Below are 56,647 nucleotides of genomic sequence, written 5' to 3'. Positions count from 1 at the left end.
GAGCAAGATCGGCGCCGGCACCGCCGTGAAATGGGCGACTGGTGTCGGCGGCAAGGGCAACGAAGGCGTCGCCGCCAACGTCCAGCGCATCAAGGGTTCGATCGGCTATGTCGAGTGGGCCTACGCCAAGAAGAACAAGCTCTCGCACACCCAGCTGAAGAACAAGGATGGCCAGTTCCTGCAGCCGGACGACGAGAACTTCAAAGCCGCCGCCGCCAGCGCCGAGTGGACCAAGACCCCGGGCTTCGCCGTGGTCCTGACCGACGCCGCCGGCAAGAACAGCTGGCCGATCACCGGCGTGTCGTACATCCTGATGCACAAGGCGCAGGCCGATGCCGCCAAAGGCAAGGAAGTCGTGAAGTTCTTCGACTACGCCTACAAGAACGGCACCGCCGCTGCCGCCGAGCTGGACTACGTGCCGATGCCGGCATCGGTCGTCAAGCTGGTGCAGGGCGCGTGGAAGGCGCAGCTGAAGGACGGTTCGGGCGCGGCGATTTATTGATTGACGAAGGAATGTAGTCAGCAAGCGGCGGCCCTGGTGGCCGCCGTTTTTTTTGCCGGCCCGGCGCAGGCGCGTGTCGTCTCGCGGACTTGGGCGGCAGTTGCTTTCACGTATAATCGTGGCCTCTCCTCCGACCTGGCCCCACATGAACCATCCCCGCGTCATGCCTTCGCCGGCGCTACTGTCGTTTCTCGATGGCACGGGCGAACTCGGCGCGCTCGTTGCCGGCTTCGACTGGTCGGCCACTTCCCTTGGTGCGATTGAAACCTGGCCGCAAAGCGTAAAAAGCACGGTCTCGCTGATCCTGCATTCGCCATTTCCGATCGTTACCATGTGGGGCGAGGAGGGAGTGATGATCTATAACAGCGGCTATGCCGAAATTGCCCGCGACAAGCACCCGGCCTTGCTCGGCACTGTGGTACGCGATGCATGGCCCGAGGCACGCGATTTCAACGACCACGTCATGCGTGTGTGCATGACGGGTAAAACCCTGCATTACGAGGAGCAGGAACTGACGCTGCATCGCAACGGCCGCGACGAGCAGATCTGGTTCAACCTGCACTACTCGCCCATTGTTGGCGAAAGCAATGTACCGGCGGGCGTAATGGCGATGGTGGAAGATACGACCGACGATGTGCGCGTCGAGCGTTTCCTCAAGAGCGAACATACGCGACTGGAAGCGATGTTCAACCAGGCGCCCGGTTTCATGGCGCTGCTCGACGGTCCCGAGCACCGCTTCGTGCAGGTGAACCAGGCCTACCTGGCGCTGGTCAACGGGCGTGACGTGCTGGGCAAGACCCTGGCCGAGGCCTTGCCGGAAGCGCTTGCACAGGGATTCGGCGCGCTGCTCGACAGCCTGTACGCGAGCGGCGAGGTGTATTCCGGTGTAGCGGCGCCGTTTGCCGTCGGCACGGTCGGAGCACTGCCGGCCAGGGAAGTCTTCGTCGACTTCGTCTACCAGCCGTTGCGCGACGAAAGCGGCAAGGTGTACGCCATCTTTGTCCAGGGCGCCGACGTAACGGCCCGGGTACTGGCCGAGCAGGCGATGCGCGCCAGCGAAGCGATGTTCCGTACCCTGGCGCAGTCCCTGCCAAACCAGGTCTGGTCGTCGCCGCCGGACGGCGTACTGGACTGGTACAACGATCGTGTGTACAGCTATTCCGGCCATCGGTTGGGAGAACTGGATAGCGGCCGCTGGGCCGACATGGTACACCCCGACGATCTCGGCGCAGCGGCGGCGGCATGGCGCCATGCGCTGGCCAGCGGCACCAACTACGAAATCGAATTCCGCCTGCGCGACCGCGATGGCAACTATCGCTGGCACCTGAGCCGCGCATTGCCGATCCGCGACGACGCCGGCACTATTCAGCGCTGGGTCGGCAACAATACCGACATCGACGACCAGAAGACCGCCGCGCATGCACTGGCGCACCTGAACGGTACGCTGGCCGAACAGGTCAGCCAGCGTACCGCCGAGCGCGACCGGATCTGGCGCCTGTCGACAGAACTGATGCTGGTAGCAGATTTCAGTTCAAACATCGTCGCCGTCAACCCGTCATTCACGACCTTACTCGGCTGGAGCGAAACCGAACTGGTTGGCAGCCCCTTCATGGCGCTCGTGCATCCAGAGGACGTGGCGGCGACCCTGCGCGAGGTCGGTGGCCTGAGCGAAGGCCAGACCACCTTCCGTTTCGAAAACCGTTATCGCCACCGCGACGGCAGTTACCGCACGCTGGCCTGGTCGGCCGCGCCGGACGCGAACCACATCCACGCGGTCGCGCGCGATGTGACGGCCGAGCGTGAAGCGGCAGCCGCCATGCGCCGTACCGAACAGGCGTTGCAGCAGTCGCAGAAGATGGAAACCATCGGCAAGCTGACCGGCGGCGTCGCGCACGATTTCAATAACTTGTTGCAAGTTATTGCGGGTAACTTGCAACTGCTCGGTACCGATGTTGCCACCAATCCGCGCGCTTTGCGCCGTGTCGATAACGCAATGGGCGGCGTGCTGCGCGGCGCCAAGCTGGCCAGCCAGTTGCTGGCATTCGGCCGGCGCCAGGCGCTCGAACCGAAGGTGGTGCGCATTGGCCGCAATGTCGCCGCGATGGACGACATGCTGCGCCGCACGCTGGGCGAAGAGATCGAAACGGAAACGGTCGTGCAGGCCGGGTTGTGGAACGCTTTCGTCGATGTTTCCCAAGTCGAAAACGCCATCCTGAACCTGTGCATCAATGCGCGCGACGCGATGGACGGCGTCGGCAAGCTCACTGTCGAGGTGGGCAACGCCGTGCTCGACGACATTTACGCCAGCGTGCATCCGGATGTGACGCCTGGCCAGTACGTGATGATCGCCGTCAGCGATACCGGTTCGGGCATGCCGCCTGACGTCATTGCACAGGCTTTCGAACCATTTTTCTCGACCAAGCCCGAAGGCAAGGGCACCGGCCTCGGCTTGTCGATGGTGTATGGCTTTGCCAGGCAGTCGGGCGGCCACGTGAAGATCTACAGCGAAGTCGGCTTCGGCACCACCGTCAAGATGTATCTGCCGCGTTCGCTCGAAGCCGAAGATGTACTCGAGCCGGTCGAGTTGCGCGAGCCGACCGGCGGCACCGAAACGATCCTCGTGGCCGAGGACGATGACGCGGTGCGCGAAACCGTGGTCGACTTGCTCGGCGAGCTGGGCTACCGCGTGCTGAAGGCGTCCGACGCCGCCAGTGCGCTGGCGATCATCTCGAGCGGCATTCCAATCGACCTGCTGTTTACCGACGTGGTCATGCCGGGCACCCTGCGCAGCCCCGACCTGGCACGCAAGGCACGCGAAGCCATGCCGAACCTGGCGGTGCTGTTTACCTCGGGCTATACCGAAAATGCGATCGTGCATGGCGGCCGCCTCGATCCCGGGGTCGAATTGCTGGGCAAGCCCTATACCCGCGCGGCGCTGGCATCGAAGATCCGTCACGTGCTGGCCAACCGCAGCCAGCGTAGCGGCGCGGCGCGCGACCTGGCGCAGGCGCGCGCACAGGTCCGGCCCGTGCGCACGGAGCCAGGCGCCCTGAACATCGTGCTGGTCGAAGACGACGAGTCGCTGCGCGCGACTACCATGGAGCTGCTCGAACTGCTGGGGCACGCCGTCAGCGGCGCAGGCAGTGCCGAAGCGGCATTGGCCTTGCCCGCCCTGGCCACGGCGGATGTCCTGATGACCGACCTCGAATTGCCTGGCATGTCGGGCGAGCAGCTCGCCATCGCCGCACGTGCCCTGGCGCCGGAGCTGATGGTCGTCTTCGCGTCCGGCCGCAGCGCCACGACCAGCCTGGCGCGATCGGTCATGCTGTCCAAGCCCTACGAGGTCGAAGCGCTGCAGAGGGCCCTGGCCGGCCAATAAAAAAGCGGCCCTCGCGGGGCCGCCGTGTCTTGCTGAACTGCCTGGCTGCTTACACGTAAGCCGCCAGCGCACCTTTCATTTTCTTCAAGGCCGCCGATTCGATCTGGCGAATCCGCTCGGCCGACACGCCGAACTCTTCGGCCAGCGTGTGCAGCGTGGCGCCGGAGCCGTCGTCGTTCGCCAGCCAGCGCGCTTCGACGATGCGGCGCGAACGCGGGTCGAGTTTACCCAGCGCCGTTTCCAGGCCTTCGGACTGCAGGCGCGTGACCTGCTCGGCTTCGAGCACGCGGGTCGGCTCCTGCTGGTCCGAGGACAGGTAGGCGATCGGCGAGAACTTGTCGTCTTCGTCGTCGGTCGGCGCTTCCAGGGCGATGTCGCGGCCCGAGAGGCGGGTTTCCATCTCGATCACTTCTTCGCGCTTGACGTCGAGCAGCTTGGCCAGGTCGTCGACCTGGGTCGGGGTCATCGCGTCCAGGCCGACCTTGTTGCTGCGCAGGTTGAAGAACAGCTTGCGCTGGGCCTTGGTCGTGGCGACCTTCACCAGGCGCCAGTTCTTCAGGATGTACTCATGCATCTCGGCCTTGATCCAGTGCATCGCGTACGACACCAGGCGCACGCCCTGGTTCGGGTCGAAACGCTTCACGGCTTTCATCAGGCCGATATTGCCTTCCTGGATCAGGTCGGCGTGCGGCAGGCCGTAGCCGAGGTAGCCGCGCGCAATCGACACCACCAGGCGCAGGTGCGACAGCACCAGCTTTTGTGCGGCGTCGAGATCGTTCGCATCCCGCAACCGCTTAGCCAGCGAGACCTCTTCCTCGTGGGTCAGCATCGGCAGGCGGTTGACGGCGGAAATATACGCGTCGATGTTACCGAGATTGCCAGTGAAACCGAGGTTCAGGGCACGATTGCTGGTCGGAACCAATGCGGATTGTGCGGACATCATATTTTTCCCCGTAAATAATCTTTGCTGCATCGTCTACGCCACCGGGACATCCCGGATGCGGACTGTACGTTCACAACTTATCGCGTACAGAATGCGTTTTCAGACCTTGTTTACCTTCGCTTGAGAACATATATTAGCACTCCCCCTGTGAGAGTGCCAGCGACCTGCCAAAAACGGCCGGGTGTTTAAGTCTCGTCAAAGTATTTCTCGAAAGTATCGAAAAAGTGCTGATTTAATGTAGAGCAGAAGCTTGTAAAACTGTTGAGATTGATCAGATGTGCTGGGCTTGCGTGATCGGTCAGGGCTCAGGTTACGGGCACGCGATAGGGCGTTTCTGTTAGTTGGCGCACGAAAGAAGGCGATCGGCAGGTAAATGCGCCGCTGTCTGGCGTGATGGCGGCATGCATGCCTACAAGGTGGGGGGTGCAATATTGCATGTAGCCACCACATGGGGCGGATTCGCCACAGTCGCGGTACTACCAATGAAAAACGGGTGATACGGCCCGCGCCTTATCACCCGTTCAATTTATGCAACAACCGTTCAGCGCATGCGCGCCAGGTGCCGTTGCACCGACAGCAAGGCGCCGATTAAGCCCAGGCCGGCGCTGATTGCCAGCAAGCCGGCCACTTCCAGCACGCCCAACGGCGCCAATTGAAACTCCGACGCGTACAGCCGCGCGAACTCGGCAATCGCCGCGTTCAACGGGTTCAGCGCCAGCGTCACCGCACCCAGGGCCACCGCGCCGGCGCACAGGCCGAGCAGGGCGCCCGTGTAATAGAAGGGGCGGTGGATGAAATTATCGGTTGCGCCCAGCAGCTTGGAGACGGCGATTTCCTCGCGCTGGGTCAGCACCTGCAGGCGGATCGTGTTGAACACCACCGCGATCACGACCACGCCCAGCGTGATCGCCAACAGCAGCAGGGCCAGGCGCAGGATGCCGAGCAGGGCGGCCAGGCGCTTGACCCAGGCCGAATCGACCTGCACCGTGTCGACCTGGGGCAGGGCGCCCATCTGCTCGACGATGTTGTCGATGCGGGCGGCGTCGCGCGCGCTGGAAAAGCCGTCCAGCTTCATCACATAGCTGTCCGGCAGCGGATTGTCGCCCAGCGTGTCGAGCGCGGCGGACAGGCCGCTGCGCTCTTTCAGATCGTCGAGCGCCTGTTCGCGCGGCACGAAGCTGATCTGCGCGTGGCTGCCCTGCAGTATCTGGCGCAGCTGCGGCTCCAGCGCCAGCGCTTCCTCGCGCGGCGCATCCGGCCGCATGAACAGGCTCACTTCCGGATCGACCGAGAGCTGTTCGGACATCGGGCGCACGTTGTCGAGCAGGGTGATGCCGGCGAACGGCAGCGCCAGCGCCACCGCCACCACCAGCACGTTGAACAGGAAACTGCCCGGCGCCTTGCGCAGGGTCGTCAGCGCCGAGCCGAGCGCGAAGCGGTGCTCGCGGAACCACGGGCTCATGCCGCACCTCCACGACCGGCAGCGACATGCGGCACCAGTTGGCCATGTTCGAGCCGGATCACGCGCGCCGCGCCGTCGAGCACCTGCTCGTCGTGGGTCGAGATCAGGCAGGTCACGCCGACCGAGTGGAAAGCGCGCAGGGCGTCGAGCACCTTGTCGGCCGCCACCCGGTCCAGGTTCGCCGTCGGCTCGTCGGCCAGGATGATCTGCGGCCGGTTGACGATGGCGCGCGCGATCGCCACGCGCTGCTGCTCGCCGCCGGACAGCTCGAGCGGATGCGCCTTGGCCCGCTCCAGCAGGCCGACCTTGTCCAGTGCGGCGCGCGCGCGCTGTTCGGCGCCGGCTTTCGGCGCTCCCGACACCAAGAGCGGCAGCATCGTATTGGCCAGGATGTTGCGGTCGTTGAGCAAACGCTGGTGCTGGAAGATCAGGCCCAGTTTGCGGCGCAGGAAGGGGATGCCGGCCTTGGTGAGCTGGCCAATGTCCTGGCCGAACACGATCACGCGCCCGCTGCTGGGGCGCTCGATGGCGGCGATCATCTTCATCAGCGTCGACTTGCCGGCGCCGGACGGACCGGCCAGGTAGACCAGTTCGCCCTTGTTGATGTTGAGGGAAACTTCACGCAGGGCAGTAGCCTCTACAGAATATTTTTTCGAGACGGAGTGGAATTCGATCATCGGCGCTTATCTCTCAACCCAGCAGCGCTTCGACGAATTCTTCGGCATCGAACGGCTGCAGGTCGTCCAGCTTTTCCCCAACGCCGATGAAGTACACCGGCACCGGACGCGTGCGCGCGATCGCGGCCAGCACGCCGCCTTTCGCCGTGCCGTCGAGCTTGGTGATCACCAGGCCGGTCAGCTGCAGCGCGTCGTCGAAGGCTTTGACTTGTGCGAGCGCGTTCTGGCCGGTATTGCCGTCGATGACGAGCACGATTTCATGCGGGGCGGCGTCCATCCCCTTGCCGATCACGCGCTTGATCTTCTTCAGCTCTTCCATCAGGTGCAACTGGGTCGGCAGGCGGCCGGCGGTATCGACCATGACGACGTCGACGCCGCGCGCCTTGCCCGACTGAACCGCGTCAAAAGCGACCGCGGCCGGGTCGCCCGAGGCTTGCGAGATGACGGTCACGTTGTTGCGCTGGCCCCAGACCATCAACTGTTCGCGCGCGGCGGCGCGGAAGGTGTCGCCGGCGGCCAGCAGCACGGACTGATCCGAGCGCTGCATGTGCTTGGCGAGCTTGCCGATGGTGGTGGTCTTGCCGGCGCCGTTGACGCCGGCGATCATCATCACCAGCGGCTCGTGGCGGCCCAGTTCGAGCGGCTTTTGCAGCGGCGCCAGCATCTCGATCATCAGGATTTTCAGCGCGGCTTTCACGGCGGCAGCGTCGAGCAGCTTGTCTTCCTTGACCTTGCGGCGCAGGCTGTCGAGCAGGAACTGGGTCGCGTCCATGCCGGCGTCGGACATCAGCAGGGCCGCTTCGAGTTCCTCGTACAGGTCTTCGTCGATGCGCGCGCCGACGAACAGCAGCGACAGGTTGCTCGAGGTTTTCGAGAGTCCGGCCTTCAGGCGCGACATCCAGGATTTTTTCTTTTCCGCTTCGCTGACCGGGCGCTCGGCGGTCTCTTCGATGAAGAGTTCAACCTCGGCTTGCGGAACGGGCGCTGGCGTGGGCGTCGGCGCAGGGGCGGGAGCAGGAGTAATGACGGGCGCGGCTGGCGGCGGCACAAGCTCGCTCGGCGCCGGCGTTTCAGGGGCGGCTTTTTTTCTTTTGAAGAAACTGAACATGGGTTGATTGGTGGCGGGTGGTGCATGCACATGCCGGGAATCGAGCACCGGCACGATGAAAAGGGTCGCGCGTATTCTACCAGAGGGACGTACTGACGATTCTGCAACAATGAGCGGCAACGAATGAGTAGGAGCGGCGATCATGCACGGATGCTGGCAGCGTGCGCAAACGCGACAGTTCCGCTGCCGGGCACGCGTGCCGTTCAACGGCCTGGAGCACGGCAAGCGTGCGCACTGGCGCGCCTGCGGGCGCCGCTCTACAGTAGAACATCCGTCGGCCCACACAGAAAGGAGTTGCCATGAAACTGCTGCGCCAGGCCATCGCCTGGGCCTTTATTGCGCTGGTCGCGCTGTTTCTGACGCATCCCACGGCGGAGCAGCACAGCGCGTTCGATGGGCCCTTGCCGCTGCCAGCCGGACTCGAACCGCTGCTGCCCCCGGGGTGAGCAGGAAGGTCATTGCCGGTTGCGCGTCCACCAGTTGCCCTTCTTTTCCGCCGCCACCGGCGTCAGGCGCCAGGCGCCGTAGGGGTTGTTGAACAGCGAGCCCGGCCCGTAGTCGATCGCCTCGGTCCGTTCGACCCGGTACACCGGCTTGCCCGCGCTGACCGAAAACGTGTGGCCGTCCTCGAACTGGGGCGCATGTTCGAGCAGGTAGCGCGTGAAGAAACGCAGCATGTCGGCCGCTTCGGTCTTGTTGTCGGCGCTGGTGATCGCTTCGGGCAGGCCGAAGTTATGCATGCCGCAGGAATACACGTCGGCGCCGGCCACGTAGACCACCAGCGCCCGGTGCGCGCTCAAGGCCCCGAGCTGCTCGCTCATGTCGATCCAGTAGGCCGGCGCATGGGCAATACCCGTGCTGTCCACCTTCACGCCCATGCCACCGGCGTCGATGATGGCCGCGCCGGCGCGCATCATGGCATCGGCCGCTTCACGCGAGCCGCCAGGCGCGACCAGGTAGGCCACCGATGCATGGTCGTCGATGTCGGCCATCGCCACGGTCTTGGCCCAATGCGGGCCGGCCTTGGCGAAATCGTTGGCCAGTTCCGGATCGGCGCGCTGCAGCACGAGTTCGCAGGTAAAACCGGTTTCAAGGTCGCGCAGTACTTTTCCTTCAAGGAGGTAACCGGTGCCGCTGGCGCTGATTTCGTCGGCCAGGGCGCTGCTGCTGTCCCATGGGCCGGGGATGCACAAGACCACTTCTGGGGTGTTGCTCACGTGCGCTCTCTCCTTTTATTCTGCTTCCGCGCCCCCGAAGAAGCGCATGCTTGCCTGCGGCCCAATGCGGCCCGCTGTCGAGCAGCATAGCCCGTTTGGCGCAAAGTTGCGTTTGGCAATCGAAGCAGGGGTGCGCGGGTATGCAGGTGGAGTAGCCGCGCGCTAACCGGTCAGGGTGTAACCCGGGATGACAACGTCTCGCCCGTCAGCGTGAAGCCCTGTTCAGGAACTGAACAACTCCGAGTGCGTGCCGGCGCGCGTGAAGACGATCATCTCAGGTTTGACAGAGGTGTTGATCTTATAGATGAGCAAGAAATCGCCCCCAACATGACACTCCCGGTATCCTTCCCAATCATGCTTGAGTGCATGGTCCAGCCATTCTGCCGGGAGCGGCTCGTCGTTTGCGATGAGTAACAACATGACCTCTTTGAGACGGTTCATGTCATAGCGGCCGGAATGCGATAGTCGTTCCCAGTCCTTCAGGAATGACTTCGTGTAGTCAGACTGGCGGGGGAGATTGGTGCGCTTGCTGGCGCGTTTATTCGCTGGTGTTTTTTTCGAGGTCATCGAATAGATCATCCGCAGTTGCAAAACGAGCGCGGCGACCATTGATGATTTCTTCAGTCTCAGCGATGGCAGCACGACTCTCTGCATTGGGGACTTTGATACTGAAGGGCATCTCTTTGTCTGCCACGACGCGCATTAGGAAAACGCGAATCGCATCCGACAACGTAAGACCCATCGAGCCCAGCGTTTCCGTTGCCTGCATCTTGATCTGCTCATCCACTCGAACGTGAACCATTGCTGTTGCTGCCATGATGGCCTCCTGTGGGTGGATGTAGATGAAACGTCAGTCACGACTGACTGAGATACATTGTATCTCAATCTTTACCGGGAATGCTTACCCGGTCGCATACGCCCCATCCCCAATCGCAGTGACTGATCAACCGGCCTTGGCCGCCTGCGCCGCCTCGCGCATCGCCTCCAGCGTCATATTCGGCGTGATCAGGTTGCCGTCGTAACGCAACTCGATCAGCGCCGGCAAGTTCTTGCCGTTGGCATGTTCCAGCGCCCGCGCCAGCGCCGGCGCGAAGTCGGCCGTCCGTTCGACGATTTCGCCATGCCCGCCATAGGCGTGCGCCAGCGCCGCGAAATCCGGGTTGTGCAGGGTGGTGCCCGATACGCGCCCTGGATAGGTTTTTTCCTGGTGCATGCGGATGGTGCCGAACATGCTGTTGTTGAAGACGATGATGATGACGCCGGCGCCGTACTGCACCGCGGTGGCCAGTTCCTGGCCGGTCATCATGAATTCGCCGTCGCCGGCAAAGGTGACGACCGTGCGCCGCGGATCGATGATCTTGGCCGCCACGCCGGCCGGCACGGCGTAGCCCATGGCGCCGTTGGTCGGCGCCAGCTGCGTGCGCATGCCGCCGTAGCGGTAGTAACGGTGCGCCCAGGTGGCGTAGTTGCCGGCGCCATTCGTGATGATCGTATCGTGCGGAAGCGCGGCCATCATGTCCTGCACCACTTGCCAGAGATCGAGCGGCGCATCGCCTTTGGCAAAGATCGGCGGCCGCACCTGGAAGGCGGCCAGTTCGGCCTTTGCCTCGGCCACCGTGTGGCGCCAGGCGCTCGCATCGACCGGTTCCATCGCCGCCAGCATCGACGTGATCTGCGGCGCGCCGCTGGCGATCATCAACTCGGCCTGGTAGACGCTGCCCAGTTCCTCGGGATCGTTGTGGATGTGGACCAGGCGCTGGGTAGGAACGGGCGAAGCGAGCAGGGTGTAGCCGCCGGTCGTCATCTCGCCCAGGCGCGGGCCGATGGCGATGACCAGGTCGGCTTCTTTCACGCGCGCGGCCAGCTTCGGGTTGATGCCGATGCCGACGTCGCCGACGTAGTGCGGATGCGCGTTGTCGAGCAGGTCCTGGAAGCGGAAGGTGCAGGCCACCGGCAGCGCGTTCGCTTCGGCAAAGGCTTGCAGGTCGGCGCAGGCTTGCGCATTCCAGGTGCCGCCGCCCAGCAGCACGATCGGACGCTGCGCTTGCGCCAGCATGGCGCGCAGGGCGTCTATTTGCGCGGAGGAGGGCGCGGCCTGCACCGGCTGGTAGCGGCGCGTGTCCGCCACCTGCGCGGTCTCGACCAGCATGTCTTCCGGCAGCGCCAGCACCACCGGACCGGGACGGCCGCTGGTCGCGACCTGGAACGCGCGCGCCATGTATTCGGGGATGCGGTCGGCGCGGTCGATCTGCGCCACCCATTTCGCCATTTGCCCGTACATGCGGCGGTAGTCGATTTCCTGGAAGGCTTCGCGGTCGATGAAGTCGTTGCCGACCTGGCCGATAAACAGGATCAGCGGCGTCGAGTCCTGGTAGGCCGTGTGCACGCCGATCGAGGCATTGGTGGCGCCGGGACCGCGGGTGACGAAACAGATGCCGGGCTTGCCGGTCATCTTGCCATAGGCCTCGGCCATGAAGGCGGCGCCCCCTTCCTGGCGGTTGATGACGAAGCGGATCTCGGAATCGTGCAGCGCGTCGAGCACGTCGAGATAGCTTTCGCCGGGCACGCCGAAGGCGGTGTCGACGCCGTGGACGTGCAGTGCATCGACCAGGATCTGGCCGCCGGTGCGGGAGGGGTGCGTCATGTGCGTCATCCTTTTGGTTCCCCGGCCGCGCCGGGCATCGTGGCATTCTATGCAATCGTTGCGCGCCGGGCTTTTCAAATGGCGACACCGATTTTCAGAAATGGCGGCGCGTATGCGCATCGGTTACAATGCACCCCGTGAAGCAGGCCAGACAGCCGCTGGCTGGTGCCGCAAGGTGCCGGCGGGAGGAAGGTCCGGACTCCACAGAGCGGGGTGACGGTTAACGGCCGTCCGCCGAAAGCCGCTGGCGCAAGCCAGTGGTATAAGGCGAGGAATAGGGCCACAGAGACGAGCGTATTCAGTTACGGTGAAACGCGGTAACCTCCACTCGGAGCAATTCCAAATAGGCACGCGTTGATGTTGCTCGCGGAGCGTGCGGGTAGGAAGCTTGAGCGCCGGAGTAATTCGGCGCCTAGAGGAATGGCTGTCATAGGGGCGTCCCGCAAGGGAGACCACTACACAGAATCCGGCCTATCGGCCTGCTTTACACTGACTACAGCGGAGGACGCGTGCCGCACTATATCCCGCAATACGTCCTGGCTCTCGACCAGGGAACGACCAGTTCCCGCGCCATCCTGTTCGACCGCCAGGGCCAGGTTGTCGCCTGCGCCCAGCAGGAATATCCCCAGCATTTCCCGCAGCCCGGATGGGTCGAGCACGACGCGCTCGACATCTGGAACAGCCAGCTCGCCTGCGCGCGCAAGGTGCTGGCGGACAGCGGGGTCTCCGCCGCGCAGATTGCCGCCGTCGGCATCGCCAACCAGCGCGAGACCACGATCGTCTGGGACCGCGCCACGGGCGAACCGATCGCACGCGCCATCGTCTGGCAAGACCGCCGTACCGCCGGCGCCTGCGACCGCCTGCGCGAAGCGGGCCACGCGCGCGCGATCGCGCGCAGCACCGGTCTCGAACTGGACGCCTATTTTTCCGCCACCAAGCTGCAATGGCTGCTCGCGAACGTGCCGGGTGCGCGCGCGCGCGCCGAACGCGGCGAGCTGTGTTTCGGCACGGTCGACAGCTGGCTCGCCTATAAGCTGTGCGGGCGCCACGTCACCGACGTCGGTAACGCATCGCGCACGATGCTCTACAACATCCACACGATGCGCTGGGACCCGGCGCTGCTCGACCTGTTCGGCGTGCCGGAAGCGATGCTGCCGGAAGTGGTGCGCAGTTCGGGGCAAGTCGGCAAGGTGCATGAAGAATGGTTCGGTGCACCGATTCCGCTGTCCGGCATCGCCGGCGACCAGCAGGCCGCCACCTTCGGCCAAGCCTGCTACGACAAGGGGATGGTGAAAAACACCTACGGCACCGGCTGCTTCATGCTGATGCACGCGGGTTACGTGCCGCCGGTGTCGCGCAACCGCCTGCTGGCCACCATCGGCTGGAAGGTCGACGGCCGCACCGACTACATGCTCGAGGGTAGCGTCTTCATGGGGGGCGCCACGGTCCAGTGGCTGCGCGACGGCCTCGGCATCATCAAGGAATCAAGCGAGGTCGAAGCGCTGGCGACCTCGGTGCCTGATTCCGGCGGGGTGATGCTGGTGCCGGCCTTTGTCGGCCTCGGCGCGCCGCACTGGGACGCGTATGCGCGCGGCACCATCGTCGGCATGACGCGCGGCACCACCGGGGCGCACATCGCGCGCGCGGCGGTCGAGGCGATCGCCTACCAGAGCGCGGAACTGCTGGCGGCGATGCAGAAGGATGCCGCCTGCCCGGTGATGGAAGTGCGCGCCGACGGCGGCGCCGCACGCAACGATTTATTAATGCAGTTCCAGGCCGATTTACTGGGGGTGCCGGTGGTGCGTCCGCTGGTGACCGAGACCACGGCGCTGGGCGCGGCCTACCTGGCCGGCCTGGCCGAATGCTTCTGGCGCTCGCGCGAAGAAATCCAGGCCCTGTGGTGCGCCGAACGCCGCTTCGAGCCCGCCATGCCGGCCGAGCGCCGCGCCGAACTGCGCGGCCGCTGGGCGCGCGCGGTCGAGCATGCCAAGGGCTGGGTCGAGCATTGATGGCGTTCGAGATTGCCGCGGTCGATCGCCGCGTGTACTGGGCGCTGTTCATCATCGCGTTAGTCGTGATCGCCACGCCGCTGCTGGTGCTGCGCCGCGACGGCCCGGCACGTACCCTGCGCAACGTGGTCCGGGCCGCGCTGCTGATCGTGCCGCTCACGACGGCGCTGGGCTATACGATGTCGGACAGTGCGCTGCGCATCGAGGACGGCAAGGTCATCGTGCACGCCGCGCATTTCTTCCAGGAGGCGCGCCCCATCGGCGAGTTCGACCTGGCGCGGGCGCGCGCCGGCACGTATGGATCGATGGCCGAGGCCCGATTGGGGGTGCGCAGCACCGGCATCCGGCTGCCGGGCTATGTGGCTGGACGGTTTGCGCGCCAGGGCGGCGGCGCGATGTTTGCGTTGCTGACCGACCGCAGCCGGGTGGTGTACCTGCCGGCGCGGAGCGGGCCGTCGCTGCTGATCAGCGTGGAGGAGCCTGAACAATTCCTCTCAACGCTGCGCGGGATGTAGGGTGGGCGCCCCGAGCCCACGCGTGAAGCATGCATCGTGTTAGCGCATATATCCGCGTGGGCACAGGGCGCCCACCGGATTACGCCTTCTCGACGATCTCCAGATCGAATTCATCAACCCCCGCCACCTCGCCATGCACCCGGTCGCCCGGCTGCAAGGCGCCGACGCCGCCCGGCGTGCCGGTGAAGATCAGGTCTCCCGGCGCCAGCGTCACCAGGCGCGACAAGTGGCTGATGATGTCGGCGATCGGCCAGATCATCTCGTTGAGGCAGCCGTCCTGGCGCACGTCGCCATTCACCAGGATGCGGATGCAGGCGTCCTCGGTCGGATGGCCAAAGGCGCTGACCGGACGCAGCGGGGTGCAGGGCGCGGACGCATCGAAGCCCTTGGCCATGTCCCACGGCCGGCCGGCATCCTTGGCCACGGCTTGCATGTCGCGCCGGGTCAGGTCGATGCCGACGCCGTAGCCCCACACTTTACTCAATGCCTCGTCGGCCGGAATGTCGGCGCCGCCGCTGCGCAGGGCGACGACCAGCTCGATCTCGTGGTGCAGGTCTTGCGTCGCCGGCGGATAGGGCAGGGCGCCTTCGGCGGGCACGACCGCGTCGGCCGGCTTGGTGAAGAAGAACGGCGGCTCGCGGTCCGGGTCGCTGCCCATTTCGCGCGCGTGGGTCGCGTAATTGCGGCCGACGCAGAAGACGCGGCGGATCGGGAAGCGAGCGCTGCTGCCGAAGACGGCAAGGGATGGCGTGGCGGGTGGCGTAAAGGCGAATTCGCTCATGGGGCTCTCTGGTTGACGGTATGACCTCATTCTAGCGCCGCCTGCCGTCTCGTGGAGAGCCGGTTTAGAACCCGATGCGTCCCCGTCCCGGCGCGATCCGCAGGCGCACGTCGTCCGCAGTGACGTGGGCGCGTCCATCAGCTACCGCATAGCCCAGGCTGTCGAGCAGGGTCTTGCGCAAGTCGCGCGGGGCGATCGGCGCCAGCCGGTCGAGCACGGCATCGGGCAGGCGGGCGTCGAAGCCGGGCAGGTTCAGTTCGACCAGCAGGTCCGTGTACATGCGCTGGGCGATGCCGGCTGATTGCTCAGGCGTCGGCGCCGGTACTTCGTAGACCGCCATCCGGTTCAGCAGCGGCGCCGGGATGCCGTCGGTGGAATTGGCTGTCAGCACCCAGAAGATCTGGCTGGCGTCGATTTCGACGTCGATGAATTCGTCGCGGAAGGCTTGCGCGGTTTCCGGTTCCAGCAACTGGTACAGCGCCGCCAGCGGATCGGACTGCGAGGAGCCGCTCGCCTTTTCCACTTCGTCGAGCACGACCACCGGGTTGGCGTACTGGCCGCGCACCAGGCGCTCGGCGACCTTGCCGCACTTGGCGCCGCGCCAGCTGGCCGAGCTGCCGGTGATGACGAAGCCGGCCGACAGCGCGTTCATGCTGATCAATTCGCAGTCGGTGCCCATCGCGCGCGCCAGGCGCCTGGCGAAATGGGTTTTACCCACACCCGGCCCGCCCAGCAGCAGGATCGGCATGACGTTGAACCCCTTGTTGCCGGCGTGGGCCAGGCGCAGGTAACGCGCCAGATCGTCGAGCACGGCATCGAAATTCGGGCATTCCTCGAGCAGCGGGGACAGGGCGTCGAGCGAAGAGGGGGTGGTGATGAAACGCTCCGGGCCGGCGCCCAGCATGCGTTCGTAGAAGGCGTCGAGTTCGGGCGAGCGTCCGCGGCTGCGGTCGAGGGCATCCTGCACGTCGAGCAGGTCGTAGACGGTACGGGTTCGCGCGATGGTCAGACTCACAAGAGCACTCCTTGTAATTCGGCAACATTCCGCAAAATTCAGCACTGCAGCGCCCGTCTTACCAAACTGCCGGGCGATGAGAAATCCTAACCCGTCCGGCATGAATCCGCAATTTTTCTCCAATACGGAACAGGTCGATTCCCGTTGCCAAAATACAAGGCGTATTTACGGATTAATTTTCCTAATTGCAACAATGTGACCTACCTGTCTAGATGAGGTAAGACATTCACTCTTTACGCTAAGTGCTTAATTTACTGAGAGATTTTCTCTTGAGACTACTTCAGCGTTACGCGCTAAGTCCTTCATTTCATTGGCAAAATTAGGGTTTTTCCTACTGGAATTCGCTTGACCAGTAACAACGCTTCCTCTAAAGTGGGAAACGGTGTGAAAAAGTGCAGTTTTGTGGGAGAAAATAGATTCTCCCGGCGCCTAATACAACTAAACTGATAACTCTCCAAAGCTAGGTAAAAGCGTGTTTCAAGGCGCGTCAGCGATCAATCTCGATGCGAAAGGCCGGATGTCGATTCCGGCAAAGCACCGTGACGCCCTCGCGCTGCAATGCGAAGGCCGCCTCACGCTCACGCGCCACCCGCACGGCTGCCTGTTGTTTTTCCCGCGTCCCGTGTGGGAAACCCACCGCGACCAGATCGCCGCCTGGCCCATGTCGGCGCGCGCCTGGCAGCGCATTTTCCTCGGTAACGCCAGCGATGTCGAGATGGACAGCGCCGGCCGTGTCCTGATTTCTCCCGAACTGCGTGCCGCTGTCGGCCTGGAAAAAGAAGTGATGATGCTCGGCATGGGCAGCCACTTCGAGATCTGGGATGCCGCCAAGCTGGCCGAAGATGAAGCATCCGCCGTTGCCGGCGGCATGCCCGATGTACTCTCCAATTTCTCTTTCTGAGGCACGGATGACGATTGACACTCCGGTGCCCGAACTGCTGCATCGCACGGTACTGCTTGACGAAGCGGTCGACGCGCTCGACCTGGCCGGCGCCCGCGCCGACGGCGTCTATATCGACGGCACCTTCGGCCGCGGCGGCCACAGCCGCCTGCTGCTGTCGCGCCTGGGTCCGAATGGCCGCCTGGTCGCCTTCGACAAGGACCCGATGGCGATCGCCACCGCGCAGCAGATCGCCGATCCACGCTTTTCGATCGTCCACGACAGCTTCGCCACCATGGGCACGGCACTCGCCGCCCAGGGCGTGCTGCACGTGGACGGCATCCTGCTCGATCTCGGTATTTCATCGCCCCAGGTCGACGACGCCACGCGCGGCTTCAGCTTCCGCAACGATGGCCCGCTCGACATGCGGATGGACACGACACGCGGACTCTCGGCCGCCGAATGGGTAGCCACGGCGACCGAACAACAACTGGAAAAGGTTATACGTGATTATGGGGAAGAACGGTTTGCTTTTCAGATTGCAAAGGCGATTGTTGCTCGCCGGGCAGTCGAGCCAATTTCAAGCACACGCCAGCTTGCCGCAATCGTGGCAGACGCGGTCAAGACTCGGGAAAAAGGCAAGGATCCGGCCACCCGCACCTTTCAAGCTATCCGGATTTTCGTCAATAAAGAGCTTGAGGACCTCGAAGCAGGGCTGACGGCTGCCTACGCCATGCTCGCGCCCGGCTCGCGCATGTCGGTAATCAGCTTCCACTCGCTCGAAGACCGCATGGTCAAGCAGTTTTTCGCCAGCAAAGCCAAGGTGGCGCAGCCGGACCGGCGCCTGCCGATCCGCGCCGTCGACCTGCCGCAGCCGCAGATGAAGCTGATCGCCAAGATCAAGCCGTCGGATGAGGAAGTGTCCGCCAACCCGCGCGCCCGCTCGGCGGTGCTGCGCGTGGCGGAGCGCATCGAGGATGCTTCGAAGGGCGCGGCTAAATGAGCAACAAGCTCAACATCGTGCTGGCTGCCGGCCTGATCGCCTGCGGCCTGACCCTGGTTAACGCGCGCTACCAGGCGCGCCATTTATTCGTCGAGCTCGAGCGCCTGCAGCAGACCGGCCGCCAGCTCGACATCGACTGGGCCCAGCTGCAACTGGACCAGTCCACGCTCGGCAAGAACGAACGCATCGAGCAGATCGCCCGCACCAACCTGAACATGACACCGCTGACCCCGGCCCGCACCCAGTACCTGACGACGGAGGGCGTGCGATGAAGCGCGACAAGCCGTTCACCACCGGGCGCGTCGCCGCCGCCAAGGGCATGGCTTTTTCCAAGAGCCCGGTGCTGGCCGTGCGCCTGCCTGACTGGCGCTCGCGCGTGATGCTGTTCGTGCTGTTCGCGGCCTTTGCCGCGCTCGGCCTGCGCGCGCTCTGGCTGCAGGGCATGTCGACCCAGTTCCTGCAAAAGCAGGGCAAGAGCCGCTACGAGCGCACGCTCGAACTGCCGGCCACGCGCGGCAAGATCATGGACCGCAACGGCCAGGTACTGGCCTCCTCGCTGCCGGTGAAAGCCGTGTGGGCGATTCCCGAAGACGTGCTGGCTTCGCCGCCGGAAAAGCTGACCGCACTGGCCGGCCTGCTCGAGATGCCGGAAGCGGAACTGCGCAAGAAGCTCGACTCGGACCGCACCTTCGTCTACCTGAAGCGCCAGGTCGAGATGGACGTCATCGCCAGGATCGAAAAACTGAAGATCACGGGCCTCGACACGCGCAAGGAATACAAGCGTTTCTATCCGCAGGGCGAAGTCATGACCCACATGGTCGGCTTCACCAACGTCGAAGACGTCGGCCAGGAAGGCATGGAGCTGGCGCAGCAAAAGTCGCTGGTCGGCGCGCCCGGCAGCCGCCGCGTGATCAAGGACCGCCTGGGCCGCATCGTCGAAGACCTCGGCTATTCGCGCGAGCCGCACGACGGCAAGGACCTGACGCTGTCGGTGGATTCCAAGCTGCAGTACATCGCCTTCACCAGCGTCAAGAACGCAGTGGAAAAATTCAACGCCCAGGCCGGCGGCGCCGTCGTGCTCGACGTGCAGACCGGCGAAGTGCTGGCCATGGCCAACTACCCGAGCTACAACCCGAACGACCGCCGCAACCTCACCGGCGCCCAGCTGCGCAACCGCGTCATCACCGATACCTTCGAACCCGGCTCGACGATCAAGCCGGTGACCGTGGCGCTCGGCCTGGAAACCAAGCGCATCACCCCGAACACCGTGTTCGATACCTCGCCCGGCTTCATGATGGTGACCGGCAAACGCATCCGCGACACCCACAACTACGGCGTGCGCACCGTCGGCGGCATCATCCAGAAGTCGTCGAACATCGGCGTCGTGAAAATCTCGCAGATGATCCCGGCGCAGGAAATGTGGGAGATGTACACCAAGCTCGGTTACGGCCAAGCGCCGCGTTTCGGCTTCCCCGGCCCGACCGCCGGCCGCGTGCGTCCATGGAAGTCGTGGAAGCCGATCGAATACGCGAACATGGCCTTCGGCCATGGCCTGTCGGTGTCGCTGCTGCAGATGGCGCGCTCGTACATGATCTTCGCCCGTAACGGCGACATCATCCCGCTCTCGTTCGTGAAAGTGAACGAAGAGCCGGTCGGCCAGCAGGTGATTTCGCCGAAGACGGCGGCGCAAGTGCGCACCATGCTCGAATCGGTGGTCGGCCCGGAAGGCACGGCATCAAAAGCCCAGGTGCCCGGCTACCGCGTCGGCGGCAAGACCGGCACCGCCGAAAAGATCGTCAACGGCCGTTATTCGCGCACCGACAACATCGGCTACTTCGTCGGCATCGCGCCGATGTCCAAGCCGCGCTTCATCATCGCGGTCATGATCGACAACCCGCGCGGCGCACTGCGCACCGGCGGCAGCGTCGCGGCGCCGACCGCCGCGGACCTGGCAGCCAACGCGCTGCGCGCCGCCAACATCGCGCCCGATTCGTCGGTGACCGACATCATCATTCCGGAAGAACCACTCGAGGAGAGTTTGTGATGGCGCTCAGCCAGCTCGAAAGCCGCCAGCGCGACGCCGCGCGCTGGATCGTTGCCGCCGCCCCGGGCGGCAGGCTCGTTTCCGATTCGCGCCAGGTGACGCCGGGCGACGTCTTCTTTGCCTATCCCGGCGAAACCGCGGACGGGCGCCGCTTCATCGCGCAAGCGGTGGCGAATGGTGCCGTCGCCGTCGTCCATGAAGAACGCGATTTCGCCTGGGGCGAGGCCATCGCGGTGCCGCACCTGGCGGTGCCGAACCTGAAACTGCAGGCCGGTTTGATCGCGCATGCCGTCCTCGGCCAGCCCGATGCCGACATGTTCACTTTCGGCGTCACCGGCACCAACGGCAAGACTTCATGCGCGGTCTGGCTGGGTCAGGCCTTTGCCCGCCTTGGCGACACCGCCGCCGTCATCGGCACCTTGGGCGTGGCCATGTACAAGGGCCGCGGCGAACCGGAATTCGACGTCACCGGCTACACCACGCCCGACGCTGTGCTGCTTGCCAGCCGCCTGGCGGCCGTGCGCGAAGCGCGGGCGCGTTCGCTGGCGATCGAAGTGTCGTCGATCGGCCTGGTCGAAGGGCGCCTGGCCGGCCTGCATTTCGACGTCGCGATTTTTACGAACCTGACACGCGACCACCTCGACTACCACGGCGACATGGCGACCTATGAGGCGGCCAAGATCACCCTGTTCGAATGGCCGGATTTGCAGACCGCCGTCATCAACCTCGACGATCCGGCCGGCCAGCGCCTGGTGGCGCACCTGCGCGCGACGAATCCCGCGCTGGCGATCACCGGCTATACGCTGAATGATGCCGCCACCCAGCCGCCGATCGACGGCGTGAACATCCTGCGCGCGTCGAATAAACGCAGCCGTCCGGCAGGGAGCGAATTCCAGCTCGAAGCGCCCCAGGGTTCCCTGCTGGTGAAGACCCAGCTGGTGGGCCACTTCAACATCAGCAATGCGCTGGCGGTACTGGGCGCGTTGCTGGCCAAGGGCGTCGAGTTGAAAAACGCGGTCGAAGCGATCGAAGCCTTGCAGCCGGCCCCGGGCCGCATGCAGCAGGTCGGCGGCCAGGATGCGCCGCTGGTCGTGATCGACTACGCGCATACGCCGGACGCGCTCGAGAAAACGCTGGCCGCGCTGCGCCAGGTGGCGACGGAACGCGGCGGCCAGCTGTGGTGCGTGTTCGGCTGCGGCGGCGACCGCGACCCGGGCAAGCGTCCGCAGATGGGCGCCATCGCACAAGCTGCCGACCAGGTCATCGTCACCAGCGACAACCCGCGCAGCGAAGAACCGAATGCGATCATCGCCCAGATCGTCGCGGGCATGGACGCGGCCGGTGCGCCGCACCAGGCGATCGAAGACCGGGCGACTGCGATCCTGGCCGCCGTCAAGCAGGCGAACAGGCAGGACGTGATCCTGCTGGCCGGGAAGGGCCACGAACCCTACCAGGAAATCAAAGGCAAGAAGCTGCCGTTTTCCGACGCCGACCATGCCGCGCTGGCCTTGAGCGCGCGGCTCACCATGATGAGGACTAATTAAGATATGCGCGGTACGCTCGCCCAATTGATCGCGTCGATGCCCGGCTCGCAGATGACTGCCGATGCCAGCTTCGACAAGGTCTCGACCGACAGCCGTACGGCGAATGCCGGCGCGCTGTTCGTCGCATTGCGCGGCGAGACCTTCGACGCCCACGACTTCCTGCCGCAGGTGGCCGCCAATGGCGCCGCCGCGGTGGTGGCCGAGCGCCTGCCGGAGGACTGGACCTTGCCGGCGATCGTGGTGCCGAATACCTTGAGCGCGCTGGGCCAGATCGCGAATGGGTGGCGCCGGCAGTATGCGATTCCCGTCATCGGCGTCACCGGCAGCAACGGCAAGACGACCGTCAAGGAAATGATCGCGGCGATCCTGGCCGCCGCGTTCGGCGAACAGGCGCGCCTCGCCACGCAAGGAAACCTGAACAACGAGATCGGCGTACCGCTGACGCTGATGCGCCTGGAAGCCGCGCACCGCGCCGCCGTGGTCGAACTGGGCATGAACCATCCGGGCGAGATCGCACGGCTGGCGGCGATCGCCCAGCCGACGGTCGCCATGGTCAACAACGCCCAGCGCGAACACCAGGAATTCATGCACACGGTGGAAGCGGTGGCGCAGGAAAACGGCTCGGTGTTCGCCGCCTTGCCGGCCGACGGCGTTGCCGTCTATCCGGGCGACGATACGTATACGGCGCTGTGGCAGGGGCTGGCGTCGCATTGCCGCAGCCTGACGTTCGGCTTGAACGACGCCTGCGACGTGCACGCGTTGTACGTCAGCAGCGGATTCGGTAACAATTTGAAAGTGACAGTCCCCGGTGGCGCATTTGACCTGACACTGGCGGCGGCCGGCGAGCACAATGTGCGCAACGCGCTGGCCGCGATTGCCTGCGCGCTGGCGGCAGGCATCGAGCATGACGTGATCGTGCGCGGCCTGGAAGCCTTTGCGCCGGTGGGCGGCCGCCTGCAGCGCAAGCAGGCCGCGAATGGCGCACTGGTGATCGACGACACCTATAACGCCAATCCGGATTCGATGCGCGCCGCGATCGACGTGCTGGCGAGTTACCCGGCCCCGCGCATCCTGGTGGTGGGCGACATGGGCGAAGTCGGCACGCAGGGACGCGAGTTCCACGAAGAGATTGGCGCATATGCGCACAGCCGCGGCATCGAGACGGTGCTGGCGACGGGTGAACTGTCGCGTCACGTAGTGACGCACGGCGGTTCACAGCAACACGAACATTTTGAGCAGTTTGAGGATGTATTGGCAGCACTGGACAAGGCACTGGGCGGCAATTCTGATGCAACTGTGTTGGTGAAAGGCTCGCGCTTCATGAAGATGGAACGCGTCGTCGCTCACCTGATCGGATCCACACACACTGGCAAGGACGCCCACTAATGCTTCTCTGGCTCGCACAATACCTGCAGGACTACATCGGTCCCATGCGTGTCTTTAACTTCATCACCTTCCGTGCCGTGTTCGCCACGATCACCGCGACCGCGCTCGGCCTGTTCACGGGCCCGGCCGTCATCCGCAAGCTGACCGAGATGAAGGTCGGCCAGGCGGTGCGCACGCAGGGTCCGCAGACCCACCTGAAAAAACACGGCACCCCGACCATGGGCGGCGTGCTGATCCTCATTTCGATCGCGATTTCCACGCTCTTGTGGTGCGACCTGTCGAACCGCCTGATCTGGCCGGTGCTGATCGTCACGCTCGGCTTCGGCGCCGTCGGCTGGGTCGACGACTACCGCAAGGTGGTCTACCAGGACCCGGAAGGCATGCGCTCGCGCGAAAAATACTTCTGGATGTCGCTGATCGGCATCGCCGCGTCGCTGTACCTGGCGTTCTCGGTCTCGGCGCCGACGCCATGGCAGGTCGGCCAGCTGTTCTGGGCCTGGGTGCAATCGGGCTTCTCGCTCGACCTGCCGCCCAAGGCCGACCTGATCGTCCCGTTCTTCAAGACCATCAGCTATCCGCTCGGCGTCTGGGGTTTCATCGCGTTGACCTATTGCGTGATCGTCGGCACCTCGAACGCGGTGAATTTCACCGACGGCCTCGACGGCCTGGCCATCATGCCGACCGTGATGGTGGGCGGCGCGCTGGGACTGTTCGCTTATCTCACCGGTAACGTGACCTATTCGAAATACCTGTTCATCCCGCACATCGCCGGCGCCGGCGAGCTGCTGATCTTTTGCGGCGCGATGGCGGGCGCGGGCCTGGCCTTCCTCTGGTACAACGCGCATCCGGCACAGATGTTCATGGGCGACGTCGGCGCACTGGCCCTCGGCGGCGCGCTCGGCACCATCGCCGTCATCGTACGGCAGGAAATCGTCCTGTTCATCATGGGCGGCGTGTTCGTGGCCGAAACCCTGTCGGTGATCATCCAGGTCAGCTGGTTCAAATATACGAAGAAGCGCTATGGCACCGGCCGCCGCGTCTTCCTGATGGCGCCGCTGCACCACCATTTTGAACAAAAGGGCTGGAAGGAGACCAAGGTCGTGGTCCGCTTCTGGATTATCACGATGGTGCTGGTGCTGGTCGGTCTGTCCACTTTGAAGCTGCGTTGATGAACTACGAAGGCAAACTCGCCCTGGTATTGGGGCTCGGCGAATCCGGGCTCGCGATGGCGCAATGGTTATCCCGTTGCGGCGCGCGCGTGCGCGTGGCCGATACGCGCGGCGAGCCGCAGCGTCTCGGTGCGCTGCGCGACGCCGTGGCGGATGCCGAATTCGTCGGTGGTGCATTCACCGCCGCGCTGGTCGATGGCGTCGACTTCGTCGCCGTCAGCCCCGGCCTGGCGCCGAACAAGGAACTGGCCGCCATCGTGCCGGCCGCCCAGGCAGGGAACATCCCCGTCTGGGGCGAAATCGAACTGTTCGCGCAGGCGCTGGCTGCCCTGAAGGCGGAACGCGGCTATGCGCCGAAAGTCATCGCCATTACCGGCACCAACGGCAAGACCACGGTGACCAGTCTCACCGGCCTGCTGTGCCGCCGCGCCGGTTTCGACACGCGCGTGGCCGGCAACATCAGCCCGGCGGCGCTCGACGTGCTGCGCGAAGCGCTCGCTGACGACAAGCTGCCGCAAGCCTGGGTGCTGGAACTGTCCAGCTTCCAGCTGCACACCACTTTCAGCCTGGACGCCGACGCGGCCACGGTGCTGAACATTACCCAGGACCACCTCGACTGGCATGGCGACATGGCGGCCTACGCGGCGGACAAGGCGCGCATCTTCGGCCACAACACCACGCGCGTGCTGAACCGCGACGACGCCATCGTCATGGGCATGGCCGCGCCTGGCGTCGCGCAGATCACCTTCGGCACCGGCGAACCGCAGGAAGCGGGCAGCTTCGGCCTTGTCAACGAGCGCGGCGTGCTGTGGCTGGCGAATGCGGTCGCCGGCGAAGCGAGCGAGAAAAAGCTTAAAAAAGGCGAAGTCGCGGAGCCGGTCGAGATCGGCTTGAACCGCTTGATGCCGGCCGATGCGCTCAAGATCCGCGGCCTGCACAATGCGTCGAACGCGCTGGCCGCGCTGGCCCTGTGCCGCGCCGCCGGCCTGCCGCTCGCGCCCTTGCTGTACGGCTTGCGCGAATACGCGGGCGAACCGCACCGCGTCGAACTGGTCGCCACCATCGACGGCATCGATTACTACGACGACAGCAAGGGCACGAACGTCGGCGCCACGGTGGCCGCCTTGCACGGTCTCGGCAAAGCCTTTACGGGCGAAGACCAGCAGATCCTCTTGATCGCCGGCGGCGACGGCAAGGGCCAGGATTTCGCTCCGCTGGCCGAGCCGGTGTCGCGCTACGTGCGCGCCGTGCTGCTGATCGGGAAAGATGCGCCGGCCTTGAAAGCGGCGATCGAACCGTCCGGCGTGCCGTGCTTCGACCTCGACGACCTGCCGCGCGCCGTGCGCCGCGCGGCCGGCCTGGCGCGCGCCGGCGACAGCGTGCTGCTGTCTCCCGCCTGCGCCAGCCTCGACATGTTCACCAATTACGCGCACCGCGCGCAGGTGTTCGTCGACACCGTGCGCGAGATTGCGCTCGACAAGGGGATGGAGCTCTGATGGCCTTCCAGATCCCTTTTAAATTTTCGCCGGCCAAGGACAAGGACGCCGTCGCCGAGCGCGCGCGTCCCTCGAAGATGATGGACTACGACCAGCCGCTGGTCTGGGTCACGCTGATCCTGATGCTGTTCGGGATGGTGATGGTGTATTCGGCTTCGATCGCGCTGCCCGATTCGCCCAAGTTCTCTTACCTGGAAGGGCGCCACGAATACTTCCTGTTCCGCCAGATGGCCTTTATCGGGGCCGCGATCCTGGCCGGTTACGTCACCTTCCGCGTTCCCGTCGCCACGCTGCAAAAGCTGGCGCCGCTGATGTTCGTCGGCACCCTGATCCTGCTGATGCTGGTGCTGATTCCGGGCGTCGGCGTGGTGGTGAACGGCGCGCGGCGCTGGTTGTCTTTAAAGGTGTTCAACCTGCAGCCGTCCGAGATGATGAAGATCGTCGCGGTGCTGTACGCGGCCGACTTCACGGTGCGCAAGCAGCAGTACATGCACAAGCTGACCAAGGGCTTCATGCCGATGGCGGCGGCGATCGGCGTGGTCGGCATGCTGCTGCTGCTCGAGCCCGACCTGGGTGCATTCGGCGTCATCGTCTGCATCGCCATGGGCATCCTGTTCCTGGGCGGCTTCAACATGATCTGGTTCGGCGGCATCGGCGCGATCCTGGTCGTGATTTTTACTTCGATCATCGCACTGTCGCCGTTCCGGCGCGCGCGCATGTTCGCCTACCTCGACCCGTGGCAGGAAGACAATGCGCTCGATAAGGCGTACCAGTTGACGCACTCGCTGATCGCCTTTGGCCGTGGCGAGATCGCCGGCGTCGGCCTCGGCAACAGCGTGGAAAAACTGCACTACCTGCCGGAAGCCCACACCGACTTCATCATGGCCGTGATCGGCGAAGAGCTCGGCCTGGTCGGCGTGCTGGTGACGCTGGGGCTGTTCTACTGGCTGGTCAAACGCGCCTTCGACATCGGCCGCCAGGCGATCGCGCTCGACCAGTTCTTCGCCGGCCTCGCCGCCAAGGGCATCGGCATCTGGATCGGCGTGCAAACCTTCATCAACATGGGCGTGAACCTGGGCCTGCTGCCGACCAAGGGCCTCACCTTGCCGCTGATGAGCTATGGCGGTTCGGGCGTGGTCATCAACTGCATCGGCCTGGCGATCCTGCTGCGCATCGATTACGAGAACCGCATCCAGATGCGTGGAGGGCGGGTGAAATGAAGACACCAAAACAGCTGATGATCATGGCCGCCGGCACCGGCGGCCACATCTTCCCCGGCGTGGCGATCGCCCAGACCATGCGCGAGCGCGGCTGGACCGTCACCTGGCTCGGCACCGCGCACGGCATGGAACGCGAGTTCGTGCCGAAGCACGGCATCGAGATGGACACCATCGACTTCGCCGGCCTGCGCGGCAAGGGGATCAAGCACACGATCAGCGGCGCCTTCAAGATGGCGGCCTCGTTCGCGGCCTGCCTGCGCTACCTCGGCAAGAGGAAGCCCGACGTCGTGCTGGGCATGGGCGGCTACGTCACCGTGCCGGGCGGGATGATGGCGCGTACGCGCGGCATTCCGCTGGCGCTGGTGAATGCCGACGCGGCCCTGCTGTTGTCGAACAAGACCTTGACCCCGCTGGCGAGCCGCGTGCTGTTCGGCTTCCCGGCCGACTTCGGCAATGCCGCGGGCAAGGCGGTCGTCACCGGCAATCCGGTACGCCAGGCCATCCTCGACCTGCCGCTGCCGGCCGAGCGCTTCGCCGGCCGCAGCGGCCCCTTGCGGGTGCTGGTCGTCGGCGGCAGCCTGGGCGCGAAAGTCTTGAACGACAGCGTACCGGCGGCCCTTAGACTGATCGACGCCAACGTGCGTCCGCTGGTGACCCACCAGTCGGGCAAGAAGAACATCGACGCCTTGCGCATGGCTTATAAACAGGCCGGCGTGGAAGCGAACGTGGTCGACTTCATCGACGACATGGCGGCTGCGTATGCGCAGGCCGACCTGGTCATCTGCCGCGCCGGCGCGATCACCGTGTCGGAGCTGACGGCGGCCGGCGTGGCCAGCGTGCTGGTGCCGTTCGTCGCCAGCACGACCAGCCACCAGCGCGACAACGCGGTCTGGATGGACAAACAGCAAGCGGCAATCCACCTGGCGCAGGGCGACTTGTCGGCGCAGCGGGTGGCCGAACTGCTGCAAGGAACCAGCCGCGCGAATTGCCTGGCGATGGCGCAGGCCGCGCGCGGCGTCGGCAAGCGCAACGCGAACCAGGAAATTGCGGACGTACTCGAGCAACTAGCCAATAAGAACAAAGAAAAGCAATGAAACACAAGATCAAGCATATTCACTTCGTCGGCATCGGCGGCAGCGGCATGAGCGGCATCGCCGAGGTGCTGCTCAACCTCGGCTATAAAGTCTCGGGTTCGGACCTGGGCAGCAACGCGGCCAGCCATCGGTTAAAGGACCTGGGCGCGCGCGTCTATCTCGGCCACCATGCCGACAACATCCTCGGCGCCGACGCGGTGGTCACCTCGACCGCCGTCAACGAAGCGAACCCGGAAGTGATGGCCGCGCGCAGCGCGCAGATCCCGGTGGTGCCGCGCGCAATCATGTTGGGCGAATTGATGCGCCTGAAACGCGGCATCGCGATCGCCGGCACCCACGGCAAGACCACCACCACCAGCCTGGTGGCGTCGGTGCTGGCCCAGGGCGGGCTCGACCCGACCTTCGTCATCGGCGGCAAATTGAACAGCGCCGGCGCGAATGCGAAGCTGGGCACGGGCGACTACATCGTGGCCGAAGCCGACGAATCGGACGCCTCGTTCCTGAACCTGACGCCGATGATCGAGGTGATCACCAACATCGACGCCGACCACATGGAAACCTACGAGCACGATTTCGAGAAGCTCAAGTCGGCGTTCGTCAATTTCACGCACCGCCTGCCGTTCTACGGCCGCGTGATGCTGTGCATCGACGACAAGCACGTGCGCTCGATCCTGCCGCAGGTAACCAAGCCGGTCACCACCTACGGCTTCGCGGAAGACGCGCAAGTGCGCGCGCTGGACGCCTATGCCGACGGCGTGCACATGCACTTCACGGTGCGCCAGGACGGCTACCCGGACACCAAGTTCGTGCTCAACCAGCCCGGCATGCACAACGTCCTGAACGCCTGCTCGGCGATTGCGATCGCGCGCGAGATCGGCATCGACGACGCGGCCACCGCCCAGGGCCTGCTGGAATTCCGCGGCGTCGGCCGCCGTTTCACGCGCTACGGCGAGGTGGCGATCGCGGGCGGCGGCAGCTTTACGCTGGTCGACGACTTCGGCCATCACCCGGTCGAGACCGAGGTGACGCTGGCGGCGGCGCGCGCCGCGTACCCGGGCCGGCGCCTGGTGCTGGCCTTCCAGCCGCACCGCTACAGCCGCACGCGCGACCTGTTCGAAGACTTCGTCAAGGTGCTGGCGGCGCCCGACGTGCTGCTGCTGGCCGAAGTCTATCCGGCCGGCGAAGCGCCGATCGTCGCCGCCGACGGCCGCGCACTGGCGCGTTCGCTGCGCGCCGGCGGCAAGATCGAACCGATTTTCGTGGAAACGATCGCCGAGATGCCGGCCGCGATCCTGCAGGCAGTCAAGGACGGCGACGTCGTGCTGACCATGGGCGCCGGTTCGATCAGCGGCGTTCCAGGTCAATTAACTGAGCAACAGACTTCTCAAAAGGTAGCATCGTGAGCGACACCATTACCAATTTCGGCAAGGTCGGCGTGCTGTTCGGCGGCCGTTCGGCCGAGCGCGACGTTTCCATCATGTCCGGCAGCGGCGTGCTGCAAGCCCTTCAGAGCCGCGGCATCGACGCCCATGGCTTCGATCCGGCCGAACGCTCGCTGGCCGAGCTGGCGGCCGAAGAATTCGATTGCGTCTTCATCGCGCTGCACGGCCGCTATGGCGAAGACGGCAGCTTGCAGGGCGCCCTCGAGCAGCTCGGCATTCCGTACACCGGCAGCGGCGTCATGGCCTCGTCGGTCGGCATGGACAAGATCACCACCAAGATCATCTGGCTCTCGAAAAATATCCCGACCCCGCGCTACGCCACCGTCACGCCGGGCGACGACCTCGACGCCATCGTGGCCGAACTCGGCCTGCCATTGATCGTCAAGCCGCCGCTCGAGGGCTCGACCATCGGCATCACCAAGGTGGAACAGGCCGAAGAGTTCGAAGCGGCCGTCGCGCTGGCCGCCGGTTTCGACGAAGTCATCCTGGCCGAGGAATTCGTCACCGGCCGCGAGTTCACGGTCGCCGTGCTCGGCAGCGGCAAGGGTGCGCGCGCGCTGCCGATCGTCGAGATCGTGGCCCCGCAAGGCAATTACGACTACCAGAACAAATACTTCTCGGACGACACCCAGTACCACTGCCCGGCGGACTTGCCGGCCGAGCTGACGGCCGCGATCCAGAAGCACGCGGTCGACGCCTACCGCGCGCTCGGCTGCGAAGGTTGGGGAAGGGTCGACGTGCTGGTGCGCGAGCGCGACATGCGCCCGTTCCTGCTCGAGGTGAATACCTCGCCCGGCATGACCAGCCACTCGCTGGTGCCGATGGCGGCGCGCGCCGAAGGCATCAGCTACGAGGAATTGTGCGTCGAGATCCTGCGTTCGGCGCGCTGCAAGATGGTGAAGGCACAAGGCTGACCTATGTGGCATGACGCACGCGCCCTCAACGCCACCGCCAGCACACTGCTGGCGGCGACGCTGCTCGCCGGTATTGCGTCGGGCGTGTGGTGGCTGTCGCAGCGGCCGATGTTCACCTTGCGCGAAGTGCGCATCGAGAGCATCTACCGCATCGACCTCAAGCACGTGAACGAACTGACCGTACGGAACAGCGTATTGGGCAAGATCCGCGGTAACTTCTTCACCACCGACCTGGAGCAGGTGCGCAGCACCTTCGAGGCGGTGCCCTGGGTGCGCCGCGCAACGGTGCGGCGCGAGTGGCCCAACGGCCTGATCGTGGAAGTGGAAGAGCACGAAGCGCTCGGTACCTGGAATGAAGGACGCCTGCTGTCGGTGAAGGGCGATGTCTTCACCGCCAACCTGGCCGAGGCCGACGACGACCACGAGCTGCCGGCCTTTGTCGGTCCGGCCGGCAGCGAAAAGGACGTCTTGGCGCGCTTCTCGGAATTGCGTTCGTGGTTCGCGCCGGTGAAGCTGGTGCCGCAGGAATTGCTGCTGTCCTCGCGCTATGCCTGGACCGTCAAGCTGGACAACGGCATGAGCGTGGAGCTCGGCCGCGAGCACGACAAACATTCGGTCAAGGCGCGCGTGCAGCGCCTGGTCGGGGTCTACCCACAGCTGGTCGCCCGGCTGCAGGAAGGCCGCATCGATACGATCGACATGCGCTATCCGAACGGACTGGCGCTGTCTTCCGCGGCCTTGAGTGTGCCGGCGGACGCCACCAAGCCTGTGAAGGCGGCGGCAAAGAAGAAAACCAAAACTCCGACTAACAAAACAACAAAGAACATCTAAGCAGGCGAGCAATGACAAAAGACGCGAAAAACCTGATCGTCGGCCTCGACATCGGCACCTCGAAGGTGGTGGCGGTGGTGGCCGAAGTGATGTCCGACGGACGCCACGAGGTGATCGGCCTCGGTCAGCACGAGTCGAAGGGATTGAAGAAGGGCGTTGTGGTCAACATCGAGGCCACCGTCGAGTCGATCCAGCGCGCGCTCGAGGAGGCCGAGCTGATGGCCGACTGCAAGATCCGGAATGTCTATGCGGGCATCGCCGGCAGCCATATCCGCTCCTTCAACTCGAGCGGCATGGTCGCGATCAAGGACAAGGAAGTCACCGCCACCGACGTCGCGCGCGTGATCGAGACGGCCAAGGCGGTCAACATCCCGACCGACCAGCAGTTGCTGCACACGGTGCCGCAGGAGTTCATCGTCGACAACCAGGAAGACGTGCGCGAGCCGATCGGCATGAGCGGCATCCGCCTGGAAGTGCGCGTGCACATCGTCACCGGCGCGGTGTCTGCGGTGCAGAACATCGTCAAGTGCGTGCGCCGCTGCGGCCTCGAAGTGTCGGACCTGATCCTGCAGCCGATGGCCTCGGCCGACGCGGTGCTGACCAACGACGAAAAGGAACTCGGCGTCGTCATCATCGACATCGGCGGCGGCACCACCGACATCGCGGTGTTCTCGGACGGCGCGATCCGCCACACGGCGGTGATCCCGATCGCCGGCGACCAGATCACCAGCGACATCGCGATGGCGCTGCGCACGCCCACCGGCGAAGCCGAGGAAATCAAGCTGCGCTACGGCGTGGCCAAGCAAGTGCTGGCCGATCCGGGCGAGACGCTGGAAGTGCCGGGCCTGGGCGACCGCGGTCCGCGCGCATTGTCGCGCCAGTCGCTGGCCGCCGTCATCGAGCCGCGCGTGGAAGAGCTGTTCGCGATGGTGCACCAGGTGGTGCGCGAGTCCGGCTACGAAGGCGTGCTGTCGTCGGGCATCGTGCTGACCGGCGGCACCTCGATGATGCCGGGGATGATCGAGATGGCCGAAGACATGTTCCTGAAACCGACGAGGTTGGGGACGCCGGATTATCGCGGCCAGCTGGCCGACGTGGTGCGCAGCCCGCGCTACGCGACCGTGCTCGGCCTGTTGATGGAAGCGAAAAAGCAGTATTTGCGGGGCCATATCGTGACGCGTCAGGATGGCTCGGTAAAGGCAGTCTGGCAGCGAATGAAGGAATGGTTCTTAGGGAATTTCTGAGTAGCAACGAGCGCGTTCAATAAACGTCTTTGATTCGGTACAAAACACAATTTTTTATAAATACTTAGCAGTATCTAAGCGCCAGGCCTGATAACCTTGTGAGGTTTGGTGCATGGATAGTGCAATTTGAAAATTAGGAGTCACATCATGGAGTTCGATATGGTCGATAACGCAGCACTGGGAACGGTGATCAAGGTCGTCGGCGTGGGTGGTGCAGGCGGCAACGCGGTGCAGCACATGATCAACAAAGGCGTGTCCGGCGTCGAGTTCATCGCCGCCAACACCGATGCCCAGGCGCTTGCGGTATCGAGTGCGGACAATATCATCCAGATCGGCGAATCGGGCCTCGGCGCCGGCATGCGTCCGGAAGTCGGCCGCCAGCTGGCCGAGCAGACCCGTAGCCGCATCGAAGACTCGCTGCGCGGCGCGCACATGGTCTTCATCGCCGCCGGCATGGGCGGCGGCACCGGCACCGGCGCCGCACCGATCGTGGCCGAAGTGGCCAAGACGATGGGGGCGCTGACGGTCGCCGTGGTCTCCAAGCCATTCTCGTACGAAGGCAAGAAGTGCATGGACGTGGCCGAAGCCGGCTTGGAAGAGCTGTCGAAGCACGTCGACTCGCTGATCATCATCCTCAACGAAAAGCTCGAAGACATCTACGAAGACGAATCGATGCTCGACTGGATGAAGCACGCCGACGACGTCCTGAACAACGCCGTTGCCGGTATCGCCGAGATCATCAACGTGCCGGGCCACATCAACGTCGACTTCAACGACGTCAAGACGATCATGAGCGAGCAGGGCAAGGCCATGATGGGCACCGCGACCGCCTCGGGCGTGGACCGCGCGCGCCTGGCCGCCGAACAGGCCGTCGCGTCGCCGCTGCTCGACGGTATCGACCTGTCGGGCGCCAAGGGCGTGCTGGTCAACGTCACCGCCAGCCGCGGCCTGAAGGGTAAAGAGATCAAGGAAGTCATGGCCGCCGTGCGCGCTTTTGCCGCTCCCGACGCATCGATTGCGCAAGGCATCGCCTACGACGACGCGATGGGCGACGAGATCCGCGTGACCGTGGTCGCGACCGGCCTGGGCAAGGCGCAGAAGATGCAGCTGGTGCAGCCGCAGCAGGTGCTGCGCACGGGTACCTACAACGCGCCGATGATGGCCGGCACCGCGGCGGTTCCCGCCGGCGTCCACATGGGCCACGCCGCCACCACCGGCAACGACGTCGGCATGAAGCAGCCGGCCGTCTGGCGCCGCGAGCAGGCATCGGAGCAGGTGCAAGCCATGCAGCGCAACGGTGTCGAGACCTACGACATCCCGGCGTTCCTGCGCAAGCAAGCCGACTAAGTTTTATACGGTTTAGCGAAAAACCGGGATCGGGGCTGCGGCTTCGGTCCCGGTTTTTTTCATGGGTCGGCGCTATCCGTAGGGTGGACGGCTCCGCCGTCCACGCGGTGATCGCTACCGGCTCCACTCTCGTGCCGGATGATCGCGTCGCCAACAATCACCGCGTGGACGGGAAACCCGTCCACCCTACGGGTTTATGGTCCGGGCCAACATCGCCCGTCCTGTGCAGGCATACGCCGGATCAGTCCGTAGGGTGGGCTCGGCCCACGCGGTGCCACGCACGCATATCGAACCGTACTCGCGAGCGTTGCGGCATGCACACGTACGGCCGTGGGCGGAGCCCACCCTACGATTCGTGGTCTGCGCACTAGTGTGTCCCGCTCGGCACCTCGATCGCGGCATCTCGGTCGGTAGGGCTGATGGTTGGAGCGAACATGGTCCATCCTGTGCAAGCCTGCGCCGCATCAGGCATACTGACGGGGTTTCCAAAACAACACCTGAGGACGACTGCATGACCATCAAGATTGGCGACCGCCTGCCGGAAGGCACCCTGGCCGAATTCATCGAGACCGAAACCGAAGGCTGCGCGCTCGGCCCAAATACCTTCCAGGTCAGCGAACTGGCGAAGGGCAAGAAGATCGCGATCTTCGGCCTGCCGGGCGCATTCACGCCGACCTGCTCGGCCAAGCACGTGCCGGGCTATGTCCAGAACGCCGACGCCCTGAAGGCCAAGGGCATCGGCGAAATCTGGTGCATCTCGGTCAACGACGCCTTTGTCATGGGCGCCTGGGGCCGCGACCAGAAATCGACCGGCATCGTGCGCATGATGGCCGACGGGAATGCCGCATTCTCGCAAGCGCTGGGCCTGGACGCCGATTTCTCCAAGCACGGCATGGGCACGCGCTCGCAGCGCTACTCGATGCTCGTCGAAGACGGCGTCGTCACGCAGCTGAACGTGGAGCAGGGCGGATTCGACGTCTCGAGCGCCGAAACGATGCTGTCGCAACTGGGCTGATCGCAGCCTGCTTTAAACGAACGGCGCTGCGGCGCCGTTTTTTCTTCTGTACTTCCATGCATACCGAATCCCAGCTTGACAGCCGAAAGGAGTACCCATGAGGGGCGCCAGCGGCAACCTGCGCAGCATCTACGCGATGCTGATCGCCGTCCTCATGTTTTCGCTAATGGACACGGCCATGAAACTGCTCGCCGCGCATTATCCGGCAATGCAGGTGGCGTCGCTGCGCGCGCTGTCTTCCTTGCCGCTGGTGTGCGCCTACGTCGCCTGGCGCGGCGGCTTCGCGACCATGCTGCAGGTGCGCCCCGGCCTGCACCTGCTGCGCGGCGCGCTCGGCATCGGCATGCTGGCGCTGTTCGCCTACGGGCTGAAGCAGTTGAGCCTGGCCGAAGTGTATTCGATTTTCTTCATCGCGCCGGCGCTGATCACGGCGATGTCGGTGTTCTTCCTGAAAGAGACCGTCAACCTGGCGCGCTGGATCGCGATCTTTGTCGGCCTGCTGGGCGTGCTGGTCGTGCTGCGCCCGGAAGGCGAGGGCATGCTGACCTTGGGCGGGCTGGCGATCCTGGCCTCGGCCGTCTGCTACGCGGTGTCGGCGATCGCGGCGCGGGTCCAGGCGCGCACGGACAGCACGCGCCAGATGATGTTCTGGCTGATGCTCCTGATGGCGATCGGCGCCACCACGCTGGCAGCGCCCAACTGGGTGGCGCTCGACCCAGCCCACGCCTGGCTATTGCTCGGCCTGGCGATCAGCGGCTTCTTCGGCCAGCTGGCGATCACCGAAGCCTTCAGCCACGGCGAAGCCTCGGTGGTCGCGCCCTTCGAATACTCGGCGCTGGCCTGGGGCGTGGCGATTGACTGGCTGCTGTGGCAAACGCTGCCCGACCAGTACACGCTGATCGGCGCGGCGATCATCATCGGCAGCGGCATCTACCTGATCCGGCACGAAAAAGAGCACGTGGACAGCGAGCATCCTTGATATTGCCGAGCTGCAAGGGTCGAGTCCGGCAGCGATTTTCCAGCAGCGATATAATCGGTCCATGCTCAAACAACGAACCATCAAAGAACTCGTGCGCACGACCGGCGTCGGGCTGCACTCGGGCCGCAAGGTCGAACTGACGCTGCGCCCGGCGGCAGTCGATACCGGCATCGTGTTCCGCCGCGTCGACCTCGATCCGGTCGTCGAATTCCCGTCCAGCGCCGACGTCGTCGGCGATACGCGCATGGCCTCGGTGCTGATCAAGGACAACGCGCGCGTCTCGACCGTCGAACACCTGATGTCGGCCTGCGCCGGCCTCGGCATCGACAACCTGTATATCGAGGTCACGGCCGAGGAAATCCCGATCATGGATGGCTCGGCGTCTTCCTTCGTGTTCCTGCTGCAGCAAGCGGGCGTGCAGGACCAGGCTGCGCCGAAGAAATTCATTCGCGTGCTGAAGGAAGTCGAAGTGCGCCAGGGTACGGGCAACAACGAGAAGTGGGCACGGTTGAAACCGCACGACGGCTTCAAGCTCGATTTCTTCATTGAATTCAATCACCCGGCGGTGGATGGCACGATGCAGAACGCCACGGTCGATTTCGCCCACGTGTCCTATGTGCACGACGTGGCGCGTGCGCGTACCTTCGGCTTCATGCAGGACGTCGAAAGCCTGCGCGGCATGGGCCTGGCGCGCGGCGGCTCGCTGGAAAACGCGATCGTGATGGACGAGTACCGCATCCTGAACGCGGACGGCCTGCGCTACGACGACGAATTCGTGCGCCACAAGATCCTCGATGCAATCGGCGACTTGTACCTGGTCGGGCATCCGCTGCTGGCGGCCTACGAGGCGCATAAATCCGGCCACGCGCTCAACAACGACCTGCTGCGCGCCTTGTTGGCGCGGCCGGACGCGTACGAGATCGTGTCCTTCGATGGAGCCGAAGGTGCGCCGGCGTCGTACGTAAAACAGATGCAGCAGGAGTGGGCGCAGACGTGACGATGTAGATACGGTGCCGATGTTCGAGCACCGTAACGCGTGGGCTCGGGAGCCCACCCTACGTTACGCAACGGTCCCATGAATTTGCTACTGGCGGTGGTGCACCGTAGGGGTGGACTCCCCGAGCCCACGCGTTCACCATCTGAACAGCGTTGGCAATAAATATTACCCGCCGCGTCGCTTCGCCGCCAACCGTTTCACCGCCGCCACCAATGCCGCATTCTGCGGCGTATCCGGCAAACTGTCCCCCAACTCCTCGAACGCATCCACCGCCGTCGGCGGCAATTCCAGCACCCGCATTTCCACCTGCGCCGGCATGGCGCGCGTGACCTGCACTTTCAGCCGCATCGACGTCACCTGCCAGCCGCGCGCCAACAAGGTGCTTTGCAGCTTCGGCAGGTTTTGCTTCAGGCGCGCCGCGACGGCCGAGCTTGGCACTGCCAGGGTCAGCACGCCGTCCTGGAAGGACAGCACGTCGCAATTGCCGGCGATGGCCGGCAGCGCGAAGCCGACGTCGCGCTGCAGGTCGGCCATGCGCAGCGCAGCCGGCAGCAGGCTCGCCATGCGGTCGTTCGAGCGCAGGAAGTCCGTGACGTCGAACGAGGTCTTGCGGTTGCGGGTGCCGTAGATATGCATCGGGGGTGGGAAAAAAGAGGTGGCTTCAGGGCCGCAACATACCATAACCACCCGCCGGATGTGGTAATCCACCCCGGGCAAGGCAATTTGGCAACATTCTTTCAGGCACGACACTTGTTATCATGCCTATCATCCCCAAGTGTGGCCGCATCGCATGATAAAATCATTCGCTTTATGCCACCGTCGGTCTTGAGTAGGTATCGCTTTTGGATATCATCCCTGGCTCTTTTTGCGGCGTCTTTTTAAGAAACTTAGCATGTCATTACTGACCCAGATTTTCGGTAGCCGCAACCAGCGGCTGCTCAAGCAATATCAAAAAACCGTGCGTCAGATCAACGCGCTCGAGCCGCAGATGGAAGCGCTGTCGGACGCCGATCTCCAGGCCAAGACCCCGTATTTCAAGGACCGTGTCGCCAAGGGCGAGACGCTCGACGCCATCCTGCCGGAAGCCTTTGCCGTCTGCCGCGAAGCCGCCAAGCGCGTGCTCAAGATGCGCCATTTCGACGTGCAGATGATCGGCGGTATGGTCCTGCACGAAGGCAAGATCGCCGAAATGGGCACGGGTGAAGGCAAGACCCTGATGGCAACCCTGCCGGTCTACCTGAATGCGCTGTCGGGCAAGGGCGTGCACGTCATTACCGTCAACGATTACCTGGCGCAGCGCGATGCCGATTCGATGGGCCGCCTGTACGGCTGGCTCGGCCTGACGACGGGCGTCAACCTGTCGCAGATGGACCACGGCACCAAGCAGACCGCCTACGGTTCCGACATCACCTACGGTACCAACAACGAATTCGGTTTCGACTACCTGCGCGACAACATGGTCTACGAGGCGCGCGAACGCGTGCAGCGCGGCCTGAACTTCGCCGTGGTCGACGAGGTCGACTCGATCCTGATCGACGAAGCGCGCACGCCGCTGATCATTTCCGGCCAGGCCGAGAACCATACCGACCTGTACCACAGCATGAACGCGGTGCCGCCGCAACTGGTCCAGCAAATCGGCGAAGAAACCCCGGACGGCAAGGGCAAGATCGAAGTCCCGGGCGACTACATCAAGGACGAGAAAGCGCACACTGTGCTGCTGACCGAGGCCGGCCACGAGAACGCCGAAGCCATCCTCACCAAGATGGGCCTGCTGCCGGAAGGTGCCTCGCTGTACGATGCGGCCAACATCACGCTGATCCACCACCTGTATGCGGCGCTGCGCGCCCACGTCCTGTACCACAAGGACCAGCACTACGTGGTGCAGAACAACGAAGTGACCATCGTCGACGAATTCACCGGCCGCCTGATGACGGGCCGGCGCTGGTCCGACGGCCTGCACCAGGCCGTGGAAGCCAAGGAAGGCGTGCGCATCCAGAACGAGAACCAGACGCTGGCCTCGATCACCTTCCAGAACTACTTCCGCATGTACACCAAGCTGTCCGGCATGACCGGTACGGCCGACACCGAAGCCTACGAGTTCCAGGAAATCTACGGTCTCGAGACCGTCGTCATCCCGCCGAACCGTCCTTCGCAGCGCAAGGACCGCCAGGACCAGGTGTACAAGTCGGCGCAGGAAAAGTACAACGCGATGCTGATCGACATCCAGGATTGCTACGAGCGTGGCCAGCCTGTGCTGGTCGGCACGACCTCGATCGAGAACTCGGAACTGCTGTCCGGCATCCTCACCAAGGCCGGCCTGCCGCACAACGTCCTGAACGCCAAGCAGCACGCCCGTGAAGCGGAAATCATCGCCCAGGCGGGCCGCCCGAAGATGATCACCATCGCCACCAACATGGCCGGCCGCGGTACCGACATCGTCCTCGGCGGTAACGTCGAGAAGCAGATCCAGATCATCGAAGCGAACGACGTGCTGTCGGAAGCCGAGAAAGCCGCGCAAGCCAAGCAGCTGCGCGATGAATGGCAGTCGCTGCACGACCATGTGGTGGGCGCCGGCGGCCTGCACATCATCGGTACCGAGCGCCACGAGTCGCGCCGCGTCGACAACCAGCTGCGCGGCCGTTCGGGCCGCCAGGGCGATCCGGGTTCCTCGCGCTTCTACCTGTGCCTGGACGACACGCTGCTGCGCATCTTCGCCGGCGACCGCGTGCGCGCGATCATGGAACGCCTGAAGATGCCGGAAGGCGAGCCGATCGAGGCGGGCATCGTCACCCGTTCGATCGAAACCGCCCAGCGCAAGGTCGAAGCGCGCAACTTCGACATCCGCAAGCAGCTGCTCGAATACGACGACGTCGCCAACGACCAGCGCAAGGTGATCTACACCCAGCGGAACGAGTTGCTGGAAGCGGCCGACATTTCGGAACTGATCGCCTCGCTGCGCGCCGGCACCTACACCGACGTCGTGCGCGCCCACGTGCCGGCCGAATCGGTCGAAGAGCAGTGGGACATCAAGTCGCTGCAGTCGACGCTGGCGGCCGAGTGGGCGCTGGACGTGCCGCTCGAGCAGATGCTGGTCGACGAGCCGAACCTGAACGACGACGACATCCTGGAACGGGTGCTGGCCGCGGCCGACGCTTCGTACAACAGCAAGATCGCCATCGTCGGCAAGGAATCCTTCGGCGGCTTCGAGCGCAACGTCATGCTGCAAAGCGTCGACACGCACTGGCGCGAACACCTGTCGGCGCTCGACCACCTGCGCCAGGGCATCCACCTGCGCGGCTATGCGCAGAAGAACCCGAAGCAGGAATACAAGCGCGAAGCTTTTGAGCTGTTCGGCAGCATGCTCGACCAGATCAAGAACGAAGTCATCCGCACCGTGATGACCGTGCGCATCCAGTCGCGCGAAGAAGTCGAGGCGGCGGAAGCGGCCATGGCTGCGCAGCAGGCGCACCTGGAAAACATCAACTACCAGCACGCCGACTTCAACCCGTCGGCCGCGCCGGAAGAGCTGCTGGCGCCGATCGCCACGCCGGGCACCACGCCGCAAACGGCCGAGGACCACAATACCTACATGGGTGTGAAAGTCGGCCGCAACGATCCATGCCCTTGCGGCAGCGGCAAGAAGTTCAAGGCTTGCCACGGCAAGCTGGCGTAAGCCGGCAGCTGTAAAAAGAGAGGCGCCCTGCGGGGCGCCTTTTTTATTGTCGATTGGGGCCGCATGGTCGTAGGGTGGGCGGCTACACCTGCGGCTCCGGGGTATCGAAATACGTGCGCCGCCCACGCGTTCAACCAGCCGACGATACGTCGCGAAATTTCAGACGATGGTTGAACGCGTGGGCGGCGCAAATGCCGCCTGTCCGCACACTGAAAAGGTAGAGCCGCCCACCCTACGTCCTTTGCAGGATGCGGCGGCTCACGGTGACGGTTGCCCGATCACCAGGCCATTTTGCTCCAGGTGTTGTCACCGACGATACCGTCGACACCGAGACCCTTCGACGACTGGAAGCTGCGCACCGCCGTATTCGTGCCGGCCCCAAAAATGCCATCCACCGTCAAGCCATAGCCACTCTCGTTCAGCTGGCTCTGCACGGCACGCACCTTGGCGCCCGAGTCGCCCTGCTGGGTGACGACCGTCAGCGCCGGCCAGGTGGCGTTGCCGACGGCGCCGTCCGCGCCCAGGCCTTGCGAAGTCTGGAAGTTTTTCACGGCGTTCTGGGTGGCGGTGTCGAAGCTGCCGTTCACGGTGAGCGAATAGCCCCATTGCTGCAGCAGGTACTGGATGGTGCGCACGCGTTCGCCGGTGGCGCCGTACTGGACCAGCGGCCAGGTGAGTCCTGCATCGCTGCCGCCACCGCCGCCGGTGCCGCCGGCCACCAGCGCCTTGTAGCGCGGCCAGTCCCAGCCCGAACCGGGGTCGGTATGGCTCTGGCTGGCGAAGTTGACGTGGCCCTTGACGTTGTAGACCGAATCGGACGGCACCGCGTTCCAGCCGCCGCTGCCATCAAAGACCTTTTGCGACAGCCCGCGCGACGCAAGGATGTCGCGCGTCAGCGCCGCCGAGGCGTTGTACATGGCGCTGGTGTACCAGGTGGCGGGGGCGTTGATGTAGCCTTCGTGCTCGATGCCGATCGTGTAGCCGTTCGAGTTGCCGACGTGCCAGGCCTTGTCGGTCTCGCGCACCATCTGCGTCACTTGCCCGTCCGAGGAGCGCACCACGTAGTGGGCGCTGACGCCGGCCTGGCAGTTCTGGAACCAGGAGATCGATCCCGCGTACGAGCCTTGCGTGGTGTGGACGGTCACGTGGCTGATCGCCGCCGTGCGCGCCGAATAATTGCAGCTGGCAGCCGGGTTCCAGATCGCGGGCGGATAGTCGGGCGAGGCGGCGGCTGGCAGCGCTTGCAGGCCGAGGACGCCCACGATCAAGCCTGCCAGCAGGCCATGCATGTTCTTCTTCATGGATGTCTCCTTATTTGTTCTTGGCGGGCGCGTCGACAAAGTCCGGTACCGAAATCTTCGGATCCGGGACGCCGGTTTCGACCGTGATGCGGCGCGCGGACAGTTTTCTGAGTTTGTCCTTGCCGTAGACTTTTTCCATCTCCACGTGGCGCTGGTTGACCTTGAAGCCGGCGCCTTCGCGGCCCTGGCGGATCGCAGTCAGGATTTCATAGGTGTAGATCTGGGCGATCTCGGGCTGCGGGATGCCGCTGTAGCGCGCCACCGCGCCTTCCCAGTCCTCGAGCGGGAAGTTCTTCGTCTTGCGCGCGCCGTGCTGGGACAGCAGCGCAGCGGCCGCGCGGATGTTGCTGCGCACGTCAGTCATGACGACGTCGGGCGAGACGCGGATCAGGGCCGCGCCCTGGGTCAGCGAGGTGCCGAAATAGGTGTCGTTGCGCAGGCCCATGATGCCGTAGCTGGGCGGCATGCCGTGGTGCGGATCGGGGTCGATCTCGACTTCCGGCTCGCCATTCCTTTTCAGCCGGCCTTTTGGTACGTGCGAGGTCCAGCGGGTTTCGGCGTAGGCGATCGATTCGAGCAGTTCGACCGGCACGTCGAATTCCTTCGCCGCTTCCTGGAAGTAGTGCTTGTACAGCTTGGCGGACGCCGTCAGCTGGCGCGCCGGGCCATCGGCAAATGCGGCGGGCGCAGCGGCGAGGCCTGCGCACAATGCAGCCAGCAGCGCTGCCTTGGTGGTGAACTTCATTTCCGTCTCCTGATTCTGGTTATATGAGCCCTGGTAAAAAGGGCGCGTGCCCGGCAATAACAGGAATTGCACCGGGCTTGATCGAGTATAGGTATGTTGCTCTCGCACACGATTGCTCTGATGTATTTTGTTAACTCATGGAGTACACAGTTGACAAAATATGCATTCCAGCCGTTACGCGGATGGGAGCAGGGAAGGGACTGAATGCCTTCAAGAAATGGAACAAGCGCTCCTTCGCAGCGCCGCGCGCTCCCTTACGGCGCGCGCAGTACAATATCGGATTCGAAATCTTTCCAATGAGACCACCATGGCCGTGAATTCCCCCCTGCCTGTCGCCGCCGACCTGAAACCGGTTGCCGGCATCGACATCGGTTTTGCCCAAGCCGGCATCAAGAAGCCCAACCGCAAGGACGTCCTAGTGATGCGCCTGGCCGATGGCGCGACCGTCGCCGGCGTGTTCACCCTGAACCGCTTCTGCGCGGCGCCGGTGCAGGTCAGCAAGGCGAACCTGGCGGCGGTCGCCAACGGCGGCAAGCCGATCCGCGCGCTGGTGGTCAATACCGGCAACGCCAACGCCGGCACCGGCGAAGCGGGGCTGGCCAATGCCCAGGCCACCTGCGCCGAAGTGGCGACACTGCTCGGCTGCGACGCCCAGCAGGTGCTGCCATTCTCGACCGGCGTGATCCTCGAACCGCTGCCTGTCGCAAAAATCGTCGCCGGCCTGCCGGCCGCGATCGAGAACCTCACCGCGGACAACTGGTTCAACGCCGCCGAGGCGATCATGACCACCGACACCCAGCCGAAGGCGGCCTCGCGTACCGTCACCATCGGCGGCCATACCGTCACCATGACCGGCATCAGCAAGGGCGCCGGCATGATCAAACCGAACATGGCGACCATGCTCGGCTACCTGGCCTTCGATGCGAAAGTGGCGCAGCCGGTGCTGGACGAATTGGTCAAATACGCAGCCGACCGCTCCTTCAACAGCATCACCATCGACGGCGACACCTCGACCAACGATTCCTTCATGCTGATCGCCACCGGCGCCGGCAGCCTGGTCGTCAACGAGGCGTCGGGCCCCGACTATGAAGCCTTGAAGGAAGCCGTCACCGATATTTCGCGCAACCTGGCGCAGCAGATCATCCGCGATGGCGAAGGCGCGACCAAGTTCATCACCATCACCGTCGAAGAAGGCCGCTCGCTGGAAGAGTGCCGCAAGATCGCCTACGCGATCGCCCACTCGCCGCTGGTGAAAACCGCCTTCTTCGCCTCGGACCCGAACCTGGGCCGCATCCTGGCCGCCGTCGGTTACGCCGGCGTCGACGACCTCGACGTGACCAAGCTCGACCTGTACCTGGACGACGTCTGGGTGGCGAAAGCGGGCGGGCGCAATCCGGATTACCAGGAAGCGGACGGCCAGCGCGTGATGAAGCAGGCCGAGATCCTGGTGCGCGTCACGCTCGGTCGCGGCGATGCCAGCGCCACCGTCTGGACCTGCGACCTGTCGCACGACTACGTCAGCATCAACGCCGACTACCGTTCGTAAGCAGGGCCGCATGACGCCGCTTGAACAGTTCCTGCACCGCGCCGAAGGGTTATTGGCGCGGGTCGAGGCGATCCTGCCGCCGGCGCCGCGCGAGCCGGATTTCCGGCGTGCGTTCGCCTTTCGCTGGCGCCGCCGCGCGGGTGGCGGCGGCTGTTACCTGCAGCCGGTGCTGCACGCCTCCACGATCCGCTTCGAGGACCTGCAGCACGTCGATGCGCAAAAGCGCCAGATCGAACAGAACACGCGCCAGTTCGTGGCGCGCCGGCCGGCCAACAACGTCCTGCTGACGGGCGCGCGCGGTACCGGCAAATCATCCCTCATCAAAGCCTGCCTGAACGGTTTCGCCGACCAGGGCCTGCGCCTGATCGAGGTCGACAAGGCCGACCTGGCCGATTTACCGGACATCGTCGACCTGGTGGCGGCGCGCCCCGAGCGCTTCGTGATCTTTTGCGACGACCTCTCGTTCGAAGAAGGGGAGGCCGGCTACAAGGCGCTGAAGGTAGCACTCGACGGCAGCGTGGCGACGCAGTCGGACAACGTCCTGATCTACGCCACCTCGAACCGGCGCCACCTGATGCCGGAAAAGATGGCGGACAACACGGGATATAAACACGGCGACGATGGCGAACTGCATCCGGGCGAGGCGGTCGAAGAGAAAATTTCGCTGTCGGAGCGGTTCGGGGTGTGGTTGTCGTTCTATCCGTTCCGGCAGGACGACTACCTGGAGATCGTCGCGCACTGGTTGACAAGTTTCGGCTGCACGCCGGGGCAGATCGAATCCGCCCGCGGCGAGGCGTTGCAATGGGCCCTGGGCCGCGGCTCGCGCTCCGGCCGCGTGGCCTGGCAATTCGCGAAAGACTACGCCGGCAAGCTCGCCACGGAGCCAGATCCGCTGTAACGTGTTACCGCGTTGGCCTCGGCGGCCCCGCGGTAACCCCCATCGTATGTCCTCGCCACGGAATCCGATTCGCAACGAACGTAGGGTGGACCGGGCGGCGAACCGCTCCGTCCACGCGTGATACGCAACGGCTCCGTTATCGTGCTCGATGATCTCGCTGGCACGTATCACCGCGTGGACGGAGTCCACCCTACGAACACCAAATACCACACCCCATTCCCGCCGGTTATCCCACCCCGCATTTTTGTACCACTCCCTGCAACACTGCCAACGCTTTAAGCATCAGGCTGGCGTACAATATCGGCTTTTCCGAACGGACCACCGATGCAGCAAGCGACAACCCGGCCGATCGATGTGGCGGTCGGCATCCTGATGCGCCCGAACGGCGACGTGCTGCTCGGCCAGCGCCCGGCGGGCAAACCCTATGCAGGCTACTGGGAATTCCCGGGCGGTAAAGTCGAGCGGGACGAAGACATCTTCACCGCCCTGCAGCGCGAATTCGTCGAGGAACTGGGCGTGCACATCGTCAGCGCCGCGCAATGGTGCTGTGTCGAACACGTCTACGAGCACGCCCATGTGCGGCTCCATTTTTATATCAGCCGCGACTGGCGCGGCGAACCGCAAAGCCTGGAAGGCCAGGCCTTTGCGTGGCAAGGGACAGTCGGCCTTACCCCGCTGCTGCCCGCTACCATCCCCCTGCTGGCGTGGCTCGATCAGCTGCGTTATGCCGGGTAAAAAAGCAGTCAACCAATCTGTTGAAGGATCCTTGTGAAAATCATCGTCTTGGGTAGTGGTGTCATCGGCACCACCACGGCGTATTACCTGGCCCAGTCGGGGCACGACGTCACGGTCATCGACCGCCAGCCGGCTGCCGGCATGGAAACCAGTTATGGCAATGCCGGCGAAATCTCGCCCGGCTACGCGTCCCCATGGGCCGGTCCCGGCGTGCCGGCCAAGGCCGTCAAGTGGCTGATGATGCAGCACAGCCCGCTGGTGGTGCGTCCCAAGCTCGACCCCAACCAGTGGCGCTGGATGCTGTCGATGCTGGCCAACTGCAATCACAAGAGCTACGCCATCAACAAGGGCCGCATGGTGCGCCTGGCCGAGTACAGCCGCGACGTGATGGTGCAGCTGCGCGCCGACACCGGCATCGCCTACGACGAACGCACCCAGGGCACCCTGCAGCTGTTCCGCACCCAGAAGCAGCTCGATGGCGCCGCCACCGACATCGCCGTGCTGCAGCAGTATGGCGTGCCCTATAAAGTGCTCGATCCGGCCGGCTGCGAAGCCTACGAGCCGGCGCTGAAGAATGTGCGCGGCAAGTTCGTCGGCGGCCTGCTGCTGCCGAACGACGAAACCGGCGACTGCTTCAAGTTCACCCAGAAGCTGGCCGAGATGGCCAAGGAACTGGGCGTGAAATTCCGCCACGGCGTCGAGATCAAGCGTCTCTCGGTCGAGGGCGACAAGGTGACCGGCGTGGTCACCTCGCAGGGCGAACTGAAGGCCGATTCCTTCGTGCTGGCGCTGGGCAGCTATTCGCCCTTCGTGCTGAAACAGATCGGCATCCACATCCCGGTGTATCCGGTGAAGGGCTATTCGATCACGGTGCCGATCACGAACGCCGCCGGCGCGCCGGAATCGACCATCATGGACGAAACCTACAAGGTGGCGATCACGCGCCTGGGCGACCGCATCCGCGTCGGCGGCACGGCCGAACTGGCCGGCTTCGACCTGACCCTGCACCAGGCGCGCCGCGACACGCTCGAGCACTCGGTGACCGACCTGTTCCCGCAGGGCGGCGACGTCTCCAAGGCCGAGTTCTGGTGCGGCCTGCGTCCGATGACGCCGGACGGCACGCCCGTCATCGGCCCGACCCCGTATGGCAACCTGTTCCTGAATACCGGCCACGGCACGCTCGGCTGGACCATGGCTTGCGGCTCGGGCCGCGTGCTGGCCGACATGGTCTCGGGCCGCCAGCCGCAGATCGGCCTGGAAGGGCTGTTCATGGACCGCTACGGCCGCCGCAACAAGCCGGTGCTGGTGCCGGGCGGGATCAGCGTTACCGCGTAAGTCGTTGTAGGGTGGGCACTGGTGCCCACGCGATACCACGCGTGATCATCGAAACGTGTCACCGGGATGCCGAATCGATAATCAACCGCCGTACCGCGTGGGCACAGCCCACCCTACGGAGCGCTACCGTTCCCGGCGCCGTTCGCGCCAGCGCCGCCAGCGGTACTTTGCGTTACGCCATTTCTCGTCCAGGTACCGCTCCAGCGGGTTGCAGCTGCAGTCGCCGGCGCAGTCCAGGCAATCGGCGTCACAAGGCACGTCGCAGTCGCCGCGCTGGTAGTACAGGATCGGATTGGGTACGACCGGACGCCGGCGATGGGTCTGTCCGCACAGCCGCAGCCGGCGCCGCAACAGCGCCAGGCCGGCCATTAATCCGAAGCGCCCGATCACCCGCACCCCGTACCCCGAACACCCGTCGCGCCCGGTCGCACGGCGATAGGCGCAGCTGAAACCTTTATGCGGGGAGAGGTGGCGCTGGTAGCCGCGGATCGCGGCCAGGGCCATACGGACGAGGAATCCGGATGGCCGCTTCAAGATCAGTGCTTGTCGTCGTCCAGCGGGTCGTGCTGCGGCTCGTTCGGCGCAGCGGCGGGAATGGTGTATTTCTCTTCGGCCCAGGCGCCGAGGTCGATCTGTTTGCAGCGCTCGGAGCAGAATGGACGGTACTTGTTTTCAGGCGTCCATTCGACTTTCCTGGCGCAGGTGGGGCAGGCTACAACGGTCATGGCGGTACGTGTCAGGCTTCAAAAATTACAGAGCGTGAGCTCGAATGGTACATCTTCTTCCAGCGACTTCGGTTTCAGGTCGCCGCCCTGGGTGGTGAAGCGTACCCACAGCATATACTTGTTGGCCGAGATTTCGGGAATCGCGCCAAGCGATTCGTCCAGGCCGAGGCGCAGCATGTGATACACCTTCCCCTGCAGCATTTGCTGGTAGCTGCCGGCGGCGGCGATCATCTTGGTTGGGCGGCCGGAATCGCGCAGCAGGCGCAGCACCAGGGCGAGCGCATCGCACAGTGGCATCAAGGGGCCGAACCAGCCCATGATGTCGGCATGGCGCTGGTCATATGGGCGTTTCTGCCAGGCGTAGTACGAGGGCAGGTCGAATTCGCAGGCGCCGCCGGGAATGATGGTGCGGCCGCGAATGCTCATCAGCCACTCGTTGTCGCGCACGTTCTGGCCGGTCTTGCCCTGGCTCGCCACGAGGGCGCTGCTGACCTGGTCGAGTTCGGCGAGGATGGCGTCGAGCGCTTCCGGCGCTACGTTCGGGTTGCTGCGGTAGGCGAGCAGGCTTTGCTTCTGGCGCTCGAGTTCCTGCAGCAGGTCGGATTTCAAGTCGGCGCGGCCGGCCACTTCCAGCATGTCGAAGATCGTCGAGAGCGCCACATGGTGCTGCATCGGATGCTCCTGACGTACAAAGAACTTGAATTTCTCGTACAGGTCCTCCAGCCGCAACAACGTGCGAATGCGCTCGTTGAAAGGATATTCGTAGACGATCAAAGTGACATTCCCCTGAATGTGGGCTGGCGAGCAACTCCGTGATTCTGAACCATGCGGAGCAAAATTACAAACCCTGCATTGTAGCAGCGGCCAGGCGCGCGCTTTCCGCCAGATAAAACGCATGCAGGCGCTCGACCTGGGGCCGCAAGGCATCCAGGCCGTCGTCGTTGACGACCACGTCGTCGGCCGCGGCCAGGCGCTGTGCACGCGTGACCTGGGCGGCCATGATGGCGCGCACCTGCGCTTCGGACAGGTTATTCCGGGCCATGACACGGGCAACCTGCGTCTCTTCTTTGCAATCAATCGCAAGTACGCGCGTCACACGCTCGCGCCAGGTGCCCGATTCGATCAGCAGCGGCACTACGAAAATCACGTAGGGGCCGCTGGCGAGTGCCGCCGCGGCGGCGGTCGCTTCGCGGATGCGCGGATGCAGGATCGCTTCCAGGCGCGCGCGGGCGCCGGGATCGGTGAAGACAAGTTCGCGCATCCGCGCGCGGTCCATGGCGCCGTCCGGCGTGGCGAAGCCGGCGCCGAATTCGGCGAGGATGGCCGGCATGGCGGCGCCGTGGGGCGCGGTGAGGGCGTGGGCGATGGCGTCGGTATCGACCAGCGAGGCGCCGAGCGCGCCGAACATGTCGGCGACAGTCGTCTTGCCGCAGCCGATACCGCCGGTCAGGCCGACGGAGAATGCAGGTGGCTGGCGCTGTTCCATGGACTTAAGAGAACACGCCCTGGAAGATGCCGCCGAGCTGGTCGCCGTAGAACAGGGCGATCATGCCGGCGGCGGCGAGGTAGGGACCGAACGGAATCGGCTTGTCGCGCCCGCGCTTGGCGAACACGATCAGGCTGATGCCCACTAACGCGCCCACGACCGAGGACAGCAAGATAATCGTCGGCAGCATCGCCCAGCCGAGCCAGGCGCCCAGCGCCGCCAGCAGCTTGAAGTCACCGTAGCCCATGCCTTCCTTGCCGGTGGCGAGCTTGAACAGCCAGTAGACCGCCCACAGCACCAGGTAGCCGGCCACCGCGCCGATGACGGCGTCATGCAGCGGCACGAAGGTACCGTTCAGGTTGATCAACAAACCCGCCCACAGCAACGGGAAGGTCAGGTCGTCGGGCAGCAGCTGGGTGTCGACGTCGATGAAGGTCATCGCGATCAGCAGCCAGGCAAACAGCAGGGTCGCCATGCCGGCCGCGCCGCTGCCGAACTTCCAGACCAGGGCGGCCGACAGCACGCCGGTCAGCAGCTCGACCGCAGGGTAGCGCGCCGAGATCGGCGCCTTGCACTTGCGGCACTTGCCGCGCAGCGCAAGCCAGCTGATCACGGGGATGTTTTCCAGCGCCGTGATCTGGTGCCCGCAATGGGGACAGGCGGAACGCGGCACCATCAGGTTGTAGCGATCGGTGTGCGGCAGTTCCTTGCCGCTTTCGTGGGCCACGTAATTGTCGGATTCGCGCTGCATCATCTTCGGGATGCGGTGGATGACCACGTTCAGGAAACTGCCGATGAGCAGACCGAGCAGGCCGGCGACCAGGGTTGGACCGAGCAAGCCCGGGGCGGCGAAGAGTAAAGTTTCCAATGCAGGCTTCCAGATAGGGAAAATCAGAGGTGAATGGTTCCGTAGATCAACCTATTTTAGGGGGTTTCGGCCGATTTTGCGAAACAAGCTTGTGCGCTGCGTGCGTCTGTTGCTGCGTTAGCCACGCTGCCGGTCCTTGATCGGCGCCAGCACCGCATCTGGCACAAAGCGGTTATATGGGTTAGTATGAAGTCATACCGTTCAATCTAATCTCAGCAGGAGGCAACATGCGCGTACTGGAATACGGAGTGCCCGGTATTTCGACGCTTGCGGGCAAACCTGGAGAGGTCAGCAGGGGCCTCGATGGATCGGATGCCGAACAGGTCGTGGCGGTGGCGATTGCCCATGCCACACCGCGCGAGGCGGCGGCGATGGCGGAAACCTTTGCCAATATCGCCGACCTGGTGAAAACCATCGTCGGCAACCATCACCGTCAATCGCTCGAAGCGATCGTGGACGCGCTGGTGCCTAAGGCGCCGCCCACGCCGAACGAGCTCAAGGAAGCAGCCATGCTGGCGCGCGCGCGCACCGCCGTGATCGACAGCGGCGACTGGATGACGGCGGCGCAAATCGCCACGGCGGCGGGATTCAGCGCCAGCAACCCGAGCGCCCAGCCCAACAAGTGGAAACGCGACGGCGCCATCTTCGCCATCCGCCACAACGGCATCGATTATTTCCCTAGCTACGGCCTCGACCCCCAGGCCGGCTACCGGCCGCGCAAGGCGCTGGCCGAGATCCTTAAACTCTTCGGCGACACCAAGGACAGCTGGGGCTTGTCCTACTGGTTCATGTCCGCCAACAGCTACCTCGGCGGCAAGACGCCGCGCGACCTGCTGGCGCGCGAGCCCGAGCGCGTGCTGGCCGCGGCCGCCGACGAATGCGAAGGCGTGCTGCATGGCTAAGACGCCGGCCGCCAGGCCGGATGCATCCACCATCCCCGGCGCGGCCATCGCGCCACCGCCCATCCTGCACGTCACCACAATCACCTGGCCGCGCGATACCGTCATCCACCGCATCCATCACCTCGACTATGGCGCGGTCCAGTTCAATCCCGGCCTGAAGGGCAATGCCCGCTTCAGTCCCATCGCCGATGCCAACGGCACGCGCATCCCCACGCTCTACGGCGGCGCCAGCTTCGCCTGCGCCGCCATGGAAAGCGTGTTCCACGACGTGCCCTTCACGGCCGGCTTCAAGACCTACGACAAGAACAAGCTCGCAGGGCAGGGCCATTCGCAATTCACGTCCGTCCAGGACCTGCTGCTGGCCGACCTCGGCAGCCGCGCGCTGCGTAAACTCGGCGTCGAACGCAAGCAGCTGATCGATACCGAAAAAGACCAGTACCCGGTCACCCGCCAATGGGCGGTGGCGATCCACGCCGCCCTGCCGCAGGTACAGGGCTTGCTCTGGATGTCGCGCCAGGACGACAGCGCGCGGGCGCTGGTGCTGTTCGGCGACCGTATTGCCGATGGTGTGCTGCAGCCGGGCGCGCCGACGCGCAGCCTGGTGGAGGATGCGGCGGCGTATGGGGAATTGCTGGCGCTGGCGGAGCAGATCGGGGTGGATATCGTGCCGGGCCGCAGCTGAAGAACCGCTGTCGAACGGCAGCGAGTAAGGTCAAACGCCCTTAACTTCTCGTAATGACCGCTTGAACGCTTTCAGGTCTGCCGTCGCGAACATGTCGCTTCGGCCAATCTGCGATGTCGCCCGAATCTTGCTGGCACTGACATAACGGCGGAATGTCGACATCGAGACGTCCAGATACTGTGCAGCTTCGGCAGCGGTGAATTCAGCACCGCTCAGGTGGCCAAAGACTTGTTCGTGCGAGAGGTCCTCGTCGCTCAAGCTGTTCTCGCTGAGTAACTCGTAAAAACGCGCGCGTTCTTTCTTCGTGAGCTTTCGAAAGTCCTGGAAGACAGCATCGGCAGTTGGATGGTTCATGGTTGACCTCTCATGATTTCAAGTACTTTTTTAAATCCGCATAAAAATTTTCGTGTGTTCCTGCTTGGTAAAAATCGATGAATAGCAGATCAACTTTTACATTCTCGCACGCCATTTCTTCATCGGTCGGCGGCCGGTAGGCAACCAAGTACTCCTGCCTTTGATGTACGAACTTAAAAACGCGTATGCCTTGCAAATCACCGGTTTTTGCCTCTCCAACTGCTGGGCTCTCGCAGATTTCTTCTACCGCGTCCTCGATCGCCAACTGAAGCGGCTTGTGCTGCTTCTTGACGAATTTGGCGAACGGAGGCTTGAAATTGGCTTGCATGGAGTGAGTAATTATGCGTTCGAAAATGAGTATATATGATGTCACTTTAGTCCGCAATGTGTGAGCGCAAGGTACGCGGGTGATTGCGAAAGGAGAGCCATATCTGCAGTTTGCCCCGTGCAGGTGCCGAAGCCGATACCGAGCAGGCAAAGCGCCTCACCTGTAGAATTCGCAGCGCACAGTCTCACATCGAAACCACCATGAAAATCTCCCAACGCGCCCAGTCGATCGATCCCTTCTTCGCCATGGAATTCGGCAAACGCGCCGCCGCCCTCGAATCCGAAGGGCACCAGGTCATCAAGCTCAGCCTGGGCGAACCCGATTTCGGCCCGCCGCCGGCCGTGCTGGAAGCGGCGCGCAAGGCCGTCGACGGTCCGCTGCCCTACACCGGCGCGCTGGGCACGGCGGCCCTGCGCGAGGCGATCGCCGCCTTTTACCTGCACGAGCATGGCGTCGCGATCGCGCCGAGCCGCATCATCGTCACTGCCGGCGCCTCCGCCGCGCTGCTGCTGGTGACCGCGGCGCTGGTCGATACCGGTGACGAAGTGATCGTGGGCGACCCATCGTATCCATGCAACCGCCAGTTCCTCAGCAGCTTCGGCGCGCAGGTGAAACTGGTCAGCACCGATGCGAGCAGCCGCTTCCAGCTCGATGCGAACAGCGTGCGCGCCAAATGGACGACTGCTACCAAAGGGCTGATGATCGCCACGCCCTCGAATCCGACCGGCACCTCGGTGCCGCCCGACGAACTGCGCGCCATCTGCGACTGGGCGCGCGAGCACGGCGCCTGGCGCCTGGTCGACGAGATTTACCTGAACCTGGGCGACCGCGATGCCGAAGGCCGGCCGCCGCAAACGGTGCTGGCTTTTGACGACGGCGCCATCGTCATCAACAGTTTTTCGAAGTATTTCGGGATGACCGGCTGGCGCCTGGGCTGGGCGGTCGTGCCGGAAGAACTGGTGCCGACCATGGAGCGCCTGGCGCAGAACTACTATATTTGCGCCTCGAACCTGTCGCAGCAGGCGGCGCTGGCCTGCTTCACGCCGGAGTCGCTGGCCGTCTGCGAAGCGCGGCGCGTCGAGTTTGGCCGGCGCCGCGAACTGGTGCTGGCCGGCCTTGCGGGGATTGGTTTACCGGTACCGGTGCCGCCGGATGGCGCCTTCTATGTGTACTTCGACGTCAGCGCGACCGGCCTCACGTCCTGGCAGTTCTGCGAGCGCGCGCTGGACGAGGTGCACGTCGCGCTCACGCCAGGCAAGGACTTCGGCCACTGCGGCGCCGACCAGTACGTGCGCCTGTCGTATGCCGCCAGCGCCGACAACCTGAACGAGGCGATCCGCCGCCTCGGCGTGCTGATGGCGCGCCTGGCCGGCTGAGGCCGGCACGTCGGCAAATCAGGCGCCGAACGCACCGTCGATGGTGTGCATCGCGCCGGTGACGAAGCCCGCCTCGGGACCTGCGAGCCAGGCCACCATGCCCGCCACCTCTTCCGGCCGGCCATGCCGCTTGAGCGCCATGAAACCATGCATCAGGTCCCGCATCGGGCCGTCGGCCGGGTTGGCGTCGGTATCGATCGGGCCGGGCTGGACCACGTTGACCGTGATCTCGCGCGGCCCGAAATCGCGCGCCAGGCCGCGCGCCAGTCCCTGGAGCGCGGACTTGCTCAGTGCATAGGCCGCCATGCCCGGTACCGGCATGCGGTCGCCATTGACCGAACCGATCACGATGATGCGGCCACCCGGCGCCATCCGGCGCGCCGCTTCCACCGCGGCGTGATAGGGCGCATGCACGTTGATCCGCAACAGGCGGTCGACCGCATCCGGATCGAGTTCGAGTGCGTCGCCGAAGAGGGCGATCCCGGCGTTCACGACCAGCACGTCGAGCTTGCCGCTGCTACGCACCACCTCGATGACCGCATCGCGGTCCGCGCTGTCGGCGATCACCGCCGTGCTTCCGGTCTCGGCGGCCAGTGCCTGCGCCGCCGCCGGCGACCCCGAAAAGGTAAAAGTGACCCTGGCGCCGTCGGCGACGAAGCGCCGTACGATTGCCGCGCCGATGCCGCGGCTGCCGCCCAGGACCAGGACCGATTTATTGTCAAACGTGCCCATTGCGCGCCTCTATACGATTAGTTTAGGAGTTGCTACAATAATCCACCCAGTTTTCTTGTCAAGGAATTTTTGTAGTCATGACTAAAGAAATAGCTCGGCCCCGTGGCCGGCCACGCAAATTCGATCCCGACCATGCGACCGCGGTCGCCCAGGATTTGTTCCATGCGCGCGGTTACGACGATGTGAGCGTGGCGGACGTGACCGACGCCCTCGGCATCAACACGCCCAGCTTTTATTCCGCCTTCGGCAGCAAGCTTGGCCTGTACAACCGGGTCATCGAACGCTACGGCGCCAATGGCGCCATTCCGCTGGCCGATCTGCTGCGCGCCGACCGTCCGGTCGTCGAGGGCCTCCGTGCATTGCTCGAGGACGCCGCCCGCCGCTACTCGGCCGATCCGGCGGCAACCGGCTGCATCGTCCTCGAAGGATGCGGCAGCAGCGACGAAGAAGCGCGCACGGCGGCGCGCGCCGCCCATGCGGCGGCCGAACAGGTGATATTCGACTACATCGCCAGGCGCCACCCGGAACAGGCGGCGGACGTGTCGGCCTATGTCAGCACGGTGATGAACGGCCTGTCTGCCAAGGCCAGGATGGGGCAAAGCCAGGAGCGCCTGCTGGCCAGTGCCCGGCTGGCCAGCCTTGCGCTGGCCCAGGCCCTCGGCTGAGCGGCGCCCGTCAGGCGGCCTTGTTTTTCCGTTGCTCTTCCCGGTACTGCTGGAAACGCTCGATGCGCAGCTCGCGGCGCAGGATCTTCGAACGCGGGTCGAGCGTATAGTCCGCGCCCGCGGCGGCGCCCGCCGGCAGCTCGACGCTGCCGCGCCCGTCCGTCATCGGGACGGTGACGATGCGGCTGCCGATACGCACCTCGACTGGCATCGGGAACGGCGTGTTCTTTTCCGTTTTCCAGGCCAGTTGCAGGGTATTGCCGTTTTTCGTCGCCTGCAGTTCCGGCAGCGCCGCCTGGTACAGGTAGGCCTGGAAGAACCAGTCGAGGTCGCGGCCGCTGGCGCGCTTGGCGATGGCGATGAATTCCGCCGTGGTGCCGTAGCGCGGCGCGAAGCTACCCGGACGCGGCGTGTCGGTGCCGTAGACGATCTCGCGCACCGAGCGGAAGAAGGCCTCGTCGCCGATCAGGCCGCGCAGCGTATGCAGCAGCAGCGCGCCCTTGTTGTAGATGTCCTGGCCCGGTCCGCCGCGCTTCGGGTCGTACACTTCTTCGCCCAGCTTCGGCTTGCCCGAGACGATCGGCGCCTTGTTCTGGATGCTCGAGCGCAGCTGCATCAGCGACGCAAAATATTCCTGCTCGCCGTGCAGGTATTGCACGTACAGCGGCTGCATGTAGGTGCCAAAACCCTCGTGCAGCCACATGTCGTCCCAGTTTGTATTGGTGAGCTGGTTGCCGAACCATTCGTGGGCGAATTCGTGCTGCAGCAGGTCGTCGTAGCCATAGGGCGTCTTGGCGTACCCGTTGCCATAGGCGTTGACGGTCTGGTGTTCCATGCCCTTGTGCGGCGTCTCGACCACGCCCATCTTTTCGTCACCGAAGGGGTAGGGGCCGATCACGGTCTCGAAAAAGTCGAGCAGCTGCGGGAACTCGGCAAACAGTTCGTTCGCCCCCTTTTCGCTCTGCGGCAGATACCAGAGACGCAGCGGGATCGTGTTGCCGTAGCGGCTGCGATACGCGCCGGTCAGTTCCTTGTAGGGGCCGACATTCACCGAGATGCCGTAGGTGCTCGGATTCTTCGTGCGCCAGTGATAGGTGCGCCAGCCGTCGGCTTCGTCCATTCCCATGGCGACGCCATTGCCCGCGACGACCAGCGGCGCCGGCACGCTGATGTGCTCGTCGACCACCTTGGCCTTGCCGGTTGGATGATCGATGCACGGCCAGAACAGGTCGCAGCCTTCGCCCTGCACGGCGCTGGCCACCCAGGGCTGGCCGTCGGGCGTCTGCGACCAGACGAAGCCGCCATCCCAGGGCGCCTTTTTCGCCACGTGCGGCTTGCCGTGGTAGCGCACCCGCACGGACGCCTGCTTGCCCGGCTCGAGGGGGCTCGGCAAGTTGATGGTCAGCTTGCCTTCCGGATTGCGCCAGTCGCCCGCACCC

The 56,647-nt window shown here is 64.5% G+C and carries 54 protein-coding genes and 1 other RNA gene (2 of these 55 cut by a window edge); 33 read left to right on the top strand and 22 right to left on the bottom strand.

The annotated features are described in order from the left end of the window. Positions 1–502, top strand: the final stretch of a protein-coding gene (gene pstS / locus IFT60_RS04355) for a phosphate ABC transporter substrate-binding protein PstS (protein ID WP_229510678.1). 527 nt of this gene lie to the left of the window's left edge; the window shows 502 of its 1,029 coding nt (coding positions 528–1,029); its start codon lies beyond the left edge, outside the window; it ends in the stop codon at positions 500–502. Positions 503–647: 145 nt separating this feature from the next. Beyond that, on the top strand, positions 648–3,881 hold the full coding sequence (locus IFT60_RS04350) for a PAS domain S-box protein (RefSeq protein ID WP_192049852.1): 3,234 nt from the start codon (positions 648–650) through the stop codon (positions 3,879–3,881). A gap of 49 nt (positions 3,882–3,930) precedes the next feature. Here IFT60_RS04350 and rpoH read toward each other — a convergent pair whose 3' ends face one another. The 4 genes from rpoH to ftsY all read right to left on the bottom strand — a co-directional run bounded on the left by rpoH (position 3,931) and on the right by ftsY (position 8,071). Next, the gene (gene rpoH / locus IFT60_RS04345) at positions 3,931–4,824 is read right to left on the bottom strand and encodes an RNA polymerase sigma factor RpoH (RefSeq protein WP_192049850.1); all 894 of its coding nucleotides are present in this window, start codon (positions 4,822–4,824) and stop codon (positions 3,931–3,933) included. A 541-nt stretch (positions 4,825–5,365) separates the two neighbouring features. Further along, positions 5,366–6,286 (bottom strand): permease-like cell division protein FtsX, encoded by a 921-nt coding sequence (gene ftsX, locus IFT60_RS04340; protein ID WP_192049848.1) that lies wholly within the window; start codon positions 6,284–6,286, stop codon positions 5,366–5,368. After that, entirely contained in the window at positions 6,283–6,963 is a 681-nt protein-coding gene (locus IFT60_RS04335; RefSeq protein ID WP_192049846.1) for a cell division ATP-binding protein FtsE, read from the bottom strand. Before IFT60_RS04335 ends, ftsX begins: the two co-directional genes overlap by 4 nt. Before the next feature lie 13 nt (positions 6,964–6,976). Next, positions 6,977–8,071: a signal recognition particle-docking protein FtsY gene (ftsY, locus tag IFT60_RS04330; RefSeq protein ID WP_192049844.1), complete on the bottom strand. Its 1,095-nt coding sequence runs from the start codon at positions 8,069–8,071 to the stop codon at positions 6,977–6,979. 299 nt (positions 8,072–8,370) lie between these two features. On the opposite strand from ftsY, the gene IFT60_RS04325 reads away from it, so the two are divergent. Continuing rightward, entirely contained in the window at positions 8,371–8,517 is a 147-nt protein-coding gene (locus IFT60_RS04325; RefSeq protein ID WP_192049842.1) for a hypothetical protein, read from the top strand. A 9-nt stretch (positions 8,518–8,526) separates the two neighbouring features. Here the strand turns inward: IFT60_RS04325 and IFT60_RS27020 are convergent, their stop codons facing one another. The 4 genes from IFT60_RS27020 to IFT60_RS04305 form a co-directional block, all read right to left on the bottom strand. Then, on the bottom strand, positions 8,527–9,288 hold the full coding sequence (locus IFT60_RS27020) for a DUF4261 domain-containing protein (RefSeq protein WP_192049840.1): 762 nt from the start codon (positions 9,286–9,288) through the stop codon (positions 8,527–8,529). A 222-nt stretch (positions 9,289–9,510) separates the two neighbouring features. Continuing rightward, positions 9,511–9,897: a type II toxin-antitoxin system RelE/ParE family toxin gene (locus IFT60_RS04315; RefSeq protein WP_524537861.1), complete on the bottom strand. Its 387-nt coding sequence runs from the start codon at positions 9,895–9,897 to the stop codon at positions 9,511–9,513. Further along, entirely contained in the window at positions 9,827–10,105 is a 279-nt protein-coding gene (locus tag IFT60_RS04310) for a type II toxin-antitoxin system RelB/DinJ family antitoxin (RefSeq protein ID WP_197986208.1), read from the bottom strand. The genes IFT60_RS04315 and IFT60_RS04310 overlap by 71 nt, the downstream gene beginning before the upstream one ends. Positions 10,106–10,231: 126 nt before the next feature. Then, complete coding sequence (locus tag IFT60_RS04305; protein ID WP_192049837.1) at positions 10,232–11,932, bottom strand: thiamine pyrophosphate-binding protein; 1,701 nt, start codon at positions 11,930–11,932, stop codon at positions 10,232–10,234. Between the two features lie 139 nt (positions 11,933–12,071). Here IFT60_RS04305 and rnpB point away from each other — a divergent pair. The 3 genes from rnpB (at position 12,072) to IFT60_RS04290 (ending at position 14,456) form a co-directional block, all read left to right on the top strand. Further along, positions 12,072–12,422: RNase P RNA component class A (gene rnpB, locus IFT60_RS04300), an RNA gene on the top strand. 31 nt (positions 12,423–12,453) lie between these two features. Then, positions 12,454–13,941 carry a glycerol kinase GlpK gene (glpK, locus tag IFT60_RS04295; RefSeq protein WP_192050007.1) on the top strand — a complete coding sequence of 496 codons (1,488 nt, stop codon included), beginning with the start codon at positions 12,454–12,456 and terminating at the stop codon, positions 13,939–13,941. After that, positions 13,941–14,456 carry a PH domain-containing protein gene (locus IFT60_RS04290; protein ID WP_192049835.1) on the top strand — a complete coding sequence of 172 codons (516 nt, stop codon included), beginning with the start codon at positions 13,941–13,943 and terminating at the stop codon, positions 14,454–14,456. Before glpK ends, IFT60_RS04290 begins: the two co-directional genes overlap by 1 nt. A 79-nt stretch (positions 14,457–14,535) precedes the next feature. On the opposite strand, the gene IFT60_RS04285 is transcribed toward IFT60_RS04290, so the two are convergent. Together IFT60_RS04285 and IFT60_RS04280 are read right to left on the bottom strand one after the other, a co-directional pair. After that, positions 14,536–15,237: a fumarylacetoacetate hydrolase family protein gene (locus IFT60_RS04285; protein WP_192049833.1), complete on the bottom strand. Its 702-nt coding sequence runs from the start codon at positions 15,235–15,237 to the stop codon at positions 14,536–14,538. A gap of 64 nt (positions 15,238–15,301) precedes the next feature. Next, positions 15,302–16,252: an AAA family ATPase gene (locus IFT60_RS04280; protein ID WP_192049831.1), complete on the bottom strand. Its 951-nt coding sequence runs from the start codon at positions 16,250–16,252 to the stop codon at positions 15,302–15,304. A gap of 472 nt (positions 16,253–16,724) precedes the next feature. On the opposite strand from IFT60_RS04280, the gene mraZ reads away from it, so the two are divergent. The 18 genes from mraZ (at position 16,725) to lpxC (ending at position 36,857) form a co-directional block, all read left to right on the top strand. After that, positions 16,725–17,153 (top strand): division/cell wall cluster transcriptional repressor MraZ, encoded by a 429-nt coding sequence (mraZ, locus tag IFT60_RS04275; protein WP_192049829.1) that lies wholly within the window; start codon positions 16,725–16,727, stop codon positions 17,151–17,153. Between the two features lie 7 nt (positions 17,154–17,160). Further along, the gene (rsmH, locus tag IFT60_RS04270) at positions 17,161–18,135 is read left to right on the top strand and encodes a 16S rRNA (cytosine(1402)-N(4))-methyltransferase RsmH (RefSeq protein WP_192050005.1); all 975 of its coding nucleotides are present in this window, start codon (positions 17,161–17,163) and stop codon (positions 18,133–18,135) included. After that, positions 18,132–18,407 (top strand): cell division protein FtsL, encoded by a 276-nt coding sequence (gene ftsL / locus IFT60_RS04265; RefSeq protein ID WP_192049827.1) that lies wholly within the window; start codon positions 18,132–18,134, stop codon positions 18,405–18,407. Before rsmH ends, ftsL begins: the two co-directional genes overlap by 4 nt. Next, positions 18,404–20,179, top strand: a complete 1,776-nt coding sequence (locus IFT60_RS04260) for a peptidoglycan D,D-transpeptidase FtsI family protein (RefSeq protein ID WP_192049825.1) — start codon at positions 18,404–18,406, stop codon at positions 20,177–20,179. The genes ftsL and IFT60_RS04260 overlap by 4 nt, the downstream gene beginning before the upstream one ends. Then, on the top strand, positions 20,179–21,723 hold the full coding sequence (locus IFT60_RS04255) for a UDP-N-acetylmuramoyl-L-alanyl-D-glutamate--2,6-diaminopimelate ligase (protein WP_192050004.1): 1,545 nt from the start codon (positions 20,179–20,181) through the stop codon (positions 21,721–21,723). The genes IFT60_RS04260 and IFT60_RS04255 overlap by 1 nt, the downstream gene beginning before the upstream one ends. Positions 21,724–21,726: 3 nt before the next feature. After that, on the top strand, positions 21,727–23,109 hold the full coding sequence (locus IFT60_RS04250; protein ID WP_192049823.1) for a UDP-N-acetylmuramoyl-tripeptide--D-alanyl-D-alanine ligase: 1,383 nt from the start codon (positions 21,727–21,729) through the stop codon (positions 23,107–23,109). After that, positions 23,109–24,278 carry a phospho-N-acetylmuramoyl-pentapeptide-transferase gene (gene mraY / locus IFT60_RS04245; protein WP_192049821.1) on the top strand — a complete coding sequence of 390 codons (1,170 nt, stop codon included), beginning with the start codon at positions 23,109–23,111 and terminating at the stop codon, positions 24,276–24,278. Before IFT60_RS04250 ends, mraY begins: the two co-directional genes overlap by 1 nt. Then, entirely contained in the window at positions 24,278–25,774 is a 1,497-nt protein-coding gene (gene murD, locus IFT60_RS04240; protein ID WP_192049819.1) for a UDP-N-acetylmuramoyl-L-alanine--D-glutamate ligase, read from the top strand. Before mraY ends, murD begins: the two co-directional genes overlap by 1 nt. Beyond that, entirely contained in the window at positions 25,774–26,994 is a 1,221-nt protein-coding gene (ftsW, locus tag IFT60_RS04235; protein ID WP_192049817.1) for a putative lipid II flippase FtsW, read from the top strand. The genes murD and ftsW overlap by 1 nt, the downstream gene beginning before the upstream one ends. Next, positions 26,991–28,088 (top strand): undecaprenyldiphospho-muramoylpentapeptide beta-N-acetylglucosaminyltransferase, encoded by a 1,098-nt coding sequence (gene murG, locus IFT60_RS04230; protein ID WP_192049815.1) that lies wholly within the window; start codon positions 26,991–26,993, stop codon positions 28,086–28,088. Before ftsW ends, murG begins: the two co-directional genes overlap by 4 nt. Then, positions 28,085–29,491, top strand: coding sequence for a UDP-N-acetylmuramate--L-alanine ligase (murC, locus tag IFT60_RS04225; protein WP_192049813.1), 1,407 nt, complete (start codon positions 28,085–28,087; stop codon positions 29,489–29,491). The genes murG and murC overlap by 4 nt, the downstream gene beginning before the upstream one ends. After that, positions 29,488–30,444, top strand: coding sequence for a D-alanine--D-alanine ligase (locus tag IFT60_RS04220; protein ID WP_374000444.1), 957 nt, complete (start codon positions 29,488–29,490; stop codon positions 30,442–30,444). The genes murC and IFT60_RS04220 overlap by 4 nt, the downstream gene beginning before the upstream one ends. 3 nt (positions 30,445–30,447) lie before the next feature. Then, complete coding sequence (locus IFT60_RS04215) at positions 30,448–31,275, top strand: cell division protein FtsQ/DivIB (RefSeq protein ID WP_192049811.1); 828 nt, start codon at positions 30,448–30,450, stop codon at positions 31,273–31,275. 11 nt (positions 31,276–31,286) lie between these two features. Continuing rightward, entirely contained in the window at positions 31,287–32,519 is a 1,233-nt protein-coding gene (gene ftsA / locus IFT60_RS04210) for a cell division protein FtsA (RefSeq protein WP_192049809.1), read from the top strand. A gap of 147 nt (positions 32,520–32,666) precedes the next feature. After that, on the top strand, positions 32,667–33,866 hold the full coding sequence (gene ftsZ, locus IFT60_RS04205; protein WP_192049808.1) for a cell division protein FtsZ: 1,200 nt from the start codon (positions 32,667–32,669) through the stop codon (positions 33,864–33,866). Positions 33,867–34,377: 511 nt separating this feature from the next. After that, complete coding sequence (locus IFT60_RS04200; protein ID WP_192049806.1) at positions 34,378–34,881, top strand: peroxiredoxin; 504 nt, start codon at positions 34,378–34,380, stop codon at positions 34,879–34,881. 136 nt (positions 34,882–35,017) lie between these two features. Further along, complete coding sequence (locus tag IFT60_RS04195; RefSeq protein WP_192050000.1) at positions 35,018–35,860, top strand: DMT family transporter; 843 nt, start codon at positions 35,018–35,020, stop codon at positions 35,858–35,860. 61 nt (positions 35,861–35,921) lie between these two features. After that, entirely contained in the window at positions 35,922–36,857 is a 936-nt protein-coding gene (lpxC, locus tag IFT60_RS04190) for a UDP-3-O-acyl-N-acetylglucosamine deacetylase (RefSeq protein WP_192049804.1), read from the top strand. 165 nt (positions 36,858–37,022) lie between these two features. Here the strand turns inward: lpxC and IFT60_RS04185 are convergent, their stop codons facing one another. Next, positions 37,023–37,493: a DciA family protein gene (locus IFT60_RS04185; RefSeq protein ID WP_192049802.1), complete on the bottom strand. Its 471-nt coding sequence runs from the start codon at positions 37,491–37,493 to the stop codon at positions 37,023–37,025. A 256-nt stretch (positions 37,494–37,749) separates the two neighbouring features. On the opposite strand from IFT60_RS04185, the gene secA reads away from it, so the two are divergent. Beyond that, complete coding sequence (gene secA / locus IFT60_RS04180; protein ID WP_192049800.1) at positions 37,750–40,530, top strand: preprotein translocase subunit SecA; 2,781 nt, start codon at positions 37,750–37,752, stop codon at positions 40,528–40,530. 278 nt (positions 40,531–40,808) lie between these two features. Here the strand turns inward: secA and IFT60_RS04175 are convergent, their stop codons facing one another. After that, positions 40,809–41,831, bottom strand: coding sequence for a peptidoglycan recognition protein family protein (locus tag IFT60_RS04175; RefSeq protein ID WP_192049798.1), 1,023 nt, complete (start codon positions 41,829–41,831; stop codon positions 40,809–40,811). A 10-nt stretch (positions 41,832–41,841) separates the two neighbouring features. Further along, on the bottom strand, positions 41,842–42,576 hold the full coding sequence (locus IFT60_RS04170; RefSeq protein WP_192049796.1) for a hypothetical protein: 735 nt from the start codon (positions 42,574–42,576) through the stop codon (positions 41,842–41,844). 307 nt (positions 42,577–42,883) lie between these two features. On the opposite strand from IFT60_RS04170, the gene argJ reads away from it, so the two are divergent. The 4 genes from argJ to IFT60_RS04150 all read left to right on the top strand — a co-directional run bounded on the left by argJ (position 42,884) and on the right by IFT60_RS04150 (position 47,090). Next, positions 42,884–44,122, top strand: coding sequence for a bifunctional glutamate N-acetyltransferase/amino-acid acetyltransferase ArgJ (argJ, locus tag IFT60_RS04165; protein ID WP_192049794.1), 1,239 nt, complete (start codon positions 42,884–42,886; stop codon positions 44,120–44,122). 10 nt (positions 44,123–44,132) lie between these two features. Then, positions 44,133–45,020: an ATP-binding protein gene (locus tag IFT60_RS04160; RefSeq protein WP_192049792.1), complete on the top strand. Its 888-nt coding sequence runs from the start codon at positions 44,133–44,135 to the stop codon at positions 45,018–45,020. 324 nt (positions 45,021–45,344) lie between these two features. Next, a complete protein-coding gene (locus IFT60_RS04155) occupies positions 45,345–45,755 on the top strand; it encodes an NUDIX domain-containing protein (protein ID WP_192049790.1) in 411 nt (136 codons plus the stop codon). Between the two features lie 33 nt (positions 45,756–45,788). Continuing rightward, a complete protein-coding gene (locus IFT60_RS04150; protein WP_192049788.1) occupies positions 45,789–47,090 on the top strand; it encodes a D-amino acid dehydrogenase in 1,302 nt (433 codons plus the stop codon). Positions 47,091–47,213: 123 nt separating this feature from the next. On the opposite strand, the gene yidD is transcribed toward IFT60_RS04150, so the two are convergent. From yidD to IFT60_RS04125, 5 genes are all read right to left on the bottom strand, one after another. Then, a complete protein-coding gene (yidD, locus tag IFT60_RS04145; protein ID WP_229510676.1) occupies positions 47,214–47,624 on the bottom strand; it encodes a membrane protein insertion efficiency factor YidD in 411 nt (136 codons plus the stop codon). A 2-nt stretch (positions 47,625–47,626) separates the two neighbouring features. Next, complete coding sequence (locus IFT60_RS04140; RefSeq protein WP_192049786.1) at positions 47,627–47,815, bottom strand: DNA gyrase inhibitor YacG; 189 nt, start codon at positions 47,813–47,815, stop codon at positions 47,627–47,629. Between the two features lie 18 nt (positions 47,816–47,833). Beyond that, positions 47,834–48,589: a cell division protein ZapD gene (gene zapD, locus IFT60_RS04135; RefSeq protein WP_192049784.1), complete on the bottom strand. Its 756-nt coding sequence runs from the start codon at positions 48,587–48,589 to the stop codon at positions 47,834–47,836. 64 nt (positions 48,590–48,653) lie between these two features. Next, positions 48,654–49,301 carry a dephospho-CoA kinase gene (coaE, locus tag IFT60_RS04130; protein ID WP_192049782.1) on the bottom strand — a complete coding sequence of 216 codons (648 nt, stop codon included), beginning with the start codon at positions 49,299–49,301 and terminating at the stop codon, positions 48,654–48,656. Positions 49,302–49,305: 4 nt separating this feature from the next. Beyond that, positions 49,306–50,169 (bottom strand): prepilin peptidase, encoded by an 864-nt coding sequence (locus IFT60_RS04125; protein ID WP_192049780.1) that lies wholly within the window; start codon positions 50,167–50,169, stop codon positions 49,306–49,308. A 227-nt stretch (positions 50,170–50,396) separates the two neighbouring features. Between IFT60_RS04125 and IFT60_RS04120 the strand changes: the two genes are divergently transcribed. Continuing rightward, positions 50,397–51,071, top strand: a complete 675-nt coding sequence (locus IFT60_RS04120) for a hypothetical protein (RefSeq protein ID WP_192049778.1) — start codon at positions 50,397–50,399, stop codon at positions 51,069–51,071. Next, a complete protein-coding gene (locus tag IFT60_RS04115; protein ID WP_192049776.1) occupies positions 51,064–51,753 on the top strand; it encodes an RES family NAD+ phosphorylase in 690 nt (229 codons plus the stop codon). The genes IFT60_RS04120 and IFT60_RS04115 overlap by 8 nt, the downstream gene beginning before the upstream one ends. 30 nt (positions 51,754–51,783) lie before the next feature. Here IFT60_RS04115 and IFT60_RS04110 read toward each other — a convergent pair whose 3' ends face one another. Both IFT60_RS04110 and IFT60_RS04105 read right to left on the bottom strand, forming a co-directional pair. After that, positions 51,784–52,107 (bottom strand): helix-turn-helix domain-containing protein, encoded by a 324-nt coding sequence (locus IFT60_RS04110; RefSeq protein WP_192049774.1) that lies wholly within the window; start codon positions 52,105–52,107, stop codon positions 51,784–51,786. Between the two features lie 10 nt (positions 52,108–52,117). Then, positions 52,118–52,435, bottom strand: coding sequence for a type II toxin-antitoxin system RelE/ParE family toxin (locus tag IFT60_RS04105; RefSeq protein ID WP_192049772.1), 318 nt, complete (start codon positions 52,433–52,435; stop codon positions 52,118–52,120). A gap of 200 nt (positions 52,436–52,635) precedes the next feature. On the opposite strand from IFT60_RS04105, the gene IFT60_RS04100 reads away from it, so the two are divergent. Beyond that, complete coding sequence (locus IFT60_RS04100; RefSeq protein ID WP_192049770.1) at positions 52,636–53,811, top strand: pyridoxal phosphate-dependent aminotransferase; 1,176 nt, start codon at positions 52,636–52,638, stop codon at positions 53,809–53,811. 18 nt (positions 53,812–53,829) lie between these two features. Here the strand turns inward: IFT60_RS04100 and bdcA are convergent, their stop codons facing one another. After that, a complete protein-coding gene (gene bdcA / locus IFT60_RS04095; RefSeq protein ID WP_192049768.1) occupies positions 53,830–54,543 on the bottom strand; it encodes an SDR family oxidoreductase in 714 nt (237 codons plus the stop codon). Positions 54,544–54,620: 77 nt separating this feature from the next. On the opposite strand from bdcA, the gene IFT60_RS04090 reads away from it, so the two are divergent. Then, positions 54,621–55,208 carry a TetR/AcrR family transcriptional regulator gene (locus tag IFT60_RS04090; RefSeq protein ID WP_192049766.1) on the top strand — a complete coding sequence of 196 codons (588 nt, stop codon included), beginning with the start codon at positions 54,621–54,623 and terminating at the stop codon, positions 55,206–55,208. A 10-nt stretch (positions 55,209–55,218) separates the two neighbouring features. Here IFT60_RS04090 and IFT60_RS04085 read toward each other — a convergent pair whose 3' ends face one another. Continuing rightward, on the bottom strand, positions 55,219–56,647 hold the 3' portion of the coding sequence (locus IFT60_RS04085; protein ID WP_192049764.1) for a M1 family metallopeptidase. 284 nt of this gene lie beyond the right edge of the window; 1,429 of the gene's 1,713 nt are visible here — the last part of the coding sequence; its start codon lies off the right edge, out of view; it ends in the stop codon at positions 55,219–55,221.

Origin of the sequence: Massilia sp. CFBP 13721, from assembly GCF_014842025.1 — a bacterium.
Lineage (GTDB): Bacteria > Pseudomonadota > Gammaproteobacteria > Burkholderiales > Burkholderiaceae_D > Telluria.
This window is presented reverse-complemented; position numbering and strand designations above follow the sequence as displayed.

What these genes read in the sequence shown, in the direction of transcription:
- IFT60_RS04350 (WP_192049852.1), top strand. Translation starts at nt 648, where the DNA reads ATGAACCATCCCCGCGTCATGCCTTCGCCGGCGCTACTGTCGTTTCTC.
- rpoH (WP_192049850.1), bottom strand. Translation starts at nt 4,824, where the DNA reads ATGATGTCCGCACAATCCGCATTGGTTCCGACCAGCAATCGTGCCCTG.
- ftsX (WP_192049848.1), bottom strand. Translation starts at nt 6,286, where the DNA reads ATGAGCCCGTGGTTCCGCGAGCACCGCTTCGCGCTCGGCTCGGCGCTG.
- IFT60_RS04335 (WP_192049846.1), bottom strand. Translation starts at nt 6,963, where the DNA reads ATGATCGAATTCCACTCCGTCTCGAAAAAATATTCTGTAGAGGCTACT.
- ftsY (WP_192049844.1), bottom strand. Translation starts at nt 8,071, where the DNA reads ATGTTCAGTTTCTTCAAAAGAAAAAAAGCCGCCCCTGAAACGCCGGCG.
- IFT60_RS04325 (WP_192049842.1), top strand. Translation starts at nt 8,371, where the DNA reads ATGAAACTGCTGCGCCAGGCCATCGCCTGGGCCTTTATTGCGCTGGTC.
- IFT60_RS04315 (WP_524537861.1), bottom strand. Translation starts at nt 9,897, where the DNA reads ATGGTCGCCGCGCTCGTTTTGCAACTGCGGATGATCTATTCGATGACC.
- IFT60_RS04310 (WP_197986208.1), bottom strand. Translation starts at nt 10,105, where the DNA reads ATGGCAGCAACAGCAATGGTTCACGTTCGAGTGGATGAGCAGATCAAG.
- IFT60_RS04305 (WP_192049837.1), bottom strand. Translation starts at nt 11,932, where the DNA reads ATGACGCACCCCTCCCGCACCGGCGGCCAGATCCTGGTCGATGCACTG.
- IFT60_RS04290 (WP_192049835.1), top strand. Translation starts at nt 13,941, where the DNA reads ATGGCGTTCGAGATTGCCGCGGTCGATCGCCGCGTGTACTGGGCGCTG.
- IFT60_RS04285 (WP_192049833.1), bottom strand. Translation starts at nt 15,237, where the DNA reads ATGAGCGAATTCGCCTTTACGCCACCCGCCACGCCATCCCTTGCCGTC.
- rsmH (WP_192050005.1), top strand. Translation starts at nt 17,161, where the DNA reads ATGACGATTGACACTCCGGTGCCCGAACTGCTGCATCGCACGGTACTG.
- ftsL (WP_192049827.1), top strand. Translation starts at nt 18,132, where the DNA reads ATGAGCAACAAGCTCAACATCGTGCTGGCTGCCGGCCTGATCGCCTGC.
- IFT60_RS04260 (WP_192049825.1), top strand. Translation starts at nt 18,404, where the DNA reads ATGAAGCGCGACAAGCCGTTCACCACCGGGCGCGTCGCCGCCGCCAAG.
- IFT60_RS04255 (WP_192050004.1), top strand. Translation starts at nt 20,179, where the DNA reads ATGGCGCTCAGCCAGCTCGAAAGCCGCCAGCGCGACGCCGCGCGCTGG.
- IFT60_RS04250 (WP_192049823.1), top strand. Translation starts at nt 21,727, where the DNA reads ATGCGCGGTACGCTCGCCCAATTGATCGCGTCGATGCCCGGCTCGCAG.
- mraY (WP_192049821.1), top strand. Translation starts at nt 23,109, where the DNA reads ATGCTTCTCTGGCTCGCACAATACCTGCAGGACTACATCGGTCCCATG.
- murD (WP_192049819.1), top strand. Translation starts at nt 24,278, where the DNA reads ATGAACTACGAAGGCAAACTCGCCCTGGTATTGGGGCTCGGCGAATCC.
- ftsW (WP_192049817.1), top strand. Translation starts at nt 25,774, where the DNA reads ATGGCCTTCCAGATCCCTTTTAAATTTTCGCCGGCCAAGGACAAGGAC.
- murG (WP_192049815.1), top strand. Translation starts at nt 26,991, where the DNA reads ATGAAGACACCAAAACAGCTGATGATCATGGCCGCCGGCACCGGCGGC.
- murC (WP_192049813.1), top strand. Translation starts at nt 28,085, where the DNA reads ATGAAACACAAGATCAAGCATATTCACTTCGTCGGCATCGGCGGCAGC.
- IFT60_RS04215 (WP_192049811.1), top strand. Translation starts at nt 30,448, where the DNA reads ATGTGGCATGACGCACGCGCCCTCAACGCCACCGCCAGCACACTGCTG.
- ftsA (WP_192049809.1), top strand. Translation starts at nt 31,287, where the DNA reads ATGACAAAAGACGCGAAAAACCTGATCGTCGGCCTCGACATCGGCACC.
- ftsZ (WP_192049808.1), top strand. Translation starts at nt 32,667, where the DNA reads ATGGAGTTCGATATGGTCGATAACGCAGCACTGGGAACGGTGATCAAG.
- IFT60_RS04200 (WP_192049806.1), top strand. Translation starts at nt 34,378, where the DNA reads ATGACCATCAAGATTGGCGACCGCCTGCCGGAAGGCACCCTGGCCGAA.
- IFT60_RS04195 (WP_192050000.1), top strand. Translation starts at nt 35,018, where the DNA reads ATGCTGATCGCCGTCCTCATGTTTTCGCTAATGGACACGGCCATGAAA.
- lpxC (WP_192049804.1), top strand. Translation starts at nt 35,922, where the DNA reads ATGCTCAAACAACGAACCATCAAAGAACTCGTGCGCACGACCGGCGTC.
- IFT60_RS04185 (WP_192049802.1), bottom strand. Translation starts at nt 37,493, where the DNA reads ATGCATATCTACGGCACCCGCAACCGCAAGACCTCGTTCGACGTCACG.
- secA (WP_192049800.1), top strand. Translation starts at nt 37,750, where the DNA reads ATGTCATTACTGACCCAGATTTTCGGTAGCCGCAACCAGCGGCTGCTC.
- IFT60_RS04175 (WP_192049798.1), bottom strand. Translation starts at nt 41,831, where the DNA reads ATGAAGAAGAACATGCATGGCCTGCTGGCAGGCTTGATCGTGGGCGTC.
- IFT60_RS04170 (WP_192049796.1), bottom strand. Translation starts at nt 42,576, where the DNA reads ATGAAGTTCACCACCAAGGCAGCGCTGCTGGCTGCATTGTGCGCAGGC.
- argJ (WP_192049794.1), top strand. Translation starts at nt 42,884, where the DNA reads ATGGCCGTGAATTCCCCCCTGCCTGTCGCCGCCGACCTGAAACCGGTT.
- IFT60_RS04160 (WP_192049792.1), top strand. Translation starts at nt 44,133, where the DNA reads ATGACGCCGCTTGAACAGTTCCTGCACCGCGCCGAAGGGTTATTGGCG.
- IFT60_RS04155 (WP_192049790.1), top strand. Translation starts at nt 45,345, where the DNA reads ATGCAGCAAGCGACAACCCGGCCGATCGATGTGGCGGTCGGCATCCTG.
- IFT60_RS04140 (WP_192049786.1), bottom strand. Translation starts at nt 47,815, where the DNA reads ATGACCGTTGTAGCCTGCCCCACCTGCGCCAGGAAAGTCGAATGGACG.
- coaE (WP_192049782.1), bottom strand. Translation starts at nt 49,301, where the DNA reads ATGGAACAGCGCCAGCCACCTGCATTCTCCGTCGGCCTGACCGGCGGT.
- IFT60_RS04120 (WP_192049778.1), top strand. Translation starts at nt 50,397, where the DNA reads ATGCGCGTACTGGAATACGGAGTGCCCGGTATTTCGACGCTTGCGGGC.
- IFT60_RS04115 (WP_192049776.1), top strand. Translation starts at nt 51,064, where the DNA reads ATGGCTAAGACGCCGGCCGCCAGGCCGGATGCATCCACCATCCCCGGC.
- IFT60_RS04110 (WP_192049774.1), bottom strand. Translation starts at nt 52,107, where the DNA reads ATGAACCATCCAACTGCCGATGCTGTCTTCCAGGACTTTCGAAAGCTC.
- IFT60_RS04105 (WP_192049772.1), bottom strand. Translation starts at nt 52,435, where the DNA reads ATGCAAGCCAATTTCAAGCCTCCGTTCGCCAAATTCGTCAAGAAGCAG.
- IFT60_RS04100 (WP_192049770.1), top strand. Translation starts at nt 52,636, where the DNA reads ATGAAAATCTCCCAACGCGCCCAGTCGATCGATCCCTTCTTCGCCATG.
- bdcA (WP_192049768.1), bottom strand. Translation starts at nt 54,543, where the DNA reads ATGGGCACGTTTGACAATAAATCGGTCCTGGTCCTGGGCGGCAGCCGC.
- IFT60_RS04090 (WP_192049766.1), top strand. Translation starts at nt 54,621, where the DNA reads ATGACTAAAGAAATAGCTCGGCCCCGTGGCCGGCCACGCAAATTCGAT.